Source organism: Vibrio mediterranei (assembly GCF_013364395.1).
GTDB lineage: Bacteria > Pseudomonadota > Gammaproteobacteria > Enterobacterales > Vibrionaceae > Vibrio > Vibrio mediterranei.
The window spans coordinates 576,714-634,384 of sequence record NZ_JABXGK010000008.1 but is presented as its reverse complement, the minus strand read 5'-3'; the positions used below and the strand labels follow the sequence as shown (position 1 = coordinate 634,384).

Below are 57,671 nucleotides of genomic sequence, written 5' to 3'. Positions count from 1 at the left end.
GAAGGAATGGAAGTCTGAGCACCAAATCGAGTCACCGAAATAGCGGCAGCAGCATGAGCAAAAACGATCGCCTCTTCAATCGATTTTCCTTCAATTAAACCAGTAACCAACGCGCCATTAAATGTATCACCCGCAGCCGTGGTGTCCGTTGCATCTACTTTAAAACCAGGGATACGCACTCCACGACCATTTTGACTTAACCATACACCTTTTGAACCCAGCGTAATCATGACAATTTCAATGCCTTTACGGTGAAGTTCATTCGCTGCTTCTTGTGCTGACTCATCGTCAGTGACTGTAATACCAGTAAGTACTTCCGCTTCTGTTTCGTTTGGCGTGATCACATCAACACACTCAAGCAGAGAGTCTGGTAACGCCATTGCAGGTGCGGGATTTAGGACTACGTTAGTTTTCGATTGTTTTGCCAGTTTTGCCGCATACTCTATACCTTCAATAGGAGTCTCAAGCTGTGTCAGCAAATATTTTGCGTTTTCAATCATTGTCCTATGTGGTTCAACGCGAGCAGTAGTTAACTTTGCGTTCGCTTCTGCAGAAATACAAATACTATTCTCACCGCTTTCTGCTACTTGTATCATCGCGATACCTGTTGGGGTTCCTGGCTCCAATTGCACACCCGCGATATTGATACCGTCAGCTTTGAATGCTTCGCGAATGTTAATGCCAAACGCATCATCGCCTACACAGGCAATAAAGCCAGTATCTCCACCAAGGCGCGCCGCGGCTACAGCTTGGTTTGCACCTTTACCACCTGGAATCACTTGGTAATTCATACCGTGCAAGGTTTCACCCGGTCTAGGGAAAGAAGGAACTTGCAGCACATGATCTGCATTCACACTACCCAATACGATGAGTTTATTCATACATTGTTCCTTTTTACTCAAATAAATTAACTTGGGGTTGCCTTGATATGACAGGCCGAAATTAACTTGGACGAGACAGGCTTGCTTCATTCAAAGCTCTCCTTTTGTTAAAGGAGAGCTTTACTATCCTCAAAAGAGGGAGTCTGGTGATTATTCAGTCACTACTTTAAGTGGTACAGGAATGTACTCTTCGACTTTTTCGCCTTTCAGTACTTTATCTGCTGTTTCAACACCTAATGCACCGATCATGTCAGGTTGCTGAGCGATAGTTGCAGCCAGTTTGCCGCGTTTAACCGCTGCCATACCGTCTTCTGTGCCATCAAAACCAACAATCATCACGTCTTTACCAGCTGCTTCAACCGCACGAAGTGCGCCCAGTGCCATTTCATCGTTCTGCGCGAATACCGCTTGAACATCAGGGTTAGCTGCTAGAAGGTTTTCCATTACGTTCAGACCTTTAGTACGGTCAAAGTCTGCTGGTTGGCTAGCAAGGAGCTCCATTTGAGAACCTTTTACAGCGTTCATGAAGCCTTCACCACGTTCACGAGCTGCCGACGTGCCAGCAATACCTTCAAGTTGGATAACTTTCGCTTTCTCACCTACTTTTTCCATAATGTAGTGACCAGCCATTTCACCACCGACTACGTTATCAGACGCGATATGACTAACTACGTCGCCACGGCTTGCACCACGGTCAAGAGTGAGTACTGGGATATTAGAACGGTTAGCCATGCGAATTGCGTTAGATACTGCGTCAGAGTCTGTTGGGTTGATCAGAATCGCTTTGACGCCACGAACGGTTAAATCTTCGATGTTTGACAGCTCTTTGCTTGGGTCATTCTGAGAGTCCAAAACGATCAGGTTATAACCCAAATCTTTTGCTTTTGCCTCTGCGCCTTCTTTCATGGTTACAAAGAATGGGTTGTTAAGAGTAGATACAACAATTGCCATCGTGTCTTGTGCAGATGCCGTTGCAGACATCGAAGCAGAAAGTACCGCAGCAGAGATAAGAGTTGCTAGTTTTTTCATCGTTTTAGTCCTTTGTGTAGGGGGTGGCTCAACTTAATGTCGAGCCAGTTATTGTTAAATTGTGTTTACGAGTTATTACTTGTTTTTGTTATCTACCAGTACTGCCAGCAGAATTACCACTGCTTTAGCAATCATTTGGTAGTAAGAGGAAACATCTAATAAGTTCAGAGCATTGTTTAGGAAGCCAATAATAAGAGCACCGATTAAGGTTCCCATGATTCGACCTTTACCGCCCATCAAGCTAGTGCCACCAAGAACAACGGCAGCGATAGCATCTAACTCATAGCCCATACCTGCCGTAGGTTGTGCTGATGATAAACGGGAAGTCACTATGATGCCTGCTAGTGCTGCTAACAAACCACAGATGGCGTACACACCGATTTTTACTTTGTCGACGTTAATACCAGACAAACGTGTCGCTGATTCATTGCCACCTAGTGCGTAAACATAACGACCAAATCGTGTATGGTTAAGTAGGTACCATGCTGCAGCAAATACAATCACCATAATCCAGACCGGTACCGGAATGCCCATAGCGTAGCCTGTACCAAACCAAGCGAACGCATCAGCGGTATCAGTGAAGCCAGTTGAAATAGGACGACCATCGGTATAAACCATAGTGACACCGCGCAACAAGGTCATCGTTACTAATGTTGCTATAAAGGCTTGCACTTTACCTTTCGCGATTATGATGCCACTGATCGCACCCAACGCAGCACCAGCAAGTAAAGCAGTAGGAACGGCGATTAATACCGGCACTTCCATGGCAATCAAACTTGCTGCAAACGCACCGCAAAGTGCTAATACCGAGCCAACACTCAAGTCAATACCCGCCGTCAAAATGACCAAGGTCATACCAACCGCGATAATAGCGTTAACAGAGGTTTGACGTAGAATATTCAGAATATTGTCTACGGTGAAAAAGTTAGGGTTAAGGAATGACACCACGACAATCAAGAAGATCAAAGCGATCAGCGACTTCTGCTCGATTAACCACTCTTTGTTAAAAAGAGGCTTCTTTTTTTCCGTGTCAACGCTCATTGTTTTGTTGCTCATGCTGCTTCCTCACTTACATTTTTGCCGACAGCGCATGCTAATAGTTTTTCTTGGTCTGCTTCGTGTGCCATAAACTCTCCGCTTATATGCCCTTCATGCATAACCAAAATGCGATCACTCATACCCAATACTTCAGGCATTTCTGATGATACGAGAATGATGCTCATACCATCTGCTTTAAATTTGTTGATAAGCTGATAGATTTCTTTTTTCGCACCAACATCAACGCCACGGGTGGGCTCGTCCAGAATCAGAACTTTTGGTTTGGTCATCAGCCCTTTGGCAATAGCTACCTTCTGCTGGTTACCGCCCGATAAGTTACCGATGATCTGATCACGAGACGGTGTTTTGATGTTAAAGAGCTTAATGAAGTCCTCTACTGCAATCACTTCCTCACCATGTTGAATCTGGGCGCCTTTAGACAACTGTTCTAGGGCACAAAGCGACATGTTCTCTTTAACGGATAAACCGAGTACCAAACCGTCACCTTTACGGTCTTCGGAGATATAAGCGATACCATTTGCCAAGCCATCCTGAGGGCTACTTGGATTAATGGTTTTGCCATTCAGTATCACAGAGCCCGACTCACGCTTGCGAGCACCATAAATAATCTTCATAAGCTCGGTGCGCCCTGCCCCCATAAGCCCAGAGATTCCAAGAATTTCTCCTTGGTCTAAGGTAAAGCTGACATCATTCACGCCTGGGCCTGACAGGTCTTTCACTTCTAGGCTCGTTTTGCCGTGAACCGCATCAATGCGAGGGTATTGTTCATCTAACTTACGACCAACCATCATTTCAATAAGTAGGTCTTCATCGGTTTCCGCTACAGTGCGTTGACCGATGAACTTACCATCACGCAATACCGTGATGTCGTCACAAATCTCAAAGATTTCTTTCAAACGGTGTGAAATGTAAACTATGCCGCAACCCTGATCGCGCAGCTCATTAATGACGCTAAATAGCGACTCAGTCTCGGTGTCAGTTAATGCGTCGGTTGGTTCATCCATAATGATGACTTTTGATTCGAACGATAGTGCCTTGGCAATTTCCACCATCTGTTGTTCACCCAGACTCAACTCACCCAATGGTGTTTTGGAGCTGTGCTTTACATTCAAACGAGCCAACAAACGATCGGCTTCGGCATACATCTCATTCCACAGAATGCGACCAAACGCGTTCGTTTTTTCTCGACCTAGAAAGATGTTTTCCGCAATAGTAAGCTCGGGAATTAGATTTAACTCTTGGTGGATAATACTGATGCCGGCTTGCTGAGAGTCTCTTGGACCTTGGAATGCAGCCTCAGTACCTTGATAGCGCAAATCTCCAGAATCTTTGGAATAAATACCCGTCAACACTTTCATTAATGTCGATTTACCAGCGCCATTTTCACCTAGCAAAGCCATGACTTTGCCCGGATACACATTCAAACTGGCTTTATCCAAGGCTTTGACCCCTGGGAAAGCTTTTTCAATATCGCTTAATTGTAATATTGGTTGCAGCATGTTAGTTGTCCTGTACTGTCTGTGCTTGCCGGACTAAAAGACGACGCCCGCTTGAAAAATCACGTTAGCATAAGGCGTACATTCACCTGTTCTTACTACCGCTTTTGAATCGTGTGTTCTTACTTTGAACTCTTCATGTGAAACGTATACAACTGAAATCGCTTTGCCCGTTGCTTGCTTCTCTTCTTCTATCGTCGTAATCAGTGCGTCATGGAGTTCAGGGCTTACTTGTTTAAATTCCTCTGCAATTACCACACCTTCGATTTGCGCTTCTCCAAGATAAACTTTAACCGTATCCAGGAAGGCGGGAACTCCGTGAGTTAACGCAAGATCGATGCGCTGCACGTGGTCTGCTATAGGTAACCCTGCATCACAAATAGTCACTTCATCAGTGTGACCTAATGTGGACACTAAGTAAGAAAGTTCAGAGTTAATTAGAGCACTTTTTTTCATGTCTTATACCTGCTTCATGCGGCTTTATCGAGACTGTATTCTGGATAAATGTTTTTTTTGATAATTCTGTCATCGAAACGTTTCGATGATAATCCTAGCGTAGTTAATCAAAAGATCGAGGGATTGAATGGTCAAGTGTGAGCCAGATCGGACTATCGAAACGTTTCGATGAGTTTTCCGTGAATGGTTTCAAATTGTGACAATTGGAATTAAAAGAAGGAAATAAGCAGCTTAGCTACCTTGTTGCATACGAAATGAAATGTAAGGACCTGAGGCAAAATGGCAGCCAATCGTTTTTAACGACTGTAATTGCTGTTCAGTCGTAACCCCTTCCGCAATAGTCTCGATATTAAGCACGTTAGCCAACCCAACAATCGCCTTAGCCACCTGCTCTACTGACGTATCTTGCGCAATTTCTTCTGTCAGTTGAGCGCCTACTTTTAGTTTTTGAATAGGCAGCGCACGCAATTCGGAGATGGAGATATGACCCATACCAAAATCTGCGACGGTAATTTGACAGCCGAAATCGACTAATTGGTATAGCTCATCAACGCAGCGCTTTTTAGAAAGCATATCTTCAAACACTTCTAATACTAGACACTGAGGAGGTAATTTAAAGCGCTCAAGAATTTCAATAACTTCTTGAACAAACAAACCGTGACCAAAGTTCTTCGAAGACACTTTAACGGCAACCGTTTTTAGCTCACCTACGGTTGCGTATTTACAAGCCTGCTCGATAGTAAATAGATTAAGTTTGCGAACCAACTGCGATTCTTCCGCAATAGGAATAAACTCAAAGCGATCGACGTTACCAAGAACTTTATCCACCCACTCTAAGCGGCTCTTATAAGCAACCACCTCATTCTTATGAAGATCGATGACAGGCATAAAGCTTACTTCTAGCTTATGAAGTTCTATCGCTTCAGCAAGCCTCTGAGCTAGGGCTTTTTTACGTCCCCACTGGGTTCCCATCTCTTCGTTATAACTTACCCACATCGTTTGGCATTGCTTGGCACGATACATGGCAAGGTCAGCTTGCTTAAGAAGCAAACTGGTTGGAATACGCTTACTCTCGTTCGTTGTAATACCAACCGCAGCTGAGCCGCGCTCGGATTTATTACAGATTTCGATGTAAGCGATGGCATCCAATAGATTTTGGGCAACACGCTCTGCAACGTCTACATCACACTTAGGCAATAACACAACGAACTCATCCCCGCCTAGACGAGCAACAACTCCGTCTTCCCCTACCACATTCTTAAAACGTCTGGCGACATTTTGTAGAAAGAGATCACCATAATCATGTCCTTTACTGTCGTTAATTGATTTAAATTCATTTAAATCAATTAACAGCAACGAATATGGTTCAGTTGAGTCTTGGTGCTCTACTAAGAAATTCTGAAGATGATCGAAAAAAGATGTTCTATTCGGCAAGCGAGTGAGTGCGTCAAAATACGCTAAGTCACTTAGTTTTTCAGTTAAGTTCTTTTCGGAGGTAACATCTCGTTTGACCGCAATATAGAATTTTTGGCCTTGATACTCGAATGGGCTAATGTGTGCTTTTTCAACAAACAACGTACCATTCTTCTTTCTATTTATCAGCTCACCGTACCAATCCTTGCCGGAAAGAAGCTTCGACCACATATCACGGTAGGTTTTTTCGGTTGTTTTTCCAGAGCGAAGAAAATTAGGATTTTTCCCAATCACTTCTTGCTCACAGTATCCGGTAAGATTGTAGAATTGTTTATTAGCATATTTGATATGTGCGTTGACGTCAGTAATTAGGACAGCAGCAGAGGCACTTTCCAACGCTTTTTCCATCAAACCTAATGACAATTCAAAATCCGAATACTGCAACGCCAAATCCACTACAAATAGAAACTTATAGAACTAACGCCGTTATGATAAATTTTTATGGAATGGACATCAAACAAAACGTCAAAAAATCGTTATCCAATCAACAATTTTTTGACGCAAAGTTAAATTACTGTTTTTGCGTTATTTTATTCTTGCGTTAAGACGTAAATTAGGCATTTATTGACTGGATCGTTGGCCATTATCGATTTCTTTAATAACCTTACAAGGATTACCTACCGCCAAACTATTTGCCGGAATGTTCTTTGTTACCACGCTTCCTGCACCAATAACAGCGTTGTCACCAATAGTAACGCCTGGGCAAACAATAACACCGCCACCTAACCAAACATTGTGCCCAATTTTAATTGGTAGGCCAAACTCCACTTCATCCTCAACTCGACCTTTAACATCCAATGGATGGCCTGCGGTATATATTTGTACATTAGGTGCAAAAAGAACATTGTCACCTATCTCGACCACGTTGACATCTAAGATGACGCAATTGAAGTTAGCGTAAAAGTTTTTTCCAACATGAATATTTTCACCATAATCACATCGAAATGGTGGCTCCAAATATAGATTGCCATAGCGATTAGGAATTAACGCCTCTTGTGCTTGTTTCCAATCCTCTGTATTAGGAATACTATCATTGAGTTTTTTTAGGATTTTTCGGCAGTTTACACGCGCTTGAAGCAGCTCTTCATCCCAAGCTTGATAAGCTTCACCCGCTAACATCTTTTCACGTTCAGTTTTTGTTGTCATTGCTAGAACCAGTAGAGTAATTAACTAAAATATATTGCTCTAATTGAATCTATTGCACTATTTACTATGTCAACAAAACGTCAGATATAGAGCAACGAAAGCAAACAATCTCGCCGTCATCACACTTTGTAGTGAGTCTTTCAATGGTAAAAAATAGTTACACATCATATCTAACGCCCTGAATTAAGATAGTCCACGACGGCTTCTGCGGTAGCTGCAGAACTTGCAGGATTTTGGCCTGTGATTAATTGCCCGTCTATTTCAACGTAACAGCTCCAGTCATCGCCTTTAAAATATAGCCCTCCGCAATTGGTAAGTTCTTCCTCAACAAGGTATGGCACAACTTCACTCAAACCAACGGTTTGTTCTTCACTATTACTAAAACCTGTAACTCTTTTGCCCTTTACTATCGGTTCTTCGTCTTCTCCAACAACATTGATAAGAACGCCGGACGCATGACAGACTGTCGCTACGGGCTTACCTTGACTAAAAAAATCATCGATAAGAGAAACAGAATCTGGGTCACAGGTGAGATCCCACAGGGGACCATGCCCACCAGGATAAAAAACAGCATCATAATCTGACGCTTGAACTTCTACTAATCTAAGAGTTTGAGCTAGGTGGGTTTGCGCGACTGGATCTTGCTCGAATTTGGTAGTGGACTCAGTTTGAAACTCTGGAAGTGCGCTCTTGGGGTCAATTGGAGGCTGTCCCCCTTTAGGAGAACAAAGAGTAATATGTAAGCCAGCGGCCTTAAAGACATAGTAAGGTGATGCGAATTCTTCAAGCCAAAAGCCCGTTTTCTCATCCACGTCGCCTAAACGGTCATGAGACGTGATTACCATTAGTATTTTCTTTTGACTCACTAAGAATTCTCCTACTAGAGCTTTCTTTTAAACCTAGTGAGTTTATGAGAATTTTCAAATCCAAACGCTAGTTGACTAAAGGTTGGCACCTTGCCTAAGGCGCTGGACACCAACCTAAACTACCTTATCCTTACACGTACGTTAGCCTTTCATTGCAGGCCGAGACGAGACGACCTCAAACCAGCGCTTGATATGCGGGTATGGCTCTAACACTTCGATCTTCAGTGCATTGATAGCCACAACAACAAATATATAAGCACTAATATCGGCGATGGTATAGCGCTCTGTCGCTACGTAATCAGATTGAGAGAGTTGCTTATCAAGTTTCGGTAAAAAAAGCTCCACTCGATGCTTCGCTTCTACGCCCCAAGCCTCTATACAATTCTCTCGATCTTTATACAGCCCAGTCGTGTTTCGAAACGCTTGAAATGCGTTTTGAATTCCATCGATTTCAACGATGCGATTCCACATTTCAACCTTGGCACGAGCTACCACGCTATCCCCAAACAAGTTCAAGTCATTCGGTTGCAATTCATCAAAATACCGGCTGATAGCAACGGTTTCACTTAAGAAACTACCATCATCAAGCTCTAATAATGGCACCTTACCATTGGCACTTTTTGCCTTGTAGTCATCACTTAGGTTGTCTCCTTCTCGAACATTAATTTCAACTCGCTCAAACCCTGTCGCATCAATTTCGCGTAAAAATAAATTGAGTCGCTTGCAACTTACAGTTGCTGCCTGTTCGTACAGTTTCATTACCATCCCTTTTATCTAACCGATCGTTCAGTTATAATCTACGAGAAAACTAAACGATCGGTCAAGAATAATTTTATGTAATATTGAACGGTTAAAGCGCGTTTAAGAGTATTGAGATGGCAAGAAAAGCAAACTTCTGCAAACAAGAGAAACTTCAGCAAGCAATGACGTTGTTCTGGAGCAAAGGGTACGCAAACACCTCTATCAATGACCTCATCGAAGTTCTAGGAATCAATCGATTTAGTCTGTACAACACGTTTGGTGACAAAGAAACGCTCTATTATCTAGCACTCGACAATTACCTAGAGCAGATTTCGTTTCCCAAACTTACTACACTGCGAGAACCCGACTCCGGCTTGGAAGCGCTCCAAGACTTCTTGCTACTTTTTGCTGAGAAGCAGAAAGACAACACCTGTGGCTGTTTTATTCAAAATGCTGTTGTAGAACATGCCGCTACAAACGCCATGGTACTCAAACGTAGTGATTCCTTATTTGACACATTGGAAAAGGCAATCGCAGATATACTTAATAACGCCAAGCTGCGCCAAGAACTGGAATCGGACACAGATGTAAGAGCTCTTACGCAGTTCATTATTTGCCATATGCAAGGTATCCGAGTATTAGGAAAAGCAAAACGTTACGACAATATTGATATCGCAACCAAAATGCTAATTAAGGCAATCAAGTAACGTCTATTGTTGATTAGCTGAAGGTCATTGTGTCCTAAGTGAACGTTTGTAAAGGGCTTCAAGATACTGAGTATCTCTACAAGGCATTTCTTGATATTCCTTTAAGCGTACTTGGTTTACCGCTGACTTGAGTTGTTGCAGTGAAATATCGTGCTCCTGACAAAGCTGATGCCTATTCAAACCTTGATAGAGTTTGTCAGCAAGCTGTTGTGCTAGTGTACTGTCGAGTTGATGGTGAGTGTTTAGTTGTCTGTTCATCATGGCTGTATCCCCTAGGTCATAGCACCTAGGGTATACAGCGTAAGATTTAAGTTCTAATCAGATAACGTTCAATAAAACTTACATAAGAACACCCATGAAATACGGGATGATAAATGCGTTGGCAAGGTCAATGAAAAATGCGCAGACCAACGGAACAACGATAAATGCTTGATGAGAATTGCCATACTTTTGCGCAACCGCGGACATGTTTGCCATTGCCGTTGGCGTAGAGCCTAACGAAATCCCACCAAAGCCTGAACAAATAACCGCTGCATCATAGTTTTTACCCATTGCTGGAAAAATAACGAAAAGATTAACTAATATCGCCACAATAAATTGCGCTGCTAAAATCGCGAAAATTGGTCCGGCTAGATCCACTAATGTCCATAGCTGCATACTCATTAGTGACATCGCAAGGAAAGCTCCTAAAGACATATCCGCAATCAGAGCAACAGCAGGTTTGTTCGCAGGCCATGAGGTTCCAGTAATCCGCGGATAATTATGCGGTACGAGATTAGAAAGAATGATGCCAGCAAATAAGCAGGTCACAAAAAGAGGAAGCTGTAACCCTAAATGCTCAATACCTTCATTTAAGAAAACACCAACAATGATACAGGTATGAATGGCCAACATGGCATCAAGAAAATCATAGGAGGTAATTTTAGGCTCCGGCTGATTTTCGGAGACACCTACATCTAACGACTGTTGCTCTTGTGGTTTAAGGTCGTATCGCTTGATAAGGAACTTAGCAATTGGTCCCCCCATGATACTTGCAAGAATAAGACCAAAGGTTGCACTTGCAATTCCCAGTTCCATTGCTGAATTTAACCCAAACTGCTCCTGGATTTTTGGAGCCCAAGCGATGGCAGTGCCATGTCCACCAATAAGAGAAACAGTGCCACTAAGTAGCCCTGCTACTGGTTCCAAACCAAAGGCCGTAGCAACGGTAATACCAGTTAAATTCTGGACTATCATGTAGGCTATTGTCACTGCCAACAATATGACGAGTGGTTTTCCACCTTTTTTGAGGTCACTCAAGCTAGCGTTAATGCCAATGGTAGTGAAGAAGTAAACAAGCAATACATCGCGCGCCATCAGATCGAAACTGACCTCGATTGATGTCGCCATATAGAACAGAGCAAAAAGAACCGAGAAGACGATTCCTCCAGAGACCGGTTCAGGAATGCTGAATTCTTTTAGGAACCCAACAACCTGATTCAGTCTACGACCAACAAAGAGAACAATAATACCCAGAGTAACCGCAAAAAAAGAATCAATATGGACAGCGCCATCTTCAATAATCATGTATTCCACATCCTGTTAGAAAACGATACAGAATAGAATGCCTTTATTTTGCGCGCTATCCAACTCTTTTTAAAAAGATTTTAACCTTGATAACCAATACTTACTTGTTCTTTCCGTACCCTTACTTACCTTTATTCTTCAGTTCTTCAATGACGTAAGGCGGAGCGACTTTTTCTAGCTCCGTCAGACAGGCGTCAGCTTTCTCGTGCCCAGTTCGCACATAAATGTCGCAAACTGCGTAGAGTTGTTCTGGCGCACCAGAAATCAAGTACGCTTTTTCAAACGAATCCGTCGCTTTCGCTACATCAATCGGTTCTTGAAGCACACCGTTCAAGTACCAATAATAACTGTTGTCAGGCGAGTACTTCGTCGCCTGTTCGATAGCATTAGCCGCTTCGTTCTTGTTGCCTATCCTGACTAACGTTAACGCTTTTGAATAGTATAATTGAGCTGAAGTGCTGTCGTTTTCTATGGCACGATTTAACACTTCTAGCGCATTCTCATCTTGTTGTTGCGCTCGATAATTATCCGATAGACTCAGAGAGACCTGCGTCGCCATTACAGGGTTCGTTATCAACTGTTGGTAGATTAATTCAGCGCTGCTGAAGTCTTGATGCCAACGGTAAACATCCGCCAGAAGTAACTGCTTTTCACTACCAGAGTGCTGCTTCAACTGCTTAATAGCGCTTGGATAAATCTTATCAAGCTCTTGTTGCTGCTGCTCATGCATATTGGTGTAATCAGGGATCAAATTTACCAAAGCTGCCAACTGCACGTCACTGCTTTCATCGTTTAACAATGGAGCAACCAACTTCCATCGATATTCAAACTGATAAGGTTTGGCACCTACGATGGCTGCTTGTCGAATATCAGAGTTTGAGTCTTTAAGAGCTCTTGAAACTGCAACCAGTGCATTCTGGTTTGGAAACTGACTAAGCTGATGCAAAGCATCAACGCGACGTTGTACGTTCTCTGACTGATTCTGCGCCGTATAAGACAGGCGCTGAATTTGTTGCGTCGTACTTTCTTGAGCTGAAGCAGCGACGCTTTGTGGTTTGGTTTTGGTAACTTGATCTTTCTGTGGTTCGGCACTGACTGCCGAAAGACTAAAGATCGTTGCCATCGCACCTAAAGCGATCAGATGTCTATTTTTCATTGGTAGGCTCCTAGAACTTGGTTGCAAATCCAACATTGCGAATCGCTTGGTCGCTGTACTTTCCATGAGCTACCGGATTGCCGGTGGCACGTAAGATATAGGCAATCGCTTTATCTGCGTGCGAGAAAAACTTTTTCCACCCTGCACAAAGGTAGTTGAGCCCAGGCTCACCTGTACGGGTCTTAATAAATCGGTTTTTGGGACATTCGCCATAGCATGCAAACTGATAGTCACACTGCTGACACTGCGCCGTTAACGTCTTAGATTTAGCGAATCCGAAATTTTGTTGTGCTTGGCTATAAGCCATTGTTTCCAATTTAGTTTCGTTAATATTGCCAATTTTGTACTCGGGGTATACATAATGGTCACAACTATAAACATCGCCATTAGGCTCCATTGCTAAGCCTTTGCCACACAATTGACCAAGCGTACATAACGGGTTTTTTCGTCCCATCCATGTTTCTACACTCGCTTCAAAGTACTGAACAAACACACGGCCGATATCTCGTTGAATCCACTCATCGAAGATGGCAATAAGGAAATTACCCCAAGCCTCATCAGAAACGCACCATGATTCCATAATCGAGTTGGCGTTACCGGGAATTAGTCTTTTGTCTCCTTGCTTGAGCTGCTCATTTGATTTCCATGTTTGCGGTGCGGTGGTTCGGAACGACTTCTGCTCAACAATTGGAATAAACTGCATTTGTGGTGAACGCACTTCATCACGCAAAAAACGATACACTTCTAAAGGATTCTTGCTCGTGAGGTTATTAACGCAGGTCAAAGTGGCAAAGCTCACCTTGTGTTTGTGCAGCAGTTCAACTGCCTTCATGACTTGCTTATGTGTACCACGCCCTGCTCGGTTGGTTCGGTAAGCATCGTGTAGCATCTGTGGGCCATCAATACTCAGTCCAACAAGGAATTGGTTCTTAGCAAGAAACTCACACCATTTATCATCAAGCAGTGTACCGTTCGTTTGCAGGTCATTTGAAATCTTAATACCTACAGGCTGATATTTCTTTTGTAGTTCAACCACTTTTTCGAAATAACTGAGGCCAAGCATAGTTGGCTCCCCACCCTGCCACGAGAAGATAATTTCCGGCGTATTCTGTCCTTCAATGTAGTTTTTGATGTACTGCTCTAAAAGCTCTTCGTCCATCTCTGGAGAACAGCCTTTTTTGTATTCCAACAGGTCTTGTTTACTCAGGTAATAGCAATAATTGCAATCAATGTTGCACACAGCGCCAATGGGCTTCGCCATCACATGCATTCTTTTGGAAGCTTTCCCTTGGAACTGGGGACCTTGCGATAAGTGGATTGACTGTGAGGACTCTGTCTTTCGGGAATCGCCTATCGACTGAGCTGAATTCACACTTAATACCATAACTCATGCACCTTTTATGTTGAGACTCATCGCATTTTATATCAGGGCGAAATACGCGGGCGTTATAGTGCTTATAACCAAAAAGAAAGTGGGCAGTCGTTAAAATTGAGGAGATGTTTCTTAACACTACAGAGCCAAACTATGACTGATTACTCAGAGGAAAAAAGGGCATGGAATACAACAAAACTACTTGTTGTTTTAGCCATCATTGCGCTACCTATACTACTTTCTGGCTGCGCGAGTCCGTCCAAACATCCTATCGCTATGAGTATCAACCAAGATATGGTTCTCGTTGAAGGTGGTGAGTTTACTATGGGCTCAGATTCCAAAACTGCTGCGAAATCAGAGCGTCCAGCCCACTCTGTTCGAGTCGATAGTTTTTACCTATCCAAATTTGAAGTCACCCAAGAGCTGTTCGAGTCCGTCATGGGTTCATCGATGAGTTACTTCGCAGCACCTAATGTGCCAGTTAACAATTTAAGTTGGCAACAAGCCAACTACTTCGTTGAGAAACTCAATGAAATGACCGGCGAAAACTATCGTTTACCGACAGAAGCCGAGTGGGAGTTTGCAGCGAAAGGCGGTATCCACTCTAAAGGATATATCTACGCCGGTTCCAACAACATTGATGACGTCGCCTGGTACTCAGAAAACGCTAATAATCGCGCTCACCCAGTTGGAATGAAACAACCTAATGAGCTAGGTTTGTATGATATGACTGGAAACGTAGGTGAGTTTGTTCAAGATGCTTTCGATGACGGCTTCTACCATTTTTCTCCTGTTAACAACCCAAATAACGCCAAACATTCAGACTCAGGGCTTTCACATAAATCCGTAAGAGGTGGCAGTTTCTCTTACGACGCGAACGAATCTGAAAACTTCCGACGCGACTTTGCGAGTCAATCAATCATCATGTCGGATATGGGCCTTAGACTCGCGAAAGACAAATAAGCTTTCATCGTCACGGCAAGGACAGACTATGCATAAGAATAAACTCATAAAACCAATAGTGACAGCATCACTTTTGGTGACTTTGTGTTTCAACGCTAGCGCGGCGTTAGCAACAGAGTCTAAACCCAATCTCGTGCTGCAGATAACCGTTGATGGGTTACGTGCAGATCTGATTGAGCGTTACAAACACAATTTCTCAGACAATGGTTTTAAATACCTTATGGACCAAGGCGTTTATTATAAAAACGCCAATTATGAACATGCTAATACCGAAACCATCGTAGGCCATGTTTCCCTAGCAACCGGTGCACCACCAGCCGTACATGGCATGGTCGGTAACGTTTGGTTTGACCGAGGATTAGATAGGCTTGTCTACAACGTCGAAGATCCCAACTATTCAATGTTAACATCTGGTGCAGGCGTTGATAAATCCACTGAAATAGACCCAACACAGAAAGCAGCTGCAGGCGATGGTCGTTCACCTGAACCTATTCTTTCGACCACATTTAGTGACGAGCTCGTTATCAGCAATAATGGACAATCACGCGTTTTCTCTGTTTCAGTGAAAGATAGAGGTGCAATTTCCCTGGCTGGACATGGTGGTAAAGCCTTTTGGTTCTCAAAAGCACAGTCTCAGTTTGTCACCAGTGATTATTATTACGACACCAACCCATTTTGGGTTGATCGATGGAATGAAAAAGCCATTCCTGCCAAATACTCAGGAAAGCGATGGGAGTTGTCACTACCTAAAGACCAGTACTCTCTGCAAGAAAACAGCAAAGATCATAAAGTGGATTTAGGCGGATTTGCCCGTACCTTCCCTCACCCTTACGGGCCTGCATCTTATAAGTACTACTCGACGATGTTGACAGTAAGTCCAGCTGGCGATGAAATCACAGCTGACTTCGCCAAGACACTGCTGGCACAAGAAAAGTTAGGAAGCGGAGATGCAACGGATTATCTGGCTATCAGCTTTTCTTCCAATGATTACGTCGTTCACCTTTATGGCGCATCGAGCTTAGAAACCGAAGACAACCTCATCCGATTGGACAAAACACTCGCCGATTTATTCAAATATGTTGACGACTCGATTGGTCTAGAGAATACCCTCATCGTGCTCTCTGCGGACCACGGAGTCCCCGAGGCATCTCCAACTGTAAACACGCTTGGTTTTAGACAACCTTTTTATTTCAATAAGGATGCGTTGTTGACTGACGCTCTTATGACACGACTTAAAAACGAATTTGGTCTGGAAAAAGACGTGATTAAGCTTTACGCACAGCCTTATATTTATCTCGATCACGACCTCATTGCTGCAAAAAAAGTATCACTCAGGGATGTGCAAAAAGTTATTGCTGAAGAGGTAATGAAAGTAAAAGGGGTGGCGACTGCAGTAACCAGTGAGGATATCGCAAGCAATCGAGTTGCGGACTCACGAGTTAATGAACTGATTCGCAACAACTATCACCCTCTTCGTTCCGGCGACGTCTATATGGTATTTGGTCCTCGTACTTATATTAATGATATGGATGGACTAACCATTGCATCAACCCATGGTTCACCATGGCGCTACGATACGCACGTTCCCGTCATCTTTGCAGGGCATAATCTTAAGCCCCAAACTGTTACGCGCCCTGTCACGCCTTATGACATCGCCCCAACACTATCTGGATATTTAGACGTTAGTGCACCAAGCGGCGCCACAGGCGTGATGTTAGAAGAAGTATTTCAAGATTAACTTATCCTAACCACCAAGAGAGCATTGAGCTCTCTTGGTCACAACTTTCTCCTTGAGCACACCAAAAATCATGTAGGAAAACATGAAGTTTTCTCCGTGTTTAGTGTACAAATCACCGTCACCCTATTCAGCAAACCACTTTTAACACCCTAGTTTAAAGCCCAAATAGTCCTTAAATGCGCTCTTCGGCTTTTTTGGCTTAAGCATTTTCGATACCATCGTGCATCACTTGTCATCACAGATAGTCCATGATGCCTAGCAACCAAATCGAGCTTTTTCCTTGGAACACCAATTTCGAAACTGGAATAGCCAGCATTGACGAGCAACACAAAAACCTATTTTCGTTGATTAACAAACTCGCTAATGCCTTGGTATACGATAACCAGCTTCAAGTTTCTACCATTTTTGATGAGTTAGCTGACTATGCTCTCTACCATTTTTCGGAAGAAGAGCGCGTGTGGCAGCAATACTTTGAACAAGATTCTTGGTGTGTACTTCATAAAGGTAACCATGAATCCTTCGTACCAGAGATTATTCGACTTCAACATCGTACGAAGAGTGTTGGTTGGCATGAAGCGACCGAGCAAATTCTACATTTTCTTATTCGCTGGCTGCTACTACACATTCTCAACGAAGACAAAAAAATGGGCTTAGTGATAAACGCTCTTTCAAAAGGTGCTCTTGACTTAAACCAAGCAAAAATCGAAGCCGAAGTCGCCCTCGTTGGAGAACATGGAGCACTCACCGACACTATTTTAAATATGTACTTTGAGCTCTCCTCTCATGCTATTGAGCTTATTAGAGAGAAGAATCGTCGCATCGTTGCCGAGAAAGAACTAAAAGCGCTCAATGATAAACTCCAGCAACTGGCAGTCACCGACGAGTTGTCCGGTTTGTTCAATCGCCGATATTTTATGATGATGACACAAGAGGCCTTGTTAAGAGCAAAAGTGGAGAACAGCTACCTAAGCTTCATTTCTCTCGATCTCGATAATTTCAAGCATCTAAACGACACGCTTGGGCATGCTCGAGGAGACGAAGCCATCATTCACTTTAGTCACGTATTAGCATCAAAGTTCTGCCGCAAAAACGACTTTATCTTTAGGATGGGCGGCGATGAGTTCCTGGTAGTTGTATGCTGTGCTGAACATCAACAGGTAATTGAAATAGCGGAACAAGTGAGAAGTGCGATCGAACAACAATGTCTAATTGATACGTCAAGCATTAACGCTATAACAACATCCATCGGGGTATTCACCCACATACCCGAAGAACACGAAGATTTTATGTACTTTATGGAGCGAGCAGACCAACTGCTATACAAAGCAAAAGAACAAGGCCGAAACTGCGTGCTTTCAGCTTTGGAGTGACGACCCTGACTTCAAACCTTATGGCACACCTTCCAATCAGGAAGCGAGTCCACTAGTATGAAGACGTTTCCCCCGAAAATAATTGGTCAAAATGTCTATTACTCATCAGCTTCGGCTCTTCGTGGATGTCGTCCAGCAAGGTTCATTCGCCAAAGCTGCGACGCTCAATAATATGGATAACTCCTCGCTTTCTAAGCAGATAAAAAAGCTCGAGGAGACATTGGGCGTGCAGTTGCTCAATCGCTCTACTCGTTCGTTTTTTCTTACCTCTGCAGGGGAAGACATTCTTGCTGAAACTCATGTGTTGTTAGAATCATTGGATAACATAAAGGGAATTGCGGATTCTTACCAATCTGAGCCAAAAGGAGTCATACGGATTGTCTCCGCGGTGTTCTTAGGACAGCAATATGTTCAGCCCGTTATTAGTTGCTTTATGAGAACGTACCCAAACGTTCAAGTAACTTTGCATTTAGACGACAGAAAAACCGATATCATTGCTGATCACTTTGATCTGGCTATTCGGATGGGTAAGTTAACGGATTCGAACTTAATTGCTAAAAAGCTGGCTAAGACTAACTTTGCCATCGTTGCCTCTAAAGAGTTCCTTAAGCAACATGGAACACCACAAACACCGGAAGAGCTCATTACCCTGCCCGCCGTCATCTATAATAACGGCGATGTATGTCTTGATAGTTTTAAAATGAGTAGAACACCGAGTTGCCAAGAAATGACTAGCTATAAAATGCAGGGTAACTATAAAGTCAATGACGTTCGAACCATGATGTCTGCAACGCAGAATGGAATTGGTTATTGCGTTATTGACCTATTTAATTTGGAAAAACCCATTGATGAATTAGGGTTAGTACCATTACTCACCGACTATACCCTATCTACTCAGGACACAGGGATTTACGCTATTTATCCACATCGCAAACAAACCTTACTGGTTTCCGAGTTCATTAATCAGTTGAAGAGCTACATTGGAGAGCCAGCTCGCTGGGAAGCCCATATTCCTGACTATCAGCATATGTACAAGCAATGACCTAAATTAATTAACTTGAGAGGCAATCTTAATAATCTGTTGTCTTAACCATTGATGCGCCGCATCCGAGTTGCGACTCGGGTGCCAAACCATGCTTAGTCCATAATCTGATGCGCCAAATGGCATCATCAATGCCTTAACATCTAGACCAACAGCAAACTTGTTGAATGTTGAGTGGGTAATAATACCTATTGCGTCAGTTTGGCTAATCGCTGGCAACATATCTACCTCACCCGCCGCTCGGTACATAATTTTACGTTTACCGAATTCAGGGAAGTCCTTCTCATTAAAGAAGCTTTTACGTGTCTGCCATTGAGACATCACCACATGCTGCTCCGCTAAATATTGCTCGGTAGTAATCGTGTCTCCGGTTATACGTGGGTGATTGTTGGCGACTACCACGTACAGCTTTTCTCTGAAAATCTCTCTAACTTTTAATGTTGGAGTTTCACTTCGAGTTCTATCAATGACCAAATCGTATCGCTGTAAACGCAAATCAGACTCATGGTCCTCAGTAAACAAAGGATGAACTTCTAGAGATACTTTGGGTGCAATTTTGGAGATACGAACCAATAACTCTGGCAATATCGCATAATTGGCTGCAGACACTGAAGCTATCGAGAATGTCTTGGTCGATGTCTTTGGGTTAAAGTCTCTAGAAGCTTCTAATGTCGAAGTAAAGTTCTTCAAAGAAGTGGCTAGCGCTGGATAGATATCATTGGCAAACGTAGTCGGCTCTACACCACTTGCGTTTCGATGAAACAGCGAGTCATCATAGATTTCTCTTAATCGCTTTAAAGCCTTGCTAACGGCAGGCTGACTAATTCCCAACCTTGAAGCCGCGCTAGAAAGACTTTGCTCTTCATAGATTGCAACGAATACGGGAATTAGGTTTAGCTCAGTATTTTTCATTATTACCTTAACTTCACTCGCAGCACTCAACCCCATTTATCAAGGCCTTTTAAGTCACTTGCGCGCTGTTGTTGTTTTCTACTTTTCAACTGACGCCACAGCCAAAAGCTGTTTTCTTTGTTTGGCGTATGCCTCTGAATGTACTCACTTTCCGCTCGCCACTTATCACTGTCGTGCATTCGCTTTAATTCTAGGGTGGCAGTACGCTTTCGACCTTTTAAATAAAGTAACGTTCTTACCTTAGGCCAATCTTGTTTTCTTACGGCTTGTTGGAACAGCCACCAAGGCGGTTTAGGGTGAAACTTATAATAGCGATTTACAAAGATCGTCAATCCTATCAATACAATAGAGGCACTTATCAGTATAGCTATCTGCGACCAATAGGTATTCAATAAAGATCGCCAAGTGTGAGCAACGGTTATTTTTTTAGTTTCTAGTGTTACTTCTTTGACAGATTGTGACTCGCTATCCCACCAACGAATCGTCTGCTTTGGAAACGTGACCTCACCACCTGTTGTCAGTATATAAACAGTCTCATCGGTTCGGGTCGATTGATAGTTTCCGCGAGTCTGACTATCTGTCAACGCACTTGGTTTGGGATAAGATTTCGTGCCAACGATGGATTGTTCACTGTCTAGTGGAGGCAATAGTATGGATAACGTGTCATCAGCCGTAATGGTTACTTTTCTTGTCAGGCTATCTCCTGCTTCCAACTTCTCAGATGACTGCTGCCAATCTTCCGAAACCTTGACGTTACTGGCAACAAACCAAGGCTTGTTTGGAGTGAAGGAAGCATCTGGAAGTTGAGTAAAAAGCGACATCGGTTTGGTATAGAGTGTGCCTTGCACGTTAGTCCCATCAGATGCTGACACTTGAACTCTAACTGGAACTTTAGGTAAACGATATTCACCACTTTGCTGAGGGTAAAGCGTAATCTCCCAACGCTGACGTGACCATGTTTGGCCATTTTTTCTCTCAGTATAATTGGTCGCAAGCTGATTGCGCTGTTTGACAATAAGATCGGGCATACCAAAAGCCGAAATGCGAGTACCACCTGTAAACCAACGAGGTGTCGATACCTCAATGTACAATATCACCTGTTCTCTAATGGCAGCAGGTTCAGACGCGGTTGCTCCTGTACTGAGCCAAGACTTGATTTCTACGCCTCCTACACGTTCAAGTTCGTTGATGGACATAGCCGCATTAGATTGTACAGAGAACACCAGTAAGAAAGTGCTAACAAGCAGCAAGCTCAATCGTTTTACATAGCAAAGTCGAAGAATCATTGAGTTTGACCTCTCTGAGTGTCACGCAGTTGAATCTGGAATTTATTGCGTAAGAAGTTTTTAGGATCGGCTTCCACTCGGCTTAGCCATTTATCAGCCAGTTCTTCACTTCCTAGAATTTCCCGTGCATTGAGCGTCTCTTTTAGCATCATTTCCGATGTCGTCGTTTCATCAGCGCCATCTGCCGTTTGAGGATTATCACCAAGCTCTATAGATTCTTCTGGGCCATCTGTGGTCCCTTTTTGGCTTTCACTGAATCGGTTTATTTCGTCAACAAGCGATTGCATCACCTGGTAGTTATGAGTCGCTTTTTCTGCAATATCCGCGGATTGTGTGTCCTTAGCAAGCGCGCGATAGAGGTTTCTTGCTGCCAAGTATTCTCGTTGTCGTGCTAATGCATTGCCTAAATATAGGGTACCTAGTTCGTTATTCTGAACTTGCAAAAACTGCGCTTGTGCTGACTTAAAATCGCGCCCGTAGTAATAGGCAATGCCTTTATTCATGGGCTCTTGATAATGCTTTGCCGCTTTTAGAAACTCTCCACGCTCAAAATACCACTGACCTTGTTGTTCGGGTGTCAGCCAAAGATTCATCCACGCTTGTTTCGCTGAGATCCAGAGTTGATCCACTTGTGACACAGATTGTGCAGTTGTCTCAGTTTTTGCCACCGACGACACCGCTTCCGCGTGTGCTTCTGAGACCAAAATATTTGGACTTAATAAGGTTGCGACGAACATCCATTGCACCAACCAACCCTTTCTGAACCAAAGCAAAGCTAGCAGCATAATCGGAAAGACCAGATAGTAGCCCATATCACGCCAAGGCATAGCTGACTCTCCAGAGATTTGCATGTGCCTTTCAACATCAGTAGCAATTTGTTCAACATCAGTGTTGTCGATACTCAACGCGTAGTACCTTCCACCAGTGTCATTGGCAAGCTGCTTCAGGCTGTCCCAGTCTGTTGCTGCGCTTGATTGGTTGCGTTCACTGCCTACCGCCATCACCATGACGAGCACGTTTGAGTCTTCAAACGCCTTCTTATACTGTTCAATCGCCTCTGATGCTACGCCATCTGAAATAATGAGCACTGAACCCGATGAACTGCCTTTAAGCTGTGACTGTATTTGAGGGATAGCGGCTTGGGCACTCTTACCCTGAACAGGAATCACTTCTGGTGAAATAGCGTTTAAGAACGGCAAGAACACCTGATTATCTTCTGTCATTGGCATCGCGGTGTGAGCGCTGCCAGCAAAGACAATAAGCGATGTTTTTCCACCTTGACGAGCTTGCAGTAAGTCGCGAATTTTGTACTTGGCACGCTCGAGTCGAGAAGGCGGTAAATCACTTTGCATCATCGATTGGCTGGTATCGAGTACTATCACCAATTCGCCTTGATCCTCACCAAATGGTGAGGCCTCACGCTGCCAAGTCGGCCCTGCGCAAACAATAATAGCTAAGCTAAGAATCGCACTAAGGAGTTTAAGTGGCAGCTGGCTTTTCCACCCTTGCTCGCCAATAACCAACACCTTTTGCAGATGCTCAGGAATTATGGTTTTCCAAGCAGCAGATGATTCTCTGCGCCAACGAAGTAGCAACAGCAAGGCTAATGGTACAAAAGCAAGCAACCAATAGGGACGCGTAAAATGGAACTGAGAAATAATTTGCTCGACGACTAGGGAGTTCATTAGATGTTTCTCCCCGTTTGATTGGTCTCGTTAAGTTCGCGAGGTTGACTATACCGACGCCGAAGCGTTGCGGTTGAAAAGGCGATCAAATACAGGATGACTACTACCATCAATAAATACTGGTGCACGGTTTGTTTAGGTCGGTATTGAGTACTTTCGTACAACTTCGGCTCTAACTCACCAATCGTTCGGTACGCTTGTTGAAGTGCTTCTTGGTCTAGGGCCTGAAATGCCTGACCACCTGATTGGCTAGCAATATTATCGATCGTTGCCATATCCAGCGCCTGCTCACCGATGGTGGCGGGATCGCCCATCGCAATCACGTGAATACGCACACCTTTTGCCGCCGCGACAATAGCGGCATCTTTAGGTTCTACAAAACTGCCAGTGTCATTACCATCGGTCAGTACCACGACTACTTTCTCTTTGTCTTTTGACGATTCAGATTGTTCAAATACCTTAATCGCGAGACCTATCGCATCACCTAGATGCGTGCTCTGCCCTGCCATCGCCACTTCAGTCTGATCAAGTAACGCAAGCCAGACATCGTGATCCGCGGTGAAAGGCGTTTGAAGATAAGCCGCATCACCAAACAGTATCAGACCAAGTCGGTCACCTTCTCGCGTTGCAACAAATTCATGCAGGACACTTTTGACAGCATCAAGCCTTGAGACCGCTTGACCGTCTGACGAAGAGAAGTCCATCTCAGACATAGAGCCCGATAAATCAACTGCGACCATCACATCTCGACCAAGCTTCTCTCTCGTTTGTGGCTCGCCCAATACCGTCGGTTTGGTCATTGCAATAACCAATAAGCACCATGAAACGATCAGTATTCCACGTTGCCACCAAGACGGTTGCAATTGGCTGGCACCAAGTTCTGGCTGCTCACCCAAAATATCCAGCAACTTATTAAAGAAAGGGACTTTGATGGCACTTTGTTTGGTCTTGTATGCAGGTACAAATCGATAGACAACCACTGGCAGCGGCAGAAGCAAAAGCCACAGCGGATACGTCAATGTTAAGGTAGACCAACTCATCGCTGACCTCCTTGAATACCCATTCTACTGAGACTGCGAGCAATCACTTGTTTTGCCTGCCAATACTGTTTAAGCCAATTAGGTACGGGGTGATGTTCAATCCACCTATGTACTTGTTGATAAATATGTTCTGATTCCGAAGCGTCTAGTGTCACTTTTGAACTCAGTAAAGTGCGCAACCATTTTCCACCCAACTCAACATTAAATTGAGCATCAGGGCTGACATAGCGGTTCAATTGCCCTATCCATGCTGTTCCATATTGTTGAGATTGAGAGATTTTAAGGTACTGCGTGACACTTTTTAGTACGTCGTAACACATCTGGTCGCGCTGTTTAGATGTTTTGTTGCTTTGCAGTATGTCGAGTGCTTCTCTTCGGTAACGAAGCATAGAATGGCGACAATAGCCGCGAAAAAGTTTAACGCCAATGAGTAGAACGATGAGTAATCCGATAAGTTGCCATCCAATGGTTTGTGGCAACCAACTAACCGAATCAGGATTAGGAACTTCGAGCATGTTACGCAAAATGTAAGAGCTAGGTGCAGGTTGAGTCATGAGCTAAACCCTCCTACAGCTCGTTTAAACCTGGCAATGTGGTCACCATCGGTCGTCAGTTCAATCACAGGTAATTTTTTTATCGACATAAGCTGGCGTAAGCTTTCCAGTTTGCTTTGAGATTGCGCTGCCAAACCAGCATTGGCGGTATTGAGTTTATGTTTCTCTGTCACACTTAACTGATACTTACCATCGCCAAATACTAACGTTGACGCATCAAGAATCTCATCAGGTAGTCGACGTTCTAGTGGGTCCGAGATGATTACGCTGAGGATGTCATTGTGCTGTTGTAGGTATTTCAGTCGGTCAATATCATGCTCTGTAGCATCTGACCAATCCGATATGAAAACTACGGTGGCGTTTTTTAACCCCAGATTACCAAGCATAGATATGGTCGCCGTAAAGCCTACGTTGTCACTGTCTTCACTGTGTAAACCAAGGGATTGATTTGCGTGACACAAGCGCTTAAGTCCATGTAGCAGATGATTTTGCGAGCGCTGTGGTTTTATGTACTCTATGTGGTCACTATGATTAATGATAAAACCCACACGGTCGTTGTCTTTTATGATTCGCCAAGCAGCCAGTGCGCCAACTTCAGCTGCAACAACCGATTTCATCGTATCGACTGACGAAAAATACATCCCGCTTCGCTGGTCAATACACAGAATAAAGTTACGATCTTTCTCTTCGGTATAGGTTCTGACATGTGGTTTACCAGTACGCATCGTGACCTTCCAATCGAGATTACGAATGTCATCACCAAGCTGATAATGTCGCAATTCTTCGAAGTTAAGACCACGACCGCGAAACGGAGAACTGTGTCTGCCAGACATTGCCGACTGCGCCATCAAGTGTGGCAATAGTGAGAAAGCTTGAACTTGCGATTGCAGTTTCACCAATCGGGCGTATGGAGTATAAATGCGAGTATCGAGTGACGCCTCGGTATTGTGAGCCATATTATCTACCTCTGCGGTTAGCCAATAGCCACAACATCCAATAGACGGTCGACGACATCCTTCTGAGTGATTTGCTCTGCGAGCGCGTTGTATGACAGCGCTACCCGATGACCCAGAACCATATGAGCCACGGCACGCACATCATCTGGCTCTACATGAGAGCGGCCTTGTAACCACGCATAGGCTCGACTGCATTTATCCAGAGCGATAGACGCACGAGGCGAAGCACCCACTAAAATCCAATCTTGTAACGAGGAATCTGGGTAACGGTGTGGCTGCCTCGTAGCCATCACTAATCCGACAATGTAGTTTTCAACGATGTCAGATACTTCTATCTTTGCCATTTCTTCACGAGCAAGAAACACCGACTCCGGTGAGATGGAAGATTCGGAGCTATTGCTCTTTGTTGTACTCGAACGCGCTCCCAGTTCTTCATCACGAACTAGGCGAATGATGTCTTTCTCGGCTTCGTCTTCTGGATAATCCACCGTCACTTTCATGATAAAGCGATCCATTTGCGCTTCTGGCAATGGATAAGTCCCTTCTTGCTCGATAGGGTTTTGTGTCGCTAACACCATAAAGAGTTCTGGGAGAGAGTGGCTTTCACCACCTACGGTGACCGTGCCTTCTGCCATTGCTTCCAACAAGGCGGCTTGAACCTTAGCAGGAGCTCGATTGATCTCATCCGCCAACACAATGCTATTGAAGATAGGTCCGGATTGGAAATGTAGCTGAGGTTTCCCATCTACATCTTGATAGATTTCGGTGCCTGTCACGTCGGAAGGCAACAAATCAGGGGTAAACTGAATACGACCAAAACTTGTATGTAGACGATCCGCTAACGCTTTGATAGAGCGCGTTTTGGCCGTACCTGGCAAGCCTTCTAGAAGAATATGACCATTGGTAATAAGCCCAACCACCAGTGCAGTGACCACATGCTGTTGTCCGATCACTGACTCACCAACTTCAGATATTAGGCGGTTAAGCTCTGTTTGTGCTTGATTCATTCGTTTACCCTTCCAGCTACACTTAATTTAGGCGATAACACATACCCTTCATACTATCGTTAGCGGTCATAACTTTTAGTTATATTGATAATGCTCATCGCACTTTAATAACGTGATTGTAGTTGCTCTATTACTTCCTTAGGTGCGAATTGCGACAATTGCTGCAAACAAGCCTTCGATTCAGGCTTTTGGTATTTCAACAGCATGTCACATTGTGCGTATAACTGTTCTGGATTTCGACTGAGCTTGAACGCTTGGTTCAGAGCAGAGATTGCCTGCCCTAGATTAATAGACTCCATCGATAAACCATAAACGTACCAGTACTGAGCATTGTCTTTTTCTAGGTCTACCGCTTGTTTTAATAAGTCAGATGCTGCCAGTTTTTCACCCTGTCTTAGTTTGGAAAGCGCAGCGCTGTAACGAATTGCCGCTGAGTTTGGCTGATTTTTGATGCCCAACTGTAGAGTCTGCTCGGTTAATGCCTCTTGACCCTGAGCACGATAAAGGTCCGCCAGATTGATATAACTATTGGCAAAGTATGGTTCAACAAGAATGGCACCTTCGTACTCTGCAATGGCCAGCTTTGTCTTACCTTGAGCGGCGTAAACGTTACCTAGATTGGTGCGACCAAAACCTCTGTCAGAGTTAAATTCTTGTACTGCTATATATTCTTTTAACGCAGGCTTTAGTTGATCTTTTTGAAGAGGATTTAGCTCCTGCCAATAACGCGCTAACGCACCAGCGGCTTCAGTTCGAACAGCTAGCACTGAATCAGTCAATAACGGCGAGATAATTTGCCAGCGTTGGTGTGAAGGATAAGGCTCACTGCCTTGGATCGCCCCGACCCGTACCATCGCATCGCTGTTTTTTACAGCACGCCCAAGCGCTATCAAACTATTTTGGCCAGGATAATTGGCTAAACGTTGCAACGCTGATGCTCTTACGATTGAAGCTTCAGAGTTATCTTGCGCAATGTACGATAAGGCATCCGCTGCAGCGCGGTGCCCTATGGCACTTGCATAGAAGGCAATTCCATAATGCTGGCTGTTTTGGTATTTAGATTCAGGGAACCATACCGCAAGCGCTTTACTAGCCCACTCAGGTGACTCACTTTCATGGCATGTCGTACAGACATTGGGCGTTTTGATATGTTGTGTGAGGTCTGGACGAGGAACGTGCCAACTGTGGTCTCTTCTTGGGTCGACTTCCATATAAGTAGTTTCTGGCATGTGACAAGTCGTACACTTGTCTGCTTCACTGCCTTTTTGATGGAATGTATGATTTTCCGAGCTATATTCAGACGCGATGTGACATTGTAAGCAAACACTTTCTTCCGGGATTTTAAGCTTAGCCGTATGTGGATCATGACAATTGGTACACGTGACGCCCATCTGAGCCATTTTCGATTGTTCAAATGAACCAAGCACATACACTTCATCGTAGATTTGACCATCAGCGTGATAAAGTTCTTGAGTAAGGTTTGAAACCAAGTAACGATCCAAAATCTCGCCTTGTACATGATCGTAGTCTTCTGTGAGCTGAACACGTCGACTATGACACTGAGCACATACTTTTACCTGTTGGGTCGATTTAATATCACTAGGTTGTAACGTCGATTTCCCTTGTTTGAATACCCAGCTTGTCACCGCTTGAGATAAATCACGATTGAAACCGTAGTGGTCAACAGTCCTAAAGCTCCCGTCACTGCCTTGCTTTGCAAGCTCTATATGGACACTAGCAGGACCATGACAGGCTTCACAACCGACATTAATCTCAGACCAAGTGGTTTCATATTGATTGGTGGCTTTGTCGTAGCCTTTGTGTAAGTTTGTAGAGTGGCAATCTGCACACATGAAGTTCCAATTTTGACCAGAGTTGGTCCAATAAAACTCATCGTTTGGCGTCGTATCAGGATAGAGGTGGTACCACCTTTGCCCGCCAGACTCCTTGGCTCTCGAATCCCATGTAAAAGGTATCAGTTGTACGCGACCATCATCAAACTGGACCATATATTGTTGAAGTGGGTAATGACCGAAAGTATAAAGAATTTGATAGTCGTGGAACTCACCGTCAGGTCCTTGAATATTGACCCAGAATTCATCGTCTTTCTTATAGAAGCGATTCGTTTTCCCTTGATACGTAAACTGAACATTATTGAAATCGGCTAGAACACTCTCCGATGTCGCGTGATCCATGGCTCGCTCATGGTCAGAGCCCGTCCATGACTCGACTTCCTTAGCATGACATTCAATACAAGCATCACTGCCAACAAAGGAAGCCCCTTCAAGTTCAGAGCTAACTGCCGACGATGTGAAACCGACACTAACTAGTGCTAATAAAACTCTTACCATCACACCCATTTAGCTTCCCTTCTAACACGTGCAAGTTATTGTTATTTCAATAATAACAATAGACTACTGAGTTATAGGTGCAAGGTGTTCTAAAAAGATAAAACCCGATCAGTTTATTAAGACAGCAAAAAGATAGTTTATCGACTATTCAATAGCGATTTTGGCGACTCGCCTGTCCAACGCTTGAAAGCTCTCGAGAAGGAGCTTAGATCTTTAAAACCGACTTCTAAGGCAATTTGAGTGAGGTTTGTACTCGGGTTGGCGGACAACGAAATCGCTCGTTCTAATTTGTAACGGTCTAGCAAAGTTCGAAACGACAAAGACTGCGCACTGAGTTTTCTTGTTAGTGTTCTACTACTCATATGAAAATGCCGAGACACAGAGTCAATCGTTATATCTGTGACCTCATACTGCTTAAAAACGGAAAACACCTGCTCAGCTAAACTCGAATCCATAGTGCTTTCGGCACTGTAATGCATCGGTGCCACTAATGTCGCGTTAAGCTCAGAGTTGGCGTAGGTGCATGGTTTATTAACAAACCAGCTTGGTAAGGTAATACGTCGAATCTTATGCCCATAGAAAATTCGGCAATTAAATCGTTGTTCTAATGACTCTATGACGTCGTCATCTAGAGGATCTCGTTCAAAGAAAAACTCTACGGTGCACGCTTCTTTTTGTGTCGAACGAATAAAAGTAATTAGGGCGATACAGTAATAGCTAAAACCAAGGTTGGAAAAGGTCGGCATACCTTTATCGTTGTCGTGTCTGAGCATCCAAAGTTCAGACTTCTCATTAAGGCGATGAATAAACACCAACTTTACAGCAGGACAAAACACTAACGAAAATGCTTCGAAGAACTTCAACATGACATCAACGCTGGGAGCGCTATATAGAAACGCCCCAAGCACACCGAGATGATTTGCCGTAATACTGGTACCAGCATCTATCACAATATCAAACGCGGCAGGATGTGCTTCCACTAGTGCAATCGCTTCCTCCAACGCATCAAGGGAGACCTTTGGCCTCTCCATTTGCTCGTGCCAATCCTTGATGCCGCCGCGATACGCAGCAATATCGAGACCATAGCGCTTAGCAGCCTCGTCAAGAGACCGAAGCCACTGCACATCAATGATTTGTCGGGTCGAAGCCGTCTTTAGAAGTTCATTTGAGTCCATACCCTAACGTAAGCCACACAAGCGAAGGAGTACTGTCTCCAATTGCTCCCATGGTAGAAGTTCACTATCGATGACTTCGATTCTTGATTCATAGCCTTCTAACGACATTTGATTGACAGAAACAACACGATTAGCAACGTTAAAGGCGTAACAACCTTTATCTGTGTTTACTACCGCCTTAATGCGCTCTGCATTCAAATCACTGAACATTGAGAATAACTGGTCAAAATCGAATGTATGTTCCGCACCAACAATCCAACCACAACTAAAGTAGCCTTGTCCCTGATTCTCGCGACGAATAAATGGTTTTTCAGGAGATAACTCGAATACTGGTTCAAGATCGCTATGGTCGTGAAAGTCGTGAGAGTGGGCAGAAGATTCCGTTTCTTGAATTCGTCGCTCTATATCCAATACCTCTATCGGAAGCACGCCGTTTTTTACCAGTTTGTGGAAAATCTTGGCAGGCGTTTGATCCGTAACCCAATCATTGAACACATCGACATCTTCAGCGGTGCATTGATCCACTTTATTACCGATCACAACCTCAGCGACACTAAGTTGATCATTAAAGTTAGCATTAGATAAATGCCTATCATCGGATAAATTACGCGGGTCCACCAACGCAATCGTCGCTTTTAAATCAATATAATCAGTGTACTGCTCTGATGTTAACGTCTTAATGACCTGTTTGGGATGCCCCAACCCTGTTGGTTCGATTATCAAACGATCCGGCTTTTGTCTTAACAAGACGTTGATACCTACCGACATCGGAACACCTGCAGTGCAACACATGCAGCCTCCCGGGACTTCTTTAATAAGTGCACCACCCTCAGCCATCATTGCACCATCAATACCGACTTCTCCAAACTCATTAACGAGTACCGCCCAGTTCTCATTCTCGGGTTTTGATTTAAGTAGATTAAGTATTGTGGTGGTTTTACCCACACCAAGAAAACCAGTGATGATGTTGGTAGGCACTTGATTTGACATGATGAACTCTCTGAATGTTGCTTTGGTATGAGTATATACCTAAGTGACTCGTAGGTTCTATATTGAATAGGTTTAGGGATGAGTATAAAAGACCAAAAGACAAAAGGCGCACTTTGCGCGCGCCTTGATCCCCCGTTACTCAATCGTGAGTTTGCGAATCTCTGAACCTTGTTAACGCGGCTGAGATAATTTACGGGGCAGTAGTATGTGTTTGTTGCACATCCAAATTGTACGTAGGGTTTTCAAATCCTCCATGCTCGTCGAATACAATCCCTACGCTTTAAATATGGTACATATCTGGATTATTGCAAGTAGAGAACATTGAGGTGAATCACAAAACGCTGCAACACTAGGCAACATTAAATTTGGAATACTACTTTTCATCTTTACCACTGTTGCCAATTGTTCTAAGTCGTATAATTTTACTTATACATTCCCGCCAATCCGAAGAACCAAGGTCTTTAAATACAATGACAAAGAGAGAAAGAATCAAACAGTCGTTACTTGCCCATGTGCCACGCGGAACGATTAATCAATTTCTCTCGAGAGACACGACCCCTATCTCAGTGCTTTTGCTGTCTTGTGTTGTGGGTGTACTTGCAGGTTTAGTAGGCACATTGTTTGAGCTTGGTGTTCACTTCGTAACTGAGACCCGCACAGAGTGGCTTCGCGACGAAATCGGTTCAGTCCTTCCTCTGTGGTTATCAGCTTTTCTAATTAGTGCATTACTCGCCTTCATTGGCTATTTTTTGGTCCATAAATTTGCACCAGAGGCCGCTGGATCAGGTATTCCTGAAATTGAGGGTGCGATGGATAATATGCGACCAGTTCGTTGGTGGCGCGTGTTACCCGTTAAGTTCTTTGGTGGCTTAGGAGCTCTCGGTTCAGGTATGGTACTAGGTCGAGAAGGCCCAACGGTACAAATGGGCGGCAACTTAGCTCGGATGGTGACAGATCTCTTCCGAGTAAAAAACGATGACAGTCGCCATACCTTACTTGCGTCCGGTGCTGCAGGCGGTCTCGCAGCTGCTTTTAACGCCCCTCTTGCCGGTATCATGTTTGTTGTCGAAGAGATGCGTCCACATTTTCGCTACTCTCTTATTTCTATTAAAGCCGTACTTATCTCAGCAGTAACCGCGACTTTGGTTTTTCGCTATATTAATGGCCAAAGCGCCGTCATCTCCATTCCACAATATGGCTCACCAGAGCTCAATGTGTTGTGGCTGTTTCTAGTTTTAGGTGCACTTTTCGGTGTATTTGGCGTTGCTTTCAATAAACTTGTTACTGTGTTTCAGGATCTGTTTGTACGCATTCATAAAAACGACCTTAAGCGTTTCCTGTTTACTGGCTCTATTATTGGTGGATGTTTCGGACTACTCCTTCTCTATGTACCAGAATTAACTGGTGGCGGTATCGGTATTATTCCTGATATTACAAATGGCAGTTTTAGCGCTTCCATCTTGGTATTGCTGTTTATCGGTAGAGTACTTACTACCCTTATTTGCTTTGGCTCTGGTGCGCCTGGCGGTATTTTTGCACCTATGCTGGCACTGGGAACGTCCTTCGGTTATGCCTTCGGATTAACAGCGAAAGCACTATTTCCTGAATTACCAATAGAACCCGCTGTCTTTGCAATCGCAGGGATGGGTGCACTCTTCTCTGCAACGGTACGTGCACCGATTACTGGAATTTTACTGGTCATTGAAATGACCAATAACTACCACTTGATCTTACCACTTATCATCACTGCGTTGGGCGCAACAGTAATTGCTCAAGCAATGGGGGGACAACCTATTTATAGCCAACTACTCCACCGAACCATCAAAAACGAAAAACTACGACAAGAAGATCTACCACGAAAGGAAAACTGAGCGCATTTTCTATCCAAACTGTGTATAATTAGACGGCTAGACTGCTAGTTCTCCCAGAAGAGCTAGCAGATAATAATAAGGATATTAAAGAGAGCTCTCCTCGTGACAACAAGTCTTGCTGCCCTAAAACGACTGACACAGTTTCACAGTGTCCCCACCTCTCAAGCCTCATTGGCTTTAGGAATAATCGGCCTCGGCCACGCTTGGGCGATGTATGTACCAGAACTTGGTAAGACTATTCAGCCAATCTTAGCCACTATCGGGGCCCTACTGTTAATTCCCGTACTGTTAAAATATCTGCTCAATCGCCATATATTTTCTGCTGATATAAAGCACCCATTAACAGGCAGCTTAATGGCTCCAATGAGTATGGCGTTATTAATCCTGTGTGATTACTTAGCCGTTATTAGACCGCTCATCGCCTATCCTCTTTGGTTTGCTGCGTTGATGTTGCATATACTCATGGCGATATTATTCTTTTTCTATCAAATTAAGAATTTTAAAATAGCCAATATAGTTCCAAGCTGGTTTCTTTATCCTGTTGGACTAATTAGTAGTTCATTAGCAGGAACTCAATTTGGACATACGGTATATTCTGAAACCATTGCTAGTGTATGCATCGCAATATATTTCTTTATGCTACCACTGGTTCTATATCGACTGGTGTTTGAAGGTATGCTTCGCAAACGTGCCAGACCTACTATCGCTATCATGGCAGCGCCGATCAACCTCACATTATCAGCATACTTAGTCAATTTCCCTGAACCTGATCCTATACTGACGGGTGCGCTAGCTGGTATCGCCATCACGATGACATTACTTATCTATTTGTGTTACTTCAGATTATTAAAACTGAAATTTCAACCATCTATCGCTGCGATTACCTTTCCTTCAGTCATCAGTTCTATCGCGATGTACAGGTTAACGGATTTCTTCGAGGGCGAGTACCCGCATTGGCATTGGCTTCACAACTTCGGCTTTTTGGAGTTATCTGTAGCAACTTTGGCGGTTATCTGGGTGAGTTTTGGTTTTATCAAAATGTATTGGCCGGAGTTAATGTCACGACAATGAAAAAATGTGATACATATATCAATAACAACTAAAAAGAGTATAAAAAACCTCGCACAGATCCCCAATGGGTATAAGCAAGATGAATATATCGCTATGTAGTATAGTGAAGATTGCTAGTAACTCCAAAAAATAAAATAGTCACTAGTGACTATTTTTGCATATTGGGCAATATTTCGTTCTGTCGGCCGACAACCCATTTTAAATGTCGAGAGAACCTAGCTATGCACTTAGAGAAAATAACAAAAACGTTGCCTAAATTTATTGAACAGCAACACGATATTTATATCGCTGAAAATATCCATTCAACCAAAAGTAAAAAGCATCTAGTCTCTGGGAAAAGACCTACGGCAAGTGATACTAGTTACCAAACAAATGACTATCTATGTCTGAATAACAACGCCTATATTAAGGAGAAGCACATAGACGCTATACGAGCCAATACGGAAAGTATGTTGATGTCTGGTGTTTATACTGCTGAGGCGGAAGACAGTTCTGCTTTTGAAAAAAAACTCGCTAAACTAACAGGATTTGAAGAGTGTGTGGTATCACAATCAGGTTATACCGCAAACCTGAGCTTACTACAGGCTATCTGCACGAAAGACACTAATGTGTATGTTGATTTCTTCGCTCATGCTTCATTATGGGAGGGTGCAAGAATTGCTGGCGCTATGGTTCATCCATTTATGCACAACAATATCAGGCACTTAAAGCGACAGATTCAAAAGAATGGCCCAGGCATAATTCTAGTTGATTCTATCTACAGTACGTTGGGAACTATAGCACCGCTTGTAGACCTGGTATCAATGGCTTATGAGTATGACTGCGCATTGGTCGTGGATGAATCTCATTCACTTGGAACTCACGGTCCTAAAGGTGCTGGTTTGGTTGCTGAATTGGGTTTAACTGAGCATGTCGATTATATTACTGTGAGCTTAGCAAAAACATTTGCATATCGTGCAGGCGCAATTTTATCCAACAAAAAGACCGCACATTGTCTTCCATTTGTGGCATTCCCTGCAATATTCAGTTCCATGCTACTACCGTATGAAACTGAACGGTTAAGTGCCACTGTCGACGTTATCAAGAGCGCCGACAATGCAAGACGCTCGTTGTTCTCAAATAGTGACTATTTAAGAAATCAGCTAAGAAACTTAGGACTATCTATTCGTAGTGAATCTCAGATCATCGCTTTGGAAACAGGTGACGCTGAAAACACTGAAATTGTTCGGGATTTCTTAGAGAGCAAAGGCGTTTTTGGTTCTATATTTTGTACTCCGGCAACGCCAAAAGGAAAAAATATCATCAGATTTTCAGTCACTTCAGAGCATACTCTCGAGGATTTAGATCGAGTAGTACAAGCATGTAAAGAAGCAACGGAAAACAAAGAATTCTATTTCTTATAGGTAGTAAGTCGGATGTGGAGCTCAACCTTTAGATCTGAGCTCCCTCATCTATATCCAAGACGCCACTTTATCAACTAGCTCGTCTTTCGGTGTCGGTTTAATGAGTAAGTCATCCATTCCAGATTGCTTGATTTTTTCACGAGTTGTTGGATTCGCATCACCAGTAAAAGCAATGATAGGCACTGTATTATACTTTGCTGTGGATTTTCTTATCTTATCCGCAGTGGAAATGCCATCTAGAATCGGCATCTCTATATCCATAATAACTAAATCAACGTTTTCTTCATCAAGCATAACTAGTGCGTCAGCACCATTGCTAGCCTGAAGCACGACCAAACCTTCTTTTTCCAACATTATGCTAGTAATTGTTCGCAATGAGTGATTGTCATCGACTAAGAGAACTGTTTTTGTAGAAGATATTGTGTTGTATGGACGAACCGTCGCAAGCTCTTCCACTTCTCTAAAAAACAACTTATCTAATGTATCTCTAATATCAGAGGTAAACTCGTCATAATCCATTAGTTCGACATTAAGATAACGCTTGAAGTATAGATTTCTCTGGTCATTTGCGGAGTGAACGAGAACAATTCTTGCCTCAGTAAACTCAAGCTTAGCCTCTAGACTCGAAAGGTAGATCCACCCTTCTCTCGATAGATTACCGTCGATAATAATAAGGCTATACTCGAAACTATATTCTTCGCGATAACTTGCCGCTTTTATGTCTTCAACTGTCAGCTTGAATTCTCGGTGATATTGAGCACTCTTAACCAAGTCCAACATGCTAGATGACTCACCAATAAACAACACTGACTTATCTTTAATCAGTTCACTCTTAATCTGTGCCACTTCAGCCGACTCATACTTAGGAAATATTAATTTAAACTCTGTCCATGCACCAAACTCGGATTGACATACAATCTTACCGCCAAACGACCTCATAACCTTTTTACAGAAGGCCAAGCCTAGACCATAGGACCCAGATTTACCGGTAGTGTAAAAGTCTTCAAAAATATACGGAAGTAGTTGCTCTTCAATCCCCTTGCCGGTATCTCTAAAAATAATGATATTGCAATCGTCTTGGGTTTGAGAGTCAATTGTTATGGTGAACTTCCCTGCCCCCCGGTGGCGAAACGAGTTTTTCAGTAAGTTAAACAACACATACTTCAATAAAGTATCACTGCCAAAATAGTCGAAACTGTTCGGGATATTGACCGAGACAGCTTTATTGTCCAGTGTTGTTTTATATGCAAACGTTCTGATTGCATTTTCAATTACTTCTTTGCCATTATTACGGCAGAAAGTCGATGTAGATACTCGACTTTGATCGATAGAAGTCAGTAGTAAGTCAATGGTCTCATTGCCATTCATGATCGTTTTCATGGAATCATCTATGATTTCATTCAAACGTTGAAGCTCTTCGGTGTTCAATTGGTGAGAGTTACGAAAGATAGCGCTCTTATTAGGAATAATCGCTCGCATTACCTCTAACGAAGAATACATAGCACTAAGAGGGTTTCTCATTTCATGAGCGATACCAGCACCGAATGACTTAGCAATCGCGAATTTCGATTCATGCTCGTTTTGGTTACGAAAGAAGAACAAACTGCCGAAAATATAGGTAAACGCAAATATGGGCAAATAAGTAAGGCTCTGTTCCATATAGATCCCTTGCCCACCCATAATGTAAGCAAGTATAACAGCAGATACAACAGATATTACCGCCTGAGCGACCATGATTCTTGTATCATAAATAAGCAAAATATGAAGAAATATAGATGACATAAACGACATAACCCAAACTGTCGTCCAGTTATTCATCAACATCATGTAGCAAAAGAAGAATGGTAAAGTAAAGCCAATGACTACTAGGTAATAGTATGGGAGGATTCGCTTAGTTTTTTCTGAAAAAGCACGTAATAAGATAAACCCTATTAACATGATTGCGCCAATAGTTCTTAAAAGCTCACTTTCATAAGGCTGAGGAAATACATACTTCCAAATGACGTAATAAAGTGGAAAGCCCAAAATCCCCATCCATGCGACAAGTGTAATATTTGGCGCAGCATACTCGTAGGTTCTCTTTATCCTTTCCATCTGTGCAATCAATCCAGATTTAAAACTAATTACTATTGGTTAAGCATAACATTGGCTTGATCGGTAAGAAAGCTTTGTAAAACAACAACGCCCTCGTAATCAGAGGGCGTTGCAAACGAATATGTGATGCGTCTTCCAGAAAGAACTATCGCAGTCCATGCAAAAACTCATGTCGAGTCGCTGGTTTGGATTTAAAGATGCCACCCAATGCTGTAGTCGTCGTTTCGCTGGTAGCATCCATGACACCGCGAGACTTCACACAGTAATGTACTGCATCAATTGTTACTGCGACATCGTCGGTTTCAAGCAATGCTTGTAGAGCAACCAGAATTTGTTGCGTCATGCGTTCTTGAACTTGTGGACGCTGTGCGAAGAACCTGACGATACGGTTAATTTTAGACAAACCGATGATTTTACCTCGAGGGATATAGGCGACTGCCGCTTTACCATCAATGGTAACAAGGTGGTGTTCACAAGTGCTCGTTACCGTGATGTCTTTAACACGAACCATCTCACTAACGTCCATCTTGTTTTCGATGACGGTGATTTTAGGGAAGTTCTCATAGTCTAAGCCAGAGAAAATTTCATCCACATACATCTTGGCAATGCGATGCGGCGTCTCCATCAAACTATCGTCTTGTAGATCAAGCTGTAACAACGTAAGAATTTCACGCATATGATGTTCAATACGCTCTTTCTTTTCTTCACGGCTGACTTCATTTGGCAGCATCGGTGTTTCTAGCCCTCGCTCTGACAACGCGGCTTTCACCAATTTTGCTGATTCACTTAATCCTGACATCTTACTTCCTCGCACTAACACCCGTAAGGGGGCACAAGGATACTCGGAATTTTCATCAATTACACCCACAAATTCTGTATTGCTTTGTATGCATTATGATTTGAAGCATGTTTTTGGCTATTTTATCCATAGGAGTAAGCCTCTCTTCAGACAAAATGTGTTACATTCCGAAGACTTTATTGAATTAAATAGTTCCACTGAATCAATTAGGACGGCTTATCTTATGGGTTGCTGCGACGCACCAGGCTTAATGCCTATAGAAGAAGCATTGGATAAAATGCTCACACCAATTACTCCTGTTACTGACACTCTCACACTGCCGTTACCTGACGCGCTTGGGTATGTATTAGCAGAAGACATTCTTTCTCCTATTAACGTGCCTCCCTTTGATAACTCCGCAATGGATGGCTACGCCATTCGTCTCCGTGACTTAGAGCAAAGTACCACTCTATCAATGGTTGGTAAGTCATTTGCCGGCGCACCTTATGAGGGTGACTGGCCTGCCATGACAACGGTTAGAATTATGACTGGTGCGAAAATCCCAGAGGGTTGCGATGCCGTTATTATGCAAGAAAACACCACGGTAGACGGTGATAACATTACGTTCAACCAGTGTTCTCCGAAGACAAATATGAACATTCGTCCTACTGGTGATGATATTCGAGTGAACGATGTCGTATTAAAAAAAGGTGCTCGTTTAACCGCACGCGATATTCCTATGATCGCTACGTTAGGAATTAGCCACATCAGTGTCCTCCGTAAACCAGTTGTTGCTTTCTTTTCTACAGGAGATGAATTGCGCCCGCTTGGTACTGAGCTAGAAGATGGACAGATTTACGATAGCAACCGTTACGGAATCAAACCGCTTATTGAAAACTTCGGTTGTGAGGCTATTGATTTGGGTATCATTCCTGATTGCCCAGAAACACTGAAAGCCACATTCGAGCAAGCGCAACAACAAGCCGACGTTGTTATTACCTCGGGTGGCGTAAGCGTTGGTGAAGCTGACTATACTAAAGATATTCTTGAAGAATTAGGTCAAATTGGCTTCTGGAAACTTGCTATCAAGCCCGGTAAGCCTTTCGCTTTTGGTGAGCTGGACAACGCTTGGTTCTGCGGATTACCAGGAAACCCTGTTTCTGCAGTATTAACTATGTATGTCCTAGTACAACCTCTCATCGCTAAGCTTTCCGGTCACTCAGAATGGAAAGAGCCGGAGTCTATTCCTGCCATCACACGCAGCGCTTTCAAAAAAGCTCCTGGAAGAACCGATTATCAACGCGGTATCTATACGATTGAAGATGGCCAGTTTGTAGTCGAAACAACCGGAAACCAAAGCTCAGGAGCCTTTAGATCGATGAGCTTAGCAAACTGCTTTGTGGTGCTTGAGCGCGACCGCACGTCAATTGATGTGGGAGAAACGGTTCAAATCCAGTTGTTCAACCCAACTTTATTCTAACGAGGCTATTGTGGACATACTGTCTGATGAAGAGATGCTTCGCTATAACCGTCAAATTATATTGAAGAACTTCGATTTTGATGGACAAGAAGCACTTAAGCAATCTTCAATTTTGATTATTGGAGCTGGTGGTTTAGGTTGTGCCTCTAGTCAGTATCTTGCCGCAGCGGGTATTGGTTCGCTCACCTTAGTCGATGACGATACGGTGGAGCTATCAAACTTGCAACGACAAGTATTACACAACGATGACTCTATTGGTGTCGATAAAGTTGAGTCAGCCCGAGCTGCGTTAAGCAAGATAAACCCTAATGTGATGATTAAAACCATTAATCATCGCTTGGACGATGCTGCTCTCGAAGCACAAATTAAAGAGCACGACCTTGTTCTTGATGCCACTGATAATGTAGATACTCGTAACCAACTCAATCGCCTTTGCTTTAAACACAAAAAGCCGCTGGTCTGTGGGGCAGCGATTAGAATGGAAGGTCAAGTCTCCGTCTTTACATATCAAGACGACAGCTTACCTTGCTATGCTTGTTTAAGCGCACTGTTTGGAGATACAACGCTGAGCTGTGTTGAAGCCGGCGTCATGTCACCTGTCGTTGGCATCATTGGTGCTACGCAGGCACTAGAGGCGATAAAAGTCCTCGCTAACTATGGGCAGCCTAAAATAGGTAAGCTATTAATATTTGATGGTTTATCATTAAGCTGGCGAGACATGGGGTTGCCTAAATCCAAGGCCTGCAAAGTTTGTGGTGAATAGAGAGTAGCCTATGGAGAAGTACTAATGAAACAACTAACCATCGCATTTGCTATTCTCGCTGTGGGTGTTGGATTCTTGCTGCTTCTCCTATCTTCAGATTCAAATACAGAAAAAACCGAACAAGCCAAAGTAATAAGCCATGTTCTCACACAATCTTTAGACGGTAATCGTTACTACCTCATCGTGGAACATAGAGACGGTAGTAACAGCCGTGTCGCTACAGATAAAGCAACATTATGCCCCGTAGGTTCAGAAGTCACACTAAGCTCACAACAGAGCTCAGTTTCTAATACCAAGACCTATCGCCTTCAGCATTGCCTCAACAGATAAGGAAATCATTGATGACACAACCTATTGTTTCTCCTCAATGGCTAAAGCAACAGCTAGATGCTAACAACGACATTATTGTTCTTGATGCCAGTATCGAATTTCAAATTCCGCTAGAGCCTGAAAAGGACAAAAATGGAGTAATTCCTGGCGCTCAGCGCTTTGATTATGACAACGTCTTTTGCGACCCAGACAGTTCTCTTCCTCATATGATGCCAACTGAAACACGCTTCAATGAACTGGCTTCGAAACTGGGCCTGACTAAAAATAGTACGATAGTTGTTTACGATAATTCAGGTACTTATGCTTCACCTCGTGCGTGGTGGATGCTTAAAGCAATGGGATTAAGTGAGGTTTATGTGCTCTCCGGAGGCTTACCTGCTTGGAAAACAGCTGGTTACGATTGCGATGAAGATTATTCGATTGGAGCGCCCACCTCCCCTTCTCTGTCACTAGATCAGCATTACTTCCTATCAGCAGAACTAGTTCTAACGTATTCCGAAAAGCAAAACGCTCATATTGTCGATGCTCGCTCTTTAGCACGCTTTAAAGGCGAAGTGAAAGAACCAAGAGAAGGTGTCAGAAGTGGCCATATTCCAAATTCTGTTTGTCTGCCTTTTGCTGAACTCATCAACAATGGCACCCTCAAACCGTTAGAAGATCTTGCTCCTTTGTATTCAGCTATCTCAGCAAGCAAACGAGAGCATTTGGTGTTTAGCTGTGGTTCCGGCGTAACGGCTTGTATTCTCGCTCTTGGCGCTTATGTCTGTGGTTATCATAATTTATCTGTCTATGACGGTTCATGGACTGAATGGGGTCAACGTGTTGATCTACCTGTAGAAAAGTAAAATGAAGACAAGCAGGTCTATGGGACCTGCTTCCTTTCGCTACCCGTTATAAGCACCACTTGAGTAATGAAGCTCATAACTATGTGAGTAGATCTCTAGAATATTCCCAAACGGGTCTTCCATATAGATCATTCGATACGGTTTCTCTCCCGGATAGTAGTAACGTGGCTCCTTCATTCGTCGTTTACCACCTGCCGCGACAATTTTGTCAGCTAGCCCTTCAACATCAGGATCTTGTACGCAAAAATGAAAAATGCCCGTTTTCCAATATTCAAAGTTGTCTTCTGGATTTTGCTGATCTTTGAACTGAAATAGCTCTACCCCAATTCTGTCACCGGTGGACAGATGAGCAATTCGAAAGTGGTCCCACCCTTCCCCAAAAACGTCTGTACACATTACACCGATAGCAGAGTCGTCTTCAGTAACATCAGTCGGCGGCATAATAAGATACCAACCTAATACCTCGGTATAAAACTTGACGGCAGCCTCCAGATCAGGCACCGATATTCCAATGTGGCTAAAACAGCGTGGGTAGGTGTGGTTTGTGTTTGCTGAACTCATAAGTCGATGTCCTCTAGATGATAGCGCTTGAGTATTTCATTGTGGATCAGCCGATAGTTATCATATAACCTAAAAACTATAATTAATTGTTATCTACGAAACCCTCATGATAAATACGACTTGGCTCAATACTTTTAAAACTCTAGTAGAGATCGGGCACTTTACCCAAACCGCTGAAAAGCTCTTCATGACACAACCTGGCGTCAGCCAACATATTAAAAAGCTCGAAGCAAGCCTTAATGTTGAGTTGCTTACTCGGGAAGGAAAAAGTTTTGAGCTCACGGAGCAAGGACGTTTAGTGTATGAATACGCCCTTGAGCTAGCCAGTCGGGAGAACATGTTACTAGAGCGTCTAAGGTATGATGACCCTGAGTCAGGTAGCCTTAGCTTTTCAGCTTCGGGCGCTATCATTACCGCACTCTACCCAAGTTTGCTGGATCTGCAGCAACGATATCCGGGGTTGAAGGTCAATGTTGAAGCTGCACCAAACCGCCGGATCATAGAAAGTATTAGTAATGGCATTATAGATTCTGGCATGGTCACGGCTTCGATTCAGAACCCTGAACTGTCAGCAGAGTACATAGGACAACTAGAGCTATGTCTAATTGGTAGTAGAGACGCGGTAGCTAAATATTCGGCGTCAGAAGCGATCAACCAGCTTGGCGTAGTCGACCATCCTGATGCGCAATACTACTTACAAAAATACATCGAAGACAGCCGACTCAAAGAACTCACTCAAGCAGAGTGGCAAGATTTCAATAAAGTCACCTACATTAACCAACATAGTCAGATATTACAGCCTGTTTCTATGGGTATTGGTGTCACTGTATTACCCAAAGTTGCCATTGAGTATTCAGGCTACAAAGATAAAGTTAATGTCTGGCCCACTGAACATTTAGTCAGTGAACCGCTCTATTTTGTGAAGAAAAAACGAAAACAACTTGCCGCTCGGTACTTATTTTTGCTGGAACTTATCAAAGCCACAGAGTTCGCGTAGTCTGCGATTAGCTCGGTAAATTCTTCATTTGCTCATCAAGGTTCAGCACCGTTAAAGCATTACTTACACTGGTTGCAACCACATCGATTACGCCAGTACGCAATGCTCCGAGTAACGCCATTGGTTTGCTATTTTCAGAAGCGATCGCAATCACCTCTGATATCATACGAAACTCTTCAAGCCCCAAGCCAATCACTCGATCACTCATCACTGTATTGGCGGCTTGCCCCTGGATATCGAAGAAATCATAACCAGCAAAATCACCAACTACTCCCTGATTCAATCTCGATTGAACAACTTCGTCAGCGGTAAACCATCCCAAATCAACCATGTAACTGTTCTCACTCATATCACCGACACCTACGATAGCCATATCGGCTTTACGCGCTAAATCTAGAGTCTGTTTGACCGTAGCATTTTGCATAAACGCTAACTTTTGATCTTTATTTTCAGCGTATGCCGGTGCATATAAGGTTTCAGAACTACCACCGTATTTTTTCGCCAACTGACGACAAATATGGTCGGCATTAAAACGCCCCCCACGTGGATGAATTCCCCCAATCCCACAAACAAACTTACAGTCTCTAGGAGTAATAACCCCCATATGATGAGCTACAGCCGAAACGTTTCTGCCTTGTCCTACTGTCACCACAGTTCCACCTTTTAGTGTCTGTGCTAAGTAGTTTGAAACTAGCCCTCCCACTTGCATACGCTGTGCTTCTTCATCAGCTTGGTCCAATGCAATGAGCGCTCGCTTAACTCCAAAACGTTCAATCAGACGCTGTTCGATCTTAGCACTATATACCGGATGGTATTTGACTGTGATCTCGACAATTCCTTCATCTCTTGCTTGCTTGAGAAGACGACCAATTTTTGCGCGCGACACACCAAACTTCTTAGAGATCTCCTCTTGTGTTGCACCATCTTGGTAATAGGCGACAGCAATTTCTGTCAGCAAGTCATTGCCAGTTTCGCTAATTTCACTTTTCATTATCACTTACCTAATCGGGAAAAATAGTGGCGCTCATTGGTTCACACCTTATACATATGCTCAATCATAAACAGAACTAAGCATTCGCTCAATACCATTACATTTTCTCAGGTCAAGATTTCAGCAGAAAAAGCAGCCCACAGACCTTATAAAACATGGAATCGACATTGAAGTACGCTTGCGTTATCAAAAAACAAAAATAACCTTATGAATACTACTTTTCAGACCAGTATTTGATTGACATTATTTCTGCATAGGGTAAATATGGGTTCAACATTTACTCAGAAGTGATACATATGTTCACGCATATTTGTTCACTAACACGGAAAAGGTTTACGAGCTAATCCTACGTAAAGTTGAAACTTTGGCTCGTAACATAACATTTGTAGTATGAGGCCATTCCTCACAAATTTATGCCCTCAAGAATAGGAACGTACCGATGAGCAACAAATTAGAGCAACTTCGCAAATTGACTACTGTAGTAGCGGACACTGGTGATATCGAAGCAATTCGTAAGTACCAACCAGAGGACGCAACAACTAACCCATCTCTGATTTTGAAAGCAGCACAAATCGCTGATTACGCACCGCTTATCGACCAGGCGATTGAATACGCTAAAACTCAAAGCGACGATAAAGCACAACAAGTTCAAGACACTTGTGACATGTTAGCGGTTAACATCGGTAAAGAAATTCTTAAAACTATCCCAGGTCGTATCTCCACTGAAGTGGATGCTCGTCTTTCTTACGATACTGAAGGTAGCGTTGCTAAAGCCCGTCAACTTATCAAAATGTACAATGACGCAGGCATCGCCAATGACCGTATCCTAATCAAACTGGCTTCTACTTGGGAAGGTATTCGTGCAGCTGAAATTCTAGAGAAAGAAGGCATCAACTGTAACCTAACACTATTGTTCTCATTCGCTCAGGCTCGTGCATGTGCAGAAGCTGGTGTTTATCTAATTTCACCTTTCGTAGGTCGTATTATGGACTGGTACAAGGCGAAAGAAGGCCGTGACTTCGAAGCATCAGAAGACCCAGGCGTTATCTCAGTATCAAGCATCTACAACTACTACAAAGACCACGGTTACAACACCGTTGTCATGGGTGCAAGCTTCCGTAATATCGGTGAGATTCTTGAGCTAGCAGGCTGTGATCGTCTGACTATCGCTCCACAACTTCTGGCTGAACTAGAGGCAGCTGAAGGTGAAGTAGTAGAGAAGCTTGTTGACTCAAAAGGTTCTAAAGAACGCCCAGCAGCGATGACTCATGCCGAGTTCCTATGGGATCATAACCAAGACCCAATGGCAGTAGAGAAACTGGCTGAAGGCATTCGCAACTTCGCAGTAGACCAAGGCAAACTAGAAGCAATGATTGAAGCTAAGCTTTAATCCACACGATTAATAAAAGGGGAACGTTTGCGTTCCCCTTTTAATTTCCCCTCTCCAATATCAAATTTATTCGGTGTTTATTATGGATCGTAAAAACCTAGCAAACGCTATCCGTGCATTAAGCATGGACGGTGTTCAACAAGCTAACTCTGGCCACCCAGGTGCTCCGATGGGCATGGCTGACATCGCTGAAGTTCTTTGGCGTTCTCACTTAAACCACAACCCGTCAAACCCTGAGTGGGCGGACCGCGACCGTTTTGTACTGTCTAACGGTCACGGTTCAATGCTAATTTACTCTCTACTTCATCTTGCAGGTTACGAGCTTTCTATTGACGACCTTAGAAACTTCCGTCAACTGCACTCAAAAACACCAGGGCATCCAGAGTATGGCTATGCACCAGGCATTGAGACAACCACTGGCCCTCTAGGCCAAGGTATCACTAACGCTGTGGGCATGGCGCTAGCTGAAAAGACACTTGCAGCACAATTCAACAAAGAAGGTCATGACATCGTTGACCACTTTACCTATGCGTTTATGGGTGATGGCTGCTTGATGGAAGGCATTTCTCATGAAGCGTGTTCTCTCGCGGGTACACTAGGCCTTGGTAAGCTAATCGCTTTCTGGGATGACAACGGCATCTCTATTGATGGTGAAGTGGAAGGTTGGTTCTCTGACGATACTCCAAAACGTTTTGAAGCGTATGGCTGGCACGTTATCCCAGCAGTAGACGGTCACGATTCAGAAGCGATCAACGCGGCAATTATCGCAGCGAAAGCAGACCCTCGCCCTACTCTTATTTGTACTAAAACCATCATCGGTTTTGGCTCTCCAAACAAATCTGGCTCTCATGACTGCCACGGTGCACCACTAGGCGCAGAAGAGATCGCGGCAACACGTAAGCAACTAGGCTGGGAGTACGGTCCTTTTGAAATTCCGACAGAAGTCTACGCAGAGTGGGATGCGAAGGAAGCGGGCACGGCGAAGGAAGCAGCGTGGAACGAAAAACTTGCAGCGTATGAAGCAGCTTACCCAGAGCTAGCCGCAGAATTCAAACGTCGCGTAAGCGGTGAGCTTCCGGCTCAATGGGAAGAAAAAGCAAGTCAAATTATCGCCGACCTTCAAGCGAATCCAGCAAATATTGCATCACGTAAAGCATCACAAAATGCACTTGAAGCTTTTGGTGCAATGCTACCAGAATTCCTAGGTGGTTCTGCTGACCTAGCACCGTCAAACCTAACCATGTGGTCAGGTTCTAAGTCGCTAACAGCTGATGACGCATCTGGGAATTACATCCACTATGGTGTGCGTGAGTTTGGTATGACTGCGATCATGAACGGTATCGCACTACATGGCGGCTTTGTTCCTTACGGGGCAACGTTCTTGATGTTCATGGAATACGCTCGTAACGCAATGCGTATGGCTGCACTGATGAAAGTGCAAAACATCCAAGTTTATACTCACGATTCTATTGGTCTGGGTGAAGATGGCCCAACACACCAACCAGTTGAACAGATGGCATCATTACGCTTAACACCAAACATGAGTACGTGGCGTCCATGTGACCAAGTTGAGTCAGCAGTTGCTTGGAAATTCGCCATCGAGCGTAAAGACGGTCCAACGTCACTAATTTTCTCTCGTCAAAACCTAGCTCAACAAGAACGTAGCACTCAGCAAGTTGCTGATATCGCAAAAGGAGCTTACGTGCTCAAAGATTGCGAAGGCAAGCCTGAGTTAATCCTGATTGCAACAGGCTCTGAAGTTGAGTTAGCCGTTAGTGCCGCTCAACAATTGACTGAAGCAGGAAAGCAAGTACGTGTTGTTTCAATGCCAGCAACAGACGTATTTGATAAACAAGACGAAGCGTATCGCGAGTCTGTACTTCCTTCAGATGTGACAGCAAGAATCGCTATTGAAGCGGGTATTGCTGACTTCTGGTACAAGTATGTTGGTTTTGGTGGCAAGATCATCGGTATGACAACATTCGGTGAATCTGCACCTGCAGGCGAGCTATTTAAGATGTTTGGCTTTACGACTGAGAATGTCGTAACTACTGCTAACGATCTTCTCGCTTAAAACTAAGTTCCAAAACCTAGACGACTAAGCCGAGCATAAATGCTCGGCTTTTTTGTTCTAGTTATCTATCTACTTTCAACGAAACGCTTCAAGAATGGTTCGCTTTATTATCAAATAGTTCCTCGATTTCATTTTGTCCCTGTCTCATATATGAAACACCTCCTACGTTGATTACGCAAACACGCTTCCTAAACTATGAATGTGGCAACGAAAAGGAACTTCATTATGCTCAAGAGTACGATTGTATTATGTGCGCTCTTCTCTTCCCTAACTTTCGCCTCTGATCTAACCATCAAGAGCGAAGGTGTAACTTTCAAAACATACACAGACGAAGATTTGGCGAATATGCCACAAACCAGTATCAAGACTGAATTACCTTGGTTAGAAGGAAAAAATCATTTTACCGGTGTTTCGCTTATTGAGCTTTTTTCGCAGGCAAACGCGCAATTGCCTGACATGGTTACCTTTGTCGCACTGAATGATTATAAAGTCACGATTAGTCTTAAAGATATCCAAGCATACAACCCTATTGTTGCCAATCGTAAAAATGGGGGAAAAATGTCTGTCAGAGATAAAGGGCCTTTTTGGGTGATATTTCCTATTTCTCAATTTCCAGAGATTAATACAACCGACTATCACGCTATGATGATCTGGCAATTAAAAGAAGTCAGCTACTGAGATGTTAAATACGCGCGCTATTCGTCAGTTTCCTATCAATCTGGCGAAGCTCATTCTGATCATTATCACTTCCTGCGTTTTGGCAGTGAACGTGATTACCATCGATCGTATTAACCATATTAACGAGGACCTATCTGAACGCAAAAATGAGGCAACCTGGTTCATACTGCAACTCGTCAAAGAATATTCAAACTTCATCACTCAAACCCATATTACACCACTCGATACAGAGAAGATTTGGCTCTCTTATGACCTCACTTGGAGTCGTTTTGACATTATCTTGAACAGCAAAGAATCCGCTAACTTCATAAAGCAGGCTAACTATCATGACTTCTTCATCGCTCAGTTCGACAAATTCAAAGCTCTTGAGCGATCCTTAAAACTGCTACAGGAAAAGCCGGAACTTCAAACTGCACTCAACCAACGCATTAAACTTAACTTTAATGAAGTCATTCATTTTATTAATAATAAATTCCAAATAGAGAGCCCTCTGAGCGAGAAAAGTCGCACTTTAATAGAACGCTTATTAGTACTTCAGAAGGTAAGTACAGTGGCGTTAATCGTATTATTCATCGTTATTTCGGTGATTTTCTGGATTGAAACCAAAATGCGGCAGACCATTCAACGGAGAGATCCACTCACACGCTTGTTGAATCGAGTTGCTCTTACAACTGACATTAAAGCAAACCTCACTGCACCTCACTACAATTTGCTATCAATCAGAGTACAAAATGTTGCTGAAGTGAATCAAAAATACGGCATCGACTATGGCGATGTCATCATCAAAACCGCGGCGCAAAGGGTGACTGGTTTTCTAACCGATGATTTACTGCTTTATCGCTATAGTGGTGCCCAATTCATTATTCTCGGCAAGGCAGAAGGTTCATTAATTTCCGATAAGCTAGTTCAGAGAATTAAAGAAGAGCTGTCAAAAACTATCGAATTGAGTGATATGGAGTTGGTACTCGATGTTTCCCTATCGCAAGAGGTTAACCTTAAACGAAGCAGCCTAACTGAGACACTGACGCAGCTATCACGCAAAGCGCTATCCACTTAACGTTTAAAATTTGTGGTCAGCTACTTTGATGCTGGTCACCTTGGTTGAGAGCGTTTCATGTCGGCCGATCTTATAGAATTCACAGAACTCGGAATAACCAAGCGGTTTACTAAAGAAGTAGCCTTGTAAGTAATCACAGCCAATTTCAGTCAGATAGCGGTATTGATTGGCATTTTCGACGCCTTCCCCAACTACTTTAGCGTGACAGTTATGACCTAGCGCTATAATTGAGTTAAGCATGCGCTCCTGATTCACTTCGCCACTAATTCGGTCAACGAAGCTCTTATCAATTTTCAGTTCATCAACAGGGTAATGCAGCAATTGATTGATTGAAGCATACCCTGTTCCAAAGTCATCCAGTGACACTTTAAAGCCTAACTCTCTAAGTCCTGAAATAATAGCGACCGTATCCTGTGTACTTCGGACATAACTGGTCTCTGTTACTTCTAGAGTAACTTTATGATGTTTGACACCGTAACGACTACAGAGGCTACATATATGCTCAATAAACTCATTATTGTAGAGCTCCAATGCGGAAATGTTAATCGAGAGACTTCCGGTATAGCCGCAATCCGTTTCCATTTTCTGTAAATCTTTCAGCGAGTTTTCAATGACCCAACTATCAATAAGGCCTATGATATTCGCCTTTTCTGCCACAGGGATAAACTCATCTGGTCCAATACCTTTTGCTTGTAGCACTGGACATCGGACTAACACTTCAAGACTGGCGATCTCCATTGTTTTTGAGTCTATAAGAGGCATGTAACGTAGCTCATAACCATGCGTTTGAGTGCATTTCAGCAGTACTCTTTCTATATCATCAATACGGGATAAATCCTCCAAAAGTTGGTCGTCAAATAGTACTAGAGAGCGTTGGTTTTTGATTTGCTTAGCTTTATTCAAGGCCACTTCTAGCCCTTTTTGCCATAAGTTTGCTTGGTCTTTACGACACAACGGGAAAATAGCCATTGCGAGGTCTAAATTAATGGGTAGAGCATCAAGTAGTCCCGCCCGCTTGAGCGTCTTCTCACTATTAACAATTTGTGACTTCACCTGGTTTTCATCATTTGCATCTATAAGTACACAGAATGTGTTACTACCATAGCGGCAAACTGAATAATCACTGGTCGCTGTTCCCCTATCTTCTTGATAATGTCCAACAAACACCTCTATTTCTCTTGCAAGATTCTTCAACACTTGGTCTGCTATTTTTGCCCCATGAAGATCATTGATTCGCCTGAAGTCTATGATGTCCCATGCAACAATATAAGTCGTTCTAGTCGAATAACTAGCGATACGCTGCTCTACAAAGTGAATAAATGACCTACGATTAGCAAGACGAGTAAGACCATCAAACTCCGCTTCAAATTTCACCTTACTCAAACTATCTATATAAGCGTTTTTTAACACTGATACTTCATCGGTTCCTTTAGCTCTTTTGAAATACCTCAGTTCCAAGCCACCTTTATGAATTTCTGACAGCAAAGCATCAATTGGATAGAGTATTCGACGGCGTATATTGAAATGAATTACAACCAATAGTACGAGCATTACCAGAACCAAATACCCGAATACTTCTATTACAAGTTCCTTTTTGATCGACGCGTAATGAGAGTCAAGGATATTCAAATCGACGACTAACCCAGACCCAGCAATACGTATAACGTTGCCATCGATAAATTCGCTACCCAACTCTGTAACCACAATGTTGGAACTACTATTGTCTTCTAAGGCACCCTTGCTAAACTCCAAGCTAATATAAGGATACTGGGATGCTTTGCTAAACAAAGCGTTAATTTCTAAAAGACTGCCATCAACAATTAATAAACTACGATCTGATCTAGTTACCACATATTTGTCATCAGGAGGTAATGTAGGGTCATAAGCTCCTGTAGAGCTGTATCTCACCTCCCCTATTAAAGATTGATAGATATTTCCCGACTGATCAAAAGGTTCCCCAAGAGAAACTTTAACGTGAGAGTCAAAGACATGCTGGTAAAGGTCGTCAGGCAAAGAACGAGCACTAAATGGATTCGACTTAGAAGAGGCGGCTGTCATGGTAAACATTTCATCTAGTACATAGATTGCAGTGTTGCTCTCTTGCCGACTATGATCTCGACTTAGTACATAATTGATGTGTGACTCAAGGAAGTTTCGGCTACTGAGCTCGCCTGTGTCTTGAATGTGACGCAAAAATTGCGTACTGCCTGATATCTCATAACCTAACGCCTCGATACCTTTTATTTCAAATCTGGTCGCTTTTAGAGCCGCTTCTACATTTGCAATCCACTTGGAACGTTCAAGTTTCTTATATTCATCGAGTTGCCACTGATAGAGTAAAGCTCCTGCGCCGAGAGTAATCACGCCGATTGTTGGTATCAATGCCAGGTGCAACCTCTGCAATAACTTCATCGTCACCTCAAATCTTCTACTATCCGCTGTCTTAACCGCAGACCAATATCGCTGACTGGCCGATAGATATAACTACGCTCGATTAAATCAGGTGCTGGATTGATGATGGGGTCGTTTAGGTACTCTTGACTCAGGTAGGGAGTTACGTTGAGGTTAGGCGACGAAAACCAAGATTCTTCGGCATTCAAAGCTGCGGCCTCAGGAGAAGATAAGTAATCGATAGCTTCGCTCGTTGCTTTGCTCACAGGTTTACCTGCGGGAACAGCAAGGCATTCAAGCCATACCACAGTACCTTCTTCAGGAACCACATATTTCCACTGAACTTCGTCAGAATTGCTCAATTGGTTTAACACATAGTCATCACCAGAAAAGCCAAATGCCATGTAAACATTATCAAGCTTTTTCGGCTCTTGGATCGCTTCTAAAATATACTGCGTAGAACTTAAAAAAGGTCGCTGCTCCTCCAGCAGTTGGTAGGCATGTTGAAGCTTTTCCTCATCATCTGAAAAAGGGTCATGTTTAAGAAACAGCATCGCTGCACCAATAAGATCGATAGGGTGATAGTACATGGAGATCTTATTTTGAAGAGCTTTGTCAGGCATCAACAATGATGCCCAAGATGTCACAGGATTTTGGATCTTGTCACTACGGTACAAAATACCACTGGTTCCCCATGAGTAAGGGATGCCATATTCGCCACACGCCTCCAACCAACGTTTTTCAAATCTATCGGCTATTTGATTTTGAATAGAGCTTATATTTTGTATAGCTCCCTGTTTCGCTAACATCTTTAAACGCACACTTTCAACGACGACCAAATCAATGGTTCGCCCTCTTTCACTAAGGAGCAGTTCATCACGCACCGCTTCGTCAGAAAAGAAGAACTCTTCAATGACAACGTTATGCTTTGATTTAAGGTCATTTTTGACCGTTGGAGAGAGGTAGGCTTCCCAATTGTATAGGTGAACGGTATTACTACTATGCTCCGCAAAAGCAGGCGCAATCATAACAAGAGCAGATAGTACTACTTGTTTAATCACGACCTCTTTTGGCAGAACTTGTCGTTGCATCTGCTAGTCCTTTAGCTTTTACTAACATAATCAGACTAGGACATAGTGTCGATGAATGCGATGCAAACCCTATCTCATTAGTGAGAATGGTTACTTTTGAGTGCTATCCTTCTCTTTTGGGATTGGTAGCGTTTCTAGCTCAGACTCACCCGTCACCATGTTGATTTTAAACAGGTATAAGTTTTCCGGGTCACCATAATGTCTAAAAGTAAATTGGTAACTATGAGCAGGGTAGAAAATGGGAAGCTCTTCGACCATAGCGATACCATAGCCGTCTTGAACCACAATCTCTTGAACCTCAAGAGTTTGCTCTGCTGTTTGTTTCTCACGCTCTCGACTGTACTCGGGAGCAACAGAAGGATTTGTCGGATAGGCTTGTCCATCAAAGCTCATCGTTCTCAGTGAACCATTACTCCAAACGTAAAAGTCTTTCCAACCATTTGTTGTTCGGTCTGAAACGAGAATAGGCTTTCGTGTCACCGTCATTTTGGTAATTACGTCACCCGATGAAGAGAATAGGTAGGCCGTGCAACCGCCAGAACCACAAAAATAAGGATCCTGCATAAGAACAAGCAATTCATCATTGCCATCGTTATTCAGGTCAGTAGCTCCAGCTACGTATTTATAGTCTTTCTCATCAGGATCGAGTTGCTCTGGCTGAAGAATGTCTTCATTCACTAAGCGGTCAACATTCTCCAATGTAAACACACTTGGTCTAGGTTCCTCTGAAGCACTATGAAGACAACCAGTAAGGCCAATCACTAAGGAGCAGAGAATCAATAGCTTTTTTAATTTCAAAATACAGTCTCAAGATAGTCCGTTATTTCCTAAGTGTAAGAAGTTAAATGGCATCTCTCAAGCTATTGATTCAACTATCTTAGTATGGCTCGAATCTTAGAATCACAAAGTATAAACGACGCGAACAGCCAAGAGTATTAAGACAACACCCGACAACTGGTCAATAATTTTCGCTTTCGACTTCAATGAATCTAACAACCTTGGCGATGACAACATAAAGGTAATGAGTGTGTACCAAAGGCCATCGATAATCAGAGGTGTCGCGACAATAATGGCTTTATCTGAGACTTCACTTCCTATCGCTACAAACTGGCTAAATAGTGCAGTAAAGAATAATGCGATTTTCGGGCTCAAAAGTGAGATGAACAACCCTTCCTTTGCCGCTGATGCTACCGATACCTGTTTGCCCGACTCAAGGCGCTCGACAATTCCACCTTTTGAACGAATAGCATTGAATCCTAGCCACGCAAGATAGAGTGCGCCGAGCAATGATATTGTTTTAAAAACAATCGGGAATTGATGCAGCAACACCGACAAACCAAGAACCGTTACCAGTGCATAAACTCCAATTCCGCATGCATGTGCCCATGCTGTTGCCAGTCCATGATTCCTTCCCCCAGCTAAACTGTGTTTTGCGACAATAGCGAGACTAGGGCCTGGGGACATCGCCCCAAGAAGACAGATTGCAACTAAAGATAACCAAACAGTAAAAGTCATAACAGCTCCTCAAATAACTGGAGCCACTTTATCACCGCAACATTATGATTTGAAATCACCATTTCTCATCATCGCAATGAAATCAGATCATAACCATCATATAAGTACTCTTCACCTACTAGGTTACCTAACCGAATACATCGAACTGCGCATGATGGACAACACATGCTCTCTAGTCCAAATGTGCGCGGGCTCATGGTCATATTTAGGGTGCCATATCAGCCAATACTTATGAGTAGGTACAGTAAACGGAATATCAATAACATGTAATTTTTGGGTCTTTTTGAGATTCACCGCGATATGGAGTGGGACGGTCAACAATGCGTCTGTTTGTTGCAATAGCGCAAAGGCTGAAGAGAAAAAAGGCGTTGAAACTAGAATTCTTCGCTTTAAGCTCCGCGCCTTCATTTCTCTATCAAGGAAACTATCCTTATCTCCACCACCCGAGATTCGAATGTGTGGATACGCGCCCAATTCCTGCTCTGTAATTGTTTTAGTACCAGATAATGGGTGGTTCTTTCGAGTCACGATGACTGGAATATCCTCCCCTATTTGCTGAGAACTCAAACCTAAAGGTGCTTCTGGCAACATAGTGGATGCCAATTGAACATCGATTTCACTGAGTTTAGCTAGGTTGTCTGGTTCCCATAATCGGTACGCAAACTGCATCGTTGGAGCCAAAGACGATAACTGTTCAACGAGCTCCGGAAGTATATATTGAGCCACATAGTCAGAAGAAGAAAAGGTGAACGTTTGATCGAACAGTAGTGGATCAAAGTCCGCTTGTCCTAACACCTTGGTAATGTTTTGGAATAAGTCTTCAAGCTCCGCTCCTAATCGCTCAGCACGCGGGGTCAAAACATAATGGTTGCCGTTTCTTACCAACAAAGGATCGTGATAGATATCGCGCAATTGACTAAGCTGACGGCTTACGGCGGATTGAGTCAAGTTAAGCCTTTCAGCCGCGCGACTCACGTGCTTCTCAGCTAACAACACTTCTAGGGTATAGAGAAGATTGAGGTTGGTTTTTTGATTCATTTACTTCGACATCTATTCGTAAAAGAGGTGTCTTCACTTGTCTATCGTGGACATTCTCTTAGCCTGTGAGGATATTAGCTCTACCACAGCGCGGTTTTTCCCCTGCTTTTTAGCAACATACATAAGTCTATCGGCTTCATATAGTGTCTCACACTCCGACGCATCTTCGTACACCGCACAGCCAACACTCACTGTAACTGGTTGGCAGCAGATATCCTTAACATCTAACTCTCTGATAGAACGACAGATATTTTGTGACAGTTGATAAGAATATTCAAATCCTTGATATACATAGACCAACGCAAATTCCTCACCACCAATACGCGCGATGACACAATCACTTTTGAGTAGCGACCGTATAGAGTTCGCAACAGACTTGATCACTTTGTCACCTTGAACATGGCCAAATGTATCGTTGATTTTCTTAAAATCATCAATATCGATAACGATGATCGCAAGATAACCACCAGTATGTCGATACTTCTCGAGTTTTTCTAAAAAATAGCGGCGATTACTTAAACCGGTTAATGCATCGGTTTCAGACAGCACCTTTAATTCTCTATTAGCGTTGGCCAGTTCATTGGTTCTAGTATTTACGGTATAGCGTAGCAAGAGTATATAAATAAACACACCGAGTATGATCATAATGCCAATTATTGGTAATAGATGTTCTGGATAAACAGTCTCTATATGCATCCATCGGCTGAGTATACGCTGGCGTTCATCAACACTGATTTTACTGAAATTAGGGATCAAAACATCAAGCATTGCTGCTTTGTTCTTGGCCACAGCAAAATACAATGCTCCGGAATAAAGATGTTTGACACCGATAAATTCACTTGTGTTCGACGACGTATATAGATAGTAATTCGCAACCTGAAGATCAGCGACAAAAGCACGTATCTGGTGAGAAAAAGCCGCTTGCAATAACTTGGAATTATTATCGAACAAGGTTAATTCAACATTCGGGTAGTTGGTCTGTAAAAACTCAACTTCATAGCTTCCAGAAACTACGCCTACCTTATAATTGTGTCCTCCCATCAAGAACGAATTAACATTAAAAGACTGCAAACTACTATGAAAATAAAGTTGGGTGTCGATTTCAAATATTTCACTACCATACTCAAGGTAATTAGCGCGCGTTTTAGACCACAGTAACCCCGCATGAACATCGGCTTGATTGGTTTTGACTAGATCTAGCGACGATTGCCAATCAACCAACCTAAACTGTACTTCAACACCGTTTTCAATCCCGTAAGCGCGCCAGTAGTCGATGAGGATGCCTGCTGGTTGATTGTTTTCATCAAGATAAGAGTATGGTTTCCATGCTTTCGAATTTGAGATTATAAGAGTATCGGGGCCGCGCTCAATGGCCACAGCACTGTTCGTAAACAGTATCAACGCAACCAGAACAAACACGACTTTGGGAAAGAACACAATTGCCTCTATGATAAACAGCCAACAAGAATGTTATTTATAGTCGCAAAATTCGTGACTTTCCCCTCAAATATTTTAAAGCACGATCAAAATCTCATTATATATATGGAACGCCATTCACTTTTATTAGGTCCTGTCGTGCTCTTAATATTTCTGCCTACTTGTTTAAAGCAAAATCAACAGCAGCTTCACTGTGAATCTGCGTAGTGTCGTATAAAGGAATATTTGTGTGTTCTTGTTTCACTAGCATCGCGATTTCGGTACATCCGAGAATAATCGCTTGTGCCCCGTTGTTTCTTAGATCTTCAATGATCGTTAAGTAACCTTGACGCGAGATATCACGCACCTCCCCTTTTACTAACTCATTGTAGATAACTTCATGAACCAGCGCTCGTTGCTCTTGGTTGGGCACAACTACTTCAATATCGTATTTCTGTTCGAGACGCCCTTTGTAAAAGCTCTGTTCCATAGTGAATGCTGTACCCAACAGGCCTACCTTTGTAATCCCGTCATACGTCAAACGTTCTGCTGTGGCATCAGCAATATGCAACAGAGGAATGGATATAACACTTTCAATTTCTGACGAAACTTTATGCATAGTGTTGGTGCATATCAATAAACAGTCGGCACCCGCCGCTTCGATACACTTGGCAGATTCACTCAAGCATCTAGCCGCAGCGTCCCAATCCCCCTGACGTTGTAGGCTCTCTATTTCCGCAAAATCGACACTATATAAAGCGACTTTAGCAGAGTGGAAACCACCTAGTTCTCGCTTAACACCTTCATTGATTGCCTTATA

Annotated in this window: 51 protein-coding genes (2 of these 51 cut by a window edge); 17 read left to right on the top strand and 34 right to left on the bottom strand. The window is 43.3% G+C overall.

Translation table 11 applies throughout. The annotated features are described in order from the left end of the window. The 9 genes from rbsK to HOP38_RS19865 form a co-directional block, all read right to left on the bottom strand. Window positions 1-881: the 5' portion of a ribokinase gene (gene rbsK / locus HOP38_RS19905; RefSeq protein WP_031494699.1), read on the bottom strand. The gene continues 40 nt to the left of window position 1, outside the view; 881 of the gene's 921 nt are visible here — the first part of the coding sequence; its start codon is at window positions 879-881; its stop codon lies off the left edge, out of view. Between the two features lie 150 nt (window positions 882-1,031). Further along, window positions 1,032-1,910: a ribose ABC transporter substrate-binding protein RbsB gene (rbsB, locus tag HOP38_RS19900; RefSeq protein WP_006070510.1), complete on the bottom strand. Its 879-nt coding sequence runs from the start codon at window positions 1,908-1,910 to the stop codon at window positions 1,032-1,034. Window positions 1,911-1,985: 75 nt separating this feature from the next. Further along, window positions 1,986-2,966, bottom strand: a complete 981-nt coding sequence (gene rbsC / locus HOP38_RS19895; protein WP_006070511.1) for a ribose ABC transporter permease — start codon at window positions 2,964-2,966, stop codon at window positions 1,986-1,988. After that, window positions 2,963-4,468 (bottom strand): ribose ABC transporter ATP-binding protein RbsA, encoded by a 1,506-nt coding sequence (gene rbsA, locus HOP38_RS19890; RefSeq protein ID WP_124941919.1) that lies wholly within the window; start codon window positions 4,466-4,468, stop codon window positions 2,963-2,965. Before rbsA ends, rbsC begins: the two co-directional genes overlap by 4 nt. A 33-nt stretch (window positions 4,469-4,501) precedes the next feature. Then, entirely contained in the window at window positions 4,502-4,921 is a 420-nt protein-coding gene (rbsD, locus tag HOP38_RS19885; RefSeq protein WP_088878251.1) for a D-ribose pyranase, read from the bottom strand. Window positions 4,922-5,152: 231 nt separating this feature from the next. Further along, window positions 5,153-6,778 (bottom strand): sensor domain-containing protein, encoded by a 1,626-nt coding sequence (locus tag HOP38_RS19880; RefSeq protein WP_198558781.1) that lies wholly within the window; start codon window positions 6,776-6,778, stop codon window positions 5,153-5,155. A gap of 177 nt (window positions 6,779-6,955) precedes the next feature. Then, the gene (locus HOP38_RS19875; RefSeq protein WP_198558780.1) at window positions 6,956-7,540 is read right to left on the bottom strand and encodes a sugar O-acetyltransferase; all 585 of its coding nucleotides are present in this window, start codon (window positions 7,538-7,540) and stop codon (window positions 6,956-6,958) included. A gap of 170 nt (window positions 7,541-7,710) precedes the next feature. Continuing rightward, window positions 7,711-8,385, bottom strand: coding sequence for a type 1 glutamine amidotransferase domain-containing protein (locus HOP38_RS19870; protein WP_006070516.1), 675 nt, complete (start codon window positions 8,383-8,385; stop codon window positions 7,711-7,713). Between the two features lie 162 nt (window positions 8,386-8,547). After that, window positions 8,548-9,165 carry a glutathione binding-like protein gene (locus HOP38_RS19865; RefSeq protein ID WP_124941916.1) on the bottom strand — a complete coding sequence of 206 codons (618 nt, stop codon included), beginning with the start codon at window positions 9,163-9,165 and terminating at the stop codon, window positions 8,548-8,550. 116 nt (window positions 9,166-9,281) lie between these two features. Between HOP38_RS19865 and HOP38_RS19860 the strand changes: the two genes are divergently transcribed. After that, a complete protein-coding gene (locus HOP38_RS19860; RefSeq protein WP_198558779.1) occupies window positions 9,282-9,854 on the top strand; it encodes a TetR/AcrR family transcriptional regulator in 573 nt (190 codons plus the stop codon). A 24-nt stretch (window positions 9,855-9,878) separates the two neighbouring features. Here HOP38_RS19860 and HOP38_RS19855 read toward each other — a convergent pair whose 3' ends face one another. The 4 genes from HOP38_RS19855 to HOP38_RS19840 form a co-directional block, all read right to left on the bottom strand. Continuing rightward, entirely contained in the window at window positions 9,879-10,115 is a 237-nt protein-coding gene (locus tag HOP38_RS19855) for a hypothetical protein (RefSeq protein WP_198558778.1), read from the bottom strand. A 78-nt stretch (window positions 10,116-10,193) separates the two neighbouring features. Continuing rightward, a complete protein-coding gene (gene gltS, locus HOP38_RS19850; protein ID WP_006070520.1) occupies window positions 10,194-11,420 on the bottom strand; it encodes a sodium/glutamate symporter in 1,227 nt (408 codons plus the stop codon). 121 nt (window positions 11,421-11,541) lie between these two features. Continuing rightward, entirely contained in the window at window positions 11,542-12,576 is a 1,035-nt protein-coding gene (locus HOP38_RS19845; RefSeq protein WP_198558777.1) for a tetratricopeptide repeat protein, read from the bottom strand. A gap of 10 nt (window positions 12,577-12,586) precedes the next feature. Then, complete coding sequence (locus HOP38_RS19840; RefSeq protein WP_038227711.1) at window positions 12,587-13,894, bottom strand: anaerobic sulfatase maturase; 1,308 nt, start codon at window positions 13,892-13,894, stop codon at window positions 12,587-12,589. A 207-nt stretch (window positions 13,895-14,101) separates the two neighbouring features. Here HOP38_RS19840 and HOP38_RS19835 point away from each other — a divergent pair, with 207 nt between their 5' ends. The 4 genes from HOP38_RS19835 (at window position 14,102) to HOP38_RS19820 (ending at window position 19,061) form a co-directional block, all read left to right on the top strand. Further along, entirely contained in the window at window positions 14,102-14,911 is an 810-nt protein-coding gene (locus tag HOP38_RS19835; protein WP_198558776.1) for a formylglycine-generating enzyme family protein, read from the top strand. 28 nt (window positions 14,912-14,939) lie between these two features. Further along, window positions 14,940-16,649: an alkaline phosphatase family protein gene (locus tag HOP38_RS19830; protein WP_242456563.1), complete on the top strand. Its 1,710-nt coding sequence runs from the start codon at window positions 14,940-14,942 to the stop codon at window positions 16,647-16,649. Window positions 16,650-16,897: 248 nt separating this feature from the next. Beyond that, on the top strand, window positions 16,898-18,019 hold the full coding sequence (locus tag HOP38_RS19825; RefSeq protein WP_006070525.1) for a bacteriohemerythrin: 1,122 nt from the start codon (window positions 16,898-16,900) through the stop codon (window positions 18,017-18,019). 91 nt (window positions 18,020-18,110) lie between these two features. Beyond that, window positions 18,111-19,061, top strand: a complete 951-nt coding sequence (locus HOP38_RS19820; RefSeq protein ID WP_198558775.1) for a LysR family transcriptional regulator — start codon at window positions 18,111-18,113, stop codon at window positions 19,059-19,061. A gap of 6 nt (window positions 19,062-19,067) precedes the next feature. On the opposite strand, the gene HOP38_RS19815 is transcribed toward HOP38_RS19820, so the two are convergent. The 10 genes from HOP38_RS19815 to HOP38_RS19770 all read right to left on the bottom strand — a co-directional run bounded on the left by HOP38_RS19815 (window position 19,068) and on the right by HOP38_RS19770 (window position 31,017). Then, the gene (locus HOP38_RS19815) at window positions 19,068-19,973 is read right to left on the bottom strand and encodes a LysR family transcriptional regulator (protein WP_038222099.1); all 906 of its coding nucleotides are present in this window, start codon (window positions 19,971-19,973) and stop codon (window positions 19,068-19,070) included. Between the two features lie 26 nt (window positions 19,974-19,999). Continuing rightward, on the bottom strand, window positions 20,000-21,259 hold the full coding sequence (locus HOP38_RS19810) for a BatD family protein (protein WP_198558774.1): 1,260 nt from the start codon (window positions 21,257-21,259) through the stop codon (window positions 20,000-20,002). Then, window positions 21,256-22,944, bottom strand: a complete 1,689-nt coding sequence (locus HOP38_RS19805; protein WP_198558773.1) for a vWA domain-containing protein — start codon at window positions 22,942-22,944, stop codon at window positions 21,256-21,258. Before HOP38_RS19805 ends, HOP38_RS19810 begins: the two co-directional genes overlap by 4 nt. After that, window positions 22,944-23,984 carry a vWA domain-containing protein gene (locus HOP38_RS19800; protein WP_006070530.1) on the bottom strand — a complete coding sequence of 347 codons (1,041 nt, stop codon included), beginning with the start codon at window positions 23,982-23,984 and terminating at the stop codon, window positions 22,944-22,946. The genes HOP38_RS19805 and HOP38_RS19800 overlap by 1 nt, the downstream gene beginning before the upstream one ends. Continuing rightward, window positions 23,981-24,538, bottom strand: a complete 558-nt coding sequence (locus tag HOP38_RS19795; protein ID WP_198558772.1) for a DUF4381 family protein — start codon at window positions 24,536-24,538, stop codon at window positions 23,981-23,983. Before HOP38_RS19795 ends, HOP38_RS19800 begins: the two co-directional genes overlap by 4 nt. Further along, window positions 24,535-25,494 (bottom strand): DUF58 domain-containing protein, encoded by a 960-nt coding sequence (locus tag HOP38_RS19790; protein WP_124941907.1) that lies wholly within the window; start codon window positions 25,492-25,494, stop codon window positions 24,535-24,537. The genes HOP38_RS19795 and HOP38_RS19790 overlap by 4 nt, the downstream gene beginning before the upstream one ends. A 17-nt stretch (window positions 25,495-25,511) precedes the next feature. Continuing rightward, window positions 25,512-26,501, bottom strand: coding sequence for an AAA family ATPase (locus tag HOP38_RS19785; protein ID WP_198558771.1), 990 nt, complete (start codon window positions 26,499-26,501; stop codon window positions 25,512-25,514). 104 nt (window positions 26,502-26,605) lie between these two features. Next, entirely contained in the window at window positions 26,606-28,861 is a 2,256-nt protein-coding gene (locus HOP38_RS19780; protein WP_198558770.1) for a multiheme c-type cytochrome, read from the bottom strand. Between the two features lie 128 nt (window positions 28,862-28,989). Further along, complete coding sequence (locus HOP38_RS19775; protein WP_031494840.1) at window positions 28,990-30,027, bottom strand: helix-turn-helix transcriptional regulator; 1,038 nt, start codon at window positions 30,025-30,027, stop codon at window positions 28,990-28,992. Between the two features lie 3 nt (window positions 30,028-30,030). Then, on the bottom strand, window positions 30,031-31,017 hold the full coding sequence (locus HOP38_RS19770) for a CobW family GTP-binding protein (RefSeq protein WP_006070536.1): 987 nt from the start codon (window positions 31,015-31,017) through the stop codon (window positions 30,031-30,033). A gap of 470 nt (window positions 31,018-31,487) precedes the next feature. Between HOP38_RS19770 and clcA the strand changes: the two genes are divergently transcribed. The 3 genes from clcA (at window position 31,488) to cqsA (ending at window position 35,362) form a co-directional block, all read left to right on the top strand. Next, complete coding sequence (gene clcA, locus HOP38_RS19765) at window positions 31,488-32,888, top strand: H(+)/Cl(-) exchange transporter ClcA (protein WP_006070537.1); 1,401 nt, start codon at window positions 31,488-31,490, stop codon at window positions 32,886-32,888. Window positions 32,889-32,990: 102 nt separating this feature from the next. Beyond that, window positions 32,991-33,959 carry a TDT family transporter gene (locus tag HOP38_RS19760; protein ID WP_038222071.1) on the top strand — a complete coding sequence of 323 codons (969 nt, stop codon included), beginning with the start codon at window positions 32,991-32,993 and terminating at the stop codon, window positions 33,957-33,959. 221 nt (window positions 33,960-34,180) lie between these two features. Continuing rightward, a complete protein-coding gene (gene cqsA, locus HOP38_RS19755; RefSeq protein ID WP_198558769.1) occupies window positions 34,181-35,362 on the top strand; it encodes an alpha-hydroxyketone-type quorum-sensing autoinducer synthase in 1,182 nt (393 codons plus the stop codon). A gap of 48 nt (window positions 35,363-35,410) precedes the next feature. Here the strand turns inward: cqsA and HOP38_RS19750 are convergent, their stop codons facing one another. Next, entirely contained in the window at window positions 35,411-37,456 is a 2,046-nt protein-coding gene (locus HOP38_RS19750) for a hybrid sensor histidine kinase/response regulator (protein WP_198558768.1), read from the bottom strand. A 145-nt stretch (window positions 37,457-37,601) separates the two neighbouring features. Further along, window positions 37,602-38,255 carry a GTP cyclohydrolase I FolE gene (folE, locus tag HOP38_RS19745; RefSeq protein WP_038226529.1) on the bottom strand — a complete coding sequence of 218 codons (654 nt, stop codon included), beginning with the start codon at window positions 38,253-38,255 and terminating at the stop codon, window positions 37,602-37,604. A 223-nt stretch (window positions 38,256-38,478) separates the two neighbouring features. Between folE and moeA the strand changes: the two genes are divergently transcribed. From moeA to HOP38_RS19725, 4 genes are read left to right on the top strand one after another with little or no spacing between them, the layout of a single operon-like run. Beyond that, the gene (gene moeA / locus HOP38_RS19740) at window positions 38,479-39,714 is read left to right on the top strand and encodes a molybdopterin molybdotransferase MoeA (RefSeq protein WP_198558767.1); all 1,236 of its coding nucleotides are present in this window, start codon (window positions 38,479-38,481) and stop codon (window positions 39,712-39,714) included. Between the two features lie 10 nt (window positions 39,715-39,724). Then, on the top strand, window positions 39,725-40,477 hold the full coding sequence (gene moeB, locus HOP38_RS19735) for a molybdopterin-synthase adenylyltransferase MoeB (protein WP_198558766.1): 753 nt from the start codon (window positions 39,725-39,727) through the stop codon (window positions 40,475-40,477). Between the two features lie 24 nt (window positions 40,478-40,501). Beyond that, window positions 40,502-40,807: a hypothetical protein gene (locus tag HOP38_RS19730; protein WP_006070544.1), complete on the top strand. Its 306-nt coding sequence runs from the start codon at window positions 40,502-40,504 to the stop codon at window positions 40,805-40,807. An 11-nt stretch (window positions 40,808-40,818) separates the two neighbouring features. Next, window positions 40,819-41,652, top strand: a complete 834-nt coding sequence (locus tag HOP38_RS19725) for a sulfurtransferase (protein WP_198558765.1) — start codon at window positions 40,819-40,821, stop codon at window positions 41,650-41,652. A 39-nt stretch (window positions 41,653-41,691) separates the two neighbouring features. Here the strand turns inward: HOP38_RS19725 and HOP38_RS19720 are convergent, their stop codons facing one another. Beyond that, window positions 41,692-42,213: a lactoylglutathione lyase family protein gene (locus HOP38_RS19720; protein ID WP_031494876.1), complete on the bottom strand. Its 522-nt coding sequence runs from the start codon at window positions 42,211-42,213 to the stop codon at window positions 41,692-41,694. Window positions 42,214-42,319: 106 nt separating this feature from the next. Here HOP38_RS19720 and HOP38_RS19715 point away from each other — a divergent pair, with 106 nt between their 5' ends. Further along, complete coding sequence (locus HOP38_RS19715; RefSeq protein WP_198558764.1) at window positions 42,320-43,210, top strand: LysR family transcriptional regulator; 891 nt, start codon at window positions 42,320-42,322, stop codon at window positions 43,208-43,210. A gap of 7 nt (window positions 43,211-43,217) precedes the next feature. Here the strand turns inward: HOP38_RS19715 and HOP38_RS19710 are convergent, their stop codons facing one another. Then, window positions 43,218-44,201, bottom strand: coding sequence for a sugar-binding transcriptional regulator (locus HOP38_RS19710; RefSeq protein WP_006070548.1), 984 nt, complete (start codon window positions 44,199-44,201; stop codon window positions 43,218-43,220). A gap of 439 nt (window positions 44,202-44,640) precedes the next feature. Here HOP38_RS19710 and tal point away from each other — a divergent pair, with 439 nt between their 5' ends. From tal to HOP38_RS19690, 4 genes are all read left to right on the top strand, one after another. Further along, window positions 44,641-45,591: a transaldolase gene (gene tal, locus HOP38_RS19705; RefSeq protein WP_006070549.1), complete on the top strand. Its 951-nt coding sequence runs from the start codon at window positions 44,641-44,643 to the stop codon at window positions 45,589-45,591. Between the two features lie 82 nt (window positions 45,592-45,673). Further along, window positions 45,674-47,665 carry a transketolase gene (gene tkt / locus HOP38_RS19700; RefSeq protein WP_198558763.1) on the top strand — a complete coding sequence of 664 codons (1,992 nt, stop codon included), beginning with the start codon at window positions 45,674-45,676 and terminating at the stop codon, window positions 47,663-47,665. Between the two features lie 225 nt (window positions 47,666-47,890). Then, on the top strand, window positions 47,891-48,343 hold the full coding sequence (locus HOP38_RS19695; RefSeq protein WP_198558762.1) for a putative pterin-binding protein: 453 nt from the start codon (window positions 47,891-47,893) through the stop codon (window positions 48,341-48,343). 1 nt (window position 48,344) lies between these two features. Continuing rightward, complete coding sequence (locus HOP38_RS19690; RefSeq protein WP_124941896.1) at window positions 48,345-49,400, top strand: GGDEF domain-containing protein; 1,056 nt, start codon at window positions 48,345-48,347, stop codon at window positions 49,398-49,400. Between the two features lie 3 nt (window positions 49,401-49,403). Here HOP38_RS19690 and HOP38_RS19685 read toward each other — a convergent pair whose 3' ends face one another. The 7 genes from HOP38_RS19685 to HOP38_RS19655 form a co-directional block, all read right to left on the bottom strand. Beyond that, window positions 49,404-51,812: a bifunctional diguanylate cyclase/phosphodiesterase gene (locus HOP38_RS19685; protein ID WP_198558761.1), complete on the bottom strand. Its 2,409-nt coding sequence runs from the start codon at window positions 51,810-51,812 to the stop codon at window positions 49,404-49,406. Between the two features lie 2 nt (window positions 51,813-51,814). Next, complete coding sequence (locus HOP38_RS19680; protein ID WP_198558760.1) at window positions 51,815-52,882, bottom strand: ABC transporter substrate-binding protein; 1,068 nt, start codon at window positions 52,880-52,882, stop codon at window positions 51,815-51,817. A gap of 90 nt (window positions 52,883-52,972) precedes the next feature. Then, window positions 52,973-53,680, bottom strand: a complete 708-nt coding sequence (locus HOP38_RS19675; protein ID WP_242456562.1) for a hypothetical protein — start codon at window positions 53,678-53,680, stop codon at window positions 52,973-52,975. A gap of 102 nt (window positions 53,681-53,782) precedes the next feature. Beyond that, window positions 53,783-54,397 carry a LysE family translocator gene (locus HOP38_RS19670; protein ID WP_006070556.1) on the bottom strand — a complete coding sequence of 205 codons (615 nt, stop codon included), beginning with the start codon at window positions 54,395-54,397 and terminating at the stop codon, window positions 53,783-53,785. A gap of 123 nt (window positions 54,398-54,520) precedes the next feature. Continuing rightward, the gene (locus tag HOP38_RS19665; protein ID WP_124941893.1) at window positions 54,521-55,435 is read right to left on the bottom strand and encodes a LysR family transcriptional regulator; all 915 of its coding nucleotides are present in this window, start codon (window positions 55,433-55,435) and stop codon (window positions 54,521-54,523) included. Window positions 55,436-55,468: 33 nt separating this feature from the next. Continuing rightward, a complete protein-coding gene (locus tag HOP38_RS19660; RefSeq protein ID WP_198558759.1) occupies window positions 55,469-56,872 on the bottom strand; it encodes a sensor domain-containing diguanylate cyclase in 1,404 nt (467 codons plus the stop codon). A gap of 157 nt (window positions 56,873-57,029) precedes the next feature. Beyond that, window positions 57,030-57,671, bottom strand: the 3' portion of a protein-coding gene (locus HOP38_RS19655; RefSeq protein ID WP_198558758.1) for an aspartate/glutamate racemase family protein. It continues 54 nt past the right edge of the window; 642 of the gene's 696 nt are visible here — the last part of the coding sequence; its start codon lies beyond the right edge, outside the window; its stop codon occupies window positions 57,030-57,032.

What these genes read in the sequence shown, in the direction of transcription:
- rbsB (WP_006070510.1), bottom strand. Translation starts at nt 1,910, where the DNA reads ATGAAAAAACTAGCAACTCTTATCTCTGCTGCGGTACTTTCTGCTTCG.
- rbsC (WP_006070511.1), bottom strand. Translation starts at nt 2,966, where the DNA reads ATGAGCAACAAAACAATGAGCGTTGACACGGAAAAAAAGAAGCCTCTT.
- rbsA (WP_124941919.1), bottom strand. Translation starts at nt 4,468, where the DNA reads ATGCTGCAACCAATATTACAATTAAGCGATATTGAAAAAGCTTTCCCA.
- rbsD (WP_088878251.1), bottom strand. Translation starts at nt 4,921, where the DNA reads ATGAAAAAAAGTGCTCTAATTAACTCTGAACTTTCTTACTTAGTGTCC.
- HOP38_RS19875 (WP_198558780.1), bottom strand. Translation starts at nt 7,540, where the DNA reads ATGACAACAAAAACTGAACGTGAAAAGATGTTAGCGGGTGAAGCTTAT.
- HOP38_RS19870 (WP_006070516.1), bottom strand. Translation starts at nt 8,385, where the DNA reads ATGGTAATCACGTCTCATGACCGTTTAGGCGACGTGGATGAGAAAACG.
- HOP38_RS19865 (WP_124941916.1), bottom strand. Translation starts at nt 9,165, where the DNA reads ATGAAACTGTACGAACAGGCAGCAACTGTAAGTTGCAAGCGACTCAAT.
- HOP38_RS19860 (WP_198558779.1), top strand. Translation starts at nt 9,282, where the DNA reads ATGGCAAGAAAAGCAAACTTCTGCAAACAAGAGAAACTTCAGCAAGCA.
- HOP38_RS19855 (WP_198558778.1), bottom strand. Translation starts at nt 10,115, where the DNA reads ATGATGAACAGACAACTAAACACTCACCATCAACTCGACAGTACACTA.
- gltS (WP_006070520.1), bottom strand. Translation starts at nt 11,420, where the DNA reads ATGATTATTGAAGATGGCGCTGTCCATATTGATTCTTTTTTTGCGGTT.
- HOP38_RS19845 (WP_198558777.1), bottom strand. Translation starts at nt 12,576, where the DNA reads ATGAAAAATAGACATCTGATCGCTTTAGGTGCGATGGCAACGATCTTT.
- HOP38_RS19835 (WP_198558776.1), top strand. Translation starts at nt 14,102, where the DNA reads ATGACTGATTACTCAGAGGAAAAAAGGGCATGGAATACAACAAAACTA.
- HOP38_RS19830 (WP_242456563.1), top strand. Translation starts at nt 14,940, where the DNA reads ATGCATAAGAATAAACTCATAAAACCAATAGTGACAGCATCACTTTTG.
- HOP38_RS19825 (WP_006070525.1), top strand. Translation starts at nt 16,898, where the DNA reads ATGATGCCTAGCAACCAAATCGAGCTTTTTCCTTGGAACACCAATTTC.
- HOP38_RS19820 (WP_198558775.1), top strand. Translation starts at nt 18,111, where the DNA reads ATGTCTATTACTCATCAGCTTCGGCTCTTCGTGGATGTCGTCCAGCAA.
- HOP38_RS19815 (WP_038222099.1), bottom strand. Translation starts at nt 19,973, where the DNA reads ATGAAAAATACTGAGCTAAACCTAATTCCCGTATTCGTTGCAATCTAT.
- HOP38_RS19810 (WP_198558774.1), bottom strand. Translation starts at nt 21,259, where the DNA reads ATGATTCTTCGACTTTGCTATGTAAAACGATTGAGCTTGCTGCTTGTT.
- HOP38_RS19805 (WP_198558773.1), bottom strand. Translation starts at nt 22,944, where the DNA reads ATGAACTCCCTAGTCGTCGAGCAAATTATTTCTCAGTTCCATTTTACG.
- HOP38_RS19800 (WP_006070530.1), bottom strand. Translation starts at nt 23,984, where the DNA reads ATGAGTTGGTCTACCTTAACATTGACGTATCCGCTGTGGCTTTTGCTT.
- HOP38_RS19795 (WP_198558772.1), bottom strand. Translation starts at nt 24,538, where the DNA reads ATGACTCAACCTGCACCTAGCTCTTACATTTTGCGTAACATGCTCGAA.
- HOP38_RS19790 (WP_124941907.1), bottom strand. Translation starts at nt 25,494, where the DNA reads ATGGCTCACAATACCGAGGCGTCACTCGATACTCGCATTTATACTCCA.
- HOP38_RS19785 (WP_198558771.1), bottom strand. Translation starts at nt 26,501, where the DNA reads ATGAATCAAGCACAAACAGAGCTTAACCGCCTAATATCTGAAGTTGGT.
- HOP38_RS19780 (WP_198558770.1), bottom strand. Translation starts at nt 28,861, where the DNA reads ATGGGTGTGATGGTAAGAGTTTTATTAGCACTAGTTAGTGTCGGTTTC.
- HOP38_RS19775 (WP_031494840.1), bottom strand. Translation starts at nt 30,027, where the DNA reads ATGGACTCAAATGAACTTCTAAAGACGGCTTCGACCCGACAAATCATT.
- HOP38_RS19770 (WP_006070536.1), bottom strand. Translation starts at nt 31,017, where the DNA reads ATGTCAAATCAAGTGCCTACCAACATCATCACTGGTTTTCTTGGTGTG.
- clcA (WP_006070537.1), top strand. Translation starts at nt 31,488, where the DNA reads ATGACAAAGAGAGAAAGAATCAAACAGTCGTTACTTGCCCATGTGCCA.
- cqsA (WP_198558769.1), top strand. Translation starts at nt 34,181, where the DNA reads ATGCACTTAGAGAAAATAACAAAAACGTTGCCTAAATTTATTGAACAG.
- HOP38_RS19750 (WP_198558768.1), bottom strand. Translation starts at nt 37,456, where the DNA reads ATGGAAAGGATAAAGAGAACCTACGAGTATGCTGCGCCAAATATTACA.
- folE (WP_038226529.1), bottom strand. Translation starts at nt 38,255, where the DNA reads ATGTCAGGATTAAGTGAATCAGCAAAATTGGTGAAAGCCGCGTTGTCA.
- moeA (WP_198558767.1), top strand. Translation starts at nt 38,479, where the DNA reads ATGGGTTGCTGCGACGCACCAGGCTTAATGCCTATAGAAGAAGCATTG.
- HOP38_RS19730 (WP_006070544.1), top strand. Translation starts at nt 40,502, where the DNA reads ATGAAACAACTAACCATCGCATTTGCTATTCTCGCTGTGGGTGTTGGA.
- HOP38_RS19725 (WP_198558765.1), top strand. Translation starts at nt 40,819, where the DNA reads ATGACACAACCTATTGTTTCTCCTCAATGGCTAAAGCAACAGCTAGAT.
- HOP38_RS19720 (WP_031494876.1), bottom strand. Translation starts at nt 42,213, where the DNA reads ATGAGTTCAGCAAACACAAACCACACCTACCCACGCTGTTTTAGCCAC.
- HOP38_RS19715 (WP_198558764.1), top strand. Translation starts at nt 42,320, where the DNA reads ATGATAAATACGACTTGGCTCAATACTTTTAAAACTCTAGTAGAGATC.
- HOP38_RS19710 (WP_006070548.1), bottom strand. Translation starts at nt 44,201, where the DNA reads ATGAAAAGTGAAATTAGCGAAACTGGCAATGACTTGCTGACAGAAATT.
- tal (WP_006070549.1), top strand. Translation starts at nt 44,641, where the DNA reads ATGAGCAACAAATTAGAGCAACTTCGCAAATTGACTACTGTAGTAGCG.
- tkt (WP_198558763.1), top strand. Translation starts at nt 45,674, where the DNA reads ATGGATCGTAAAAACCTAGCAAACGCTATCCGTGCATTAAGCATGGAC.
- HOP38_RS19695 (WP_198558762.1), top strand. Translation starts at nt 47,891, where the DNA reads ATGCTCAAGAGTACGATTGTATTATGTGCGCTCTTCTCTTCCCTAACT.
- HOP38_RS19690 (WP_124941896.1), top strand. Translation starts at nt 48,345, where the DNA reads ATGTTAAATACGCGCGCTATTCGTCAGTTTCCTATCAATCTGGCGAAG.
- HOP38_RS19685 (WP_198558761.1), bottom strand. Translation starts at nt 51,812, where the DNA reads ATGAAGTTATTGCAGAGGTTGCACCTGGCATTGATACCAACAATCGGC.
- HOP38_RS19680 (WP_198558760.1), bottom strand. Translation starts at nt 52,882, where the DNA reads ATGCAACGACAAGTTCTGCCAAAAGAGGTCGTGATTAAACAAGTAGTA.
- HOP38_RS19670 (WP_006070556.1), bottom strand. Translation starts at nt 54,397, where the DNA reads ATGACTTTTACTGTTTGGTTATCTTTAGTTGCAATCTGTCTTCTTGGG.
- HOP38_RS19665 (WP_124941893.1), bottom strand. Translation starts at nt 55,435, where the DNA reads ATGAATCAAAAAACCAACCTCAATCTTCTCTATACCCTAGAAGTGTTG.